The sequence below is a fragment of the Microbacterium memoriense genome (assembly GCF_025398275.1).
In the GTDB taxonomy this organism is placed as follows: domain Bacteria; phylum Actinomycetota; class Actinomycetes; order Actinomycetales; family Microbacteriaceae; genus Microbacterium; species Microbacterium memoriense.
On the sequence record NZ_JAODOR010000006.1, the window covers coordinates 55,909 to 103,350 of the forward strand.

Genomic DNA, 47,442 nt, shown 5'->3' on the forward strand with positions numbered 1-47,442 from the left:
TCCCGCGTCGTTCCTCGTCGCCGCTGACGAGGGTGCGGGCGCCGCCCTAAACTGGGGGGATGCCGCAAACGATCGCGTTCACCAAAGGCCAGGGCACGGGCAACGATTTCGTCATCGTGCCCGATGCGAACGGCGAACTCGATCTGAGCGATGCGCAGGTGTCGGCGCTCTGCGACCGACGCTTCGGGATCGGCGGCGACGGCATTTTGCGTGTCGTCCGCTCGGCAGCCCTCTCGGAGGGTGCCGCGACGGCGGATGCCGAGTGGTTCATGGACTACCGCAATGCAGACGGCTCGGCCGCGGAGATGTGCGGCAACGGCATCCGCGTCTTCGTCCGGTACCTCGTGAGCGCCGGTCTGATCGCCCTCAAGGGAGCCGCGCAGGTGCGTATCGGGACTCGCGCCGGGGTGAAGACCGTCACGCGCGCGGATGACGGCTTCGAGGTCGATCTCGGCGTTTGGCGTCCCGAATCAGACGAGGTCCTCGTGCGCGCGAAGGGGCTACCCGTCGCGCGACCCGCGCAGGGGATCGACGTCGGCAATCCGCACGTCGTCGTGGCGCTGTCCAGCATCGCCGAACTCGACGGGCTCGACCTGACCGTCCTTCCGGTGCTGGACCCGGTACAGCCGGCCGGAGCAAACGTCGAGTTCGTCGTCCCCGCCGATCCGCTCGTGCAGGCCGGTGTCGGTGCGATCCGGATGCGGGTGTTCGAGCGCGGCGTGGGGGAGACGCTGTCGTGCGGAACGGGTGTCGCTGCCGCGGCACTGGCGGTGCGCTTGTGGGCAGGTTCCGCCGCGCCGGACCGCTGGAGCGTCGACGTGCCCGGCGGACGATTGGGAGTGCGGGTCGTGCGTCAGGACGACGGCGAGCACGTGCTGCTGTCGGGACCGGCATCCCTTCCGTTCTCAGGAGAGATCACGCTCGCCTGAGCCCTGTCAGGGCAAGGGGATGGTACCGGTCACCGGCGTGCCGTGCCGGCGCACCTTCAACACGCGGAAACCGCGGCCGGTCGCCGCGCGGGTCACGCTGTACCCGTGCCCGAATGTCGCCGCCAGCCAGCGCTGCAGCGAATCAGAGCCGAGGTTGCGCTGCACGACCAGCCACGCATCGCTGCGCTCATCGAGGCGCGGAATCCAGGTGTCGAGGAGGCCGTGGAGTTCGTTCTTACCCACCCGGATCGGAGGGTTCGAGCGGATACCGCGGAACACCACGTCGCTCGGGACATCGGCGGGCAGGACAGCACGGATGTTCGACAACCCCCACTCTTCCGCGTTGCGGCGGACGAGGTCGAGTGCGCGCTCGTTGACGTCGACGGCCCACACGGTCGCGTGCGGCGACTCGGTCGCCATGCTCAGGGCGATGGGCCCCCACCCGCAGCCGAGGTCGAGCAGATGACCACCCGGTGGGGCGGGCGGAGTGTTCGCCAACAGCACCGCCGTCCCTGCGTCGACGTGATCGGGACTGAAGATCCCGCCCGCGGTCGTGACCTCGCCGACGCGACCGGCAAGGGTCACGCGGATGCGGCGGAGATTCTCGGCGCTGGACGGGGACGCGGTGAAGTAGTGGTCGCTCCCCATCCTGCGAGCGTACCGGGTCCGGCGACGTGTGCGGGAGGTAGACTGCAAGGCTGACCGCGAAAGGACCGCATGACCGACACGACGCACACCGAGAACGCCGACGAGACCCCGGTAGATCCGGTGGAACGCGTGCTGGCACACGCGGAGTCGCGGTCGGGAGTGCACGTGTTCGGCGCAGCTCAAGCCCTGCAGTCGCAGTCCACCGTTTCCTACGGTGACAGCGATGGCGACCAGTGGGATCGCGAAGAGCGTGCAGCGCTCCGCCGCGTCCCCGGACTCTCCACCGAACTCGAAGACGTCACCGAGGTCGAGTACCGCCAGCTGCGGCTCGAGAACGTCGTCCTCGTCGGTGTCTACCCGCAGGGCTCGCAGAGCGATGCGGAGAACTCGATTCGTGAGCTCGCCGCGCTCGCCGAGACCGCCGGAGCCGTCGTGCTCGACGGTGTGCTGCAGCGGCGCCCGCATCCGGATCCGGCCACGTACATCGGCCGGGGAAAAGCCGCGGAGCTGCGCGATCTCGTCGCGGCCGTCGGTGCCGACACGGTGATCGCCGACACCGAACTCGCCCCCAGCCAGCGTCGTGCGCTGGAAGACGTCGTCAAGGTCAAGGTCATCGATCGCACGACCGTCATCCTCGACATCTTCAGCCAGCACGCGAAGAGCCGTGAGGGCAAAGCCCAGGTCGAACTCGCCCAGCTCGAATACCTGCTGCCCCGCTTGCGTGGGTGGGGTGACTCGATGAGCCGTCAGGCCGGTGGCCAGGTCGGTGCCGGCGGCGCGGGCATGGGGTCGCGCGGTCCGGGTGAGACGAAGATCGAGCTGGATCGTCGTCGCATCCGCACGAAGATGGCGCAGCTCCGTCGTCAACTGCGCGATTTCGCACCCGCACGTGAAGCCAAGCGCTCCGAGCGCAAGCGCAACACGATCCCCTCGGTCGCGATCGCGGGGTACACGAACGCCGGAAAGTCCAGTCTGCTGAATCGGCTGACGAGCGCCGGCGTGCTCGTCGAGAATGCCCTGTTCGCGACTCTCGATGCGACCGTGCGCCGGGCCGAGGCAGCCGTCGGACGTGTCTACACGCTGACCGACACCGTCGGATTCGTGCGCAACCTTCCGCACCAGCTGGTCGAGGCGTTCCGCTCGACGCTGGAAGAAGTCGGTCAGGCGGACGTGCTCGTGCACGTCGTCGATGCGTCGCATCCCGATCCTGCGGCGCAGCTGGCAACCGTCCGCGACGTCATGGGAGACGTCGGTGCGCGGTCGACCCGTGAGATCGTCGTGTTCAACAAAGCGGACCTCGTCGATGACGACGACCGTCTGGTACTGCGCGGTCTCGAACCGGATGCCCTGTTCGTCTCATCGCGCAGCGGCGAGGGGGTGGACGAGCTCCGTGCCGTCATCGAACAGGCGTTGCCGTTGCCGGCGATCGAAGTGCGTGCGCTCGTGCCGTACGACCGCGGTGACCTCGTGAACGCCGTCCACGAGAGCGGGCACATCGTCTCGACCTCACACGAGGAAGGCGGCACCGCCGTCCACGCGCACGTCGGAGAGAAACTCGCTGCCGAACTCGCGCCCTTCGCGCTCTGAGGCGTGCCCGGGCGCGCTCAGCGCCCGGGGGTGAGCTCGATGGCCGGGACACCCGGGGTCTCGAAACCGAAGACTCGGCCGAGGAAAGCCACCTCGCTTTCGAGAGCATGCACGATCGTGTCTGCCCGCCGGAATCCGTGGCCTTCGCCCTCGTAGAGCACGTACGCGTGCGGCACCCCGTGCGCTGTGAGGGCCCCGCGGATGGCTTCGGCCTGCGCCGGAGGGACGACGGCATCCTCCGCGCCCTGCAGGAGCAGCAGCGGCACGCGGAAGCGTTCCGGTCGGCTGAGCGGGGAACGGGCAACGTACAGCGCTTCGGCTTCGGGGAGCGGCCCGATGAGGCCATCGAGGTAGCGCGCTTCGAAATCGTGCGTGTCGGCAGCCAACGCGCGGGCATCGCCCACGCCATAGCGCGAAATCCCGGCGCTGAAGACATCTGTGCCGACGAGCGCAGCGAGCACCGTCCAGCCGCCTGCGGACCCACCCTCGATCGCGATCCGGGCCGGGTCTGCGCGACCTTCCGCGGCCAGACCGGTCGCGGCGGCCGCCACATCGTCGACGTCGACGACGCCCCACTGTCCGCGCAGTCGTTCGCGGTAGGCGCGCCCGTAGCCGGTGGAGCCGCCGTAGTTCACGTCGAGCACGCCGATACCTCGGCTCGTCAAGTACGCGGTCTTCCCGTCGGCGACTCCCGCCACATGCGCCGTCGGTCCGCCGTGCACGAGCACCACGTAGGGAGCTCGCTCGCCCTCCGGCCCGCGCACCTCGGGGTGCGTCGGCGGGTAGTCGAACGCGTGCACCGGCCCGTGCACACCCTCGAAGCTCACGGCGCGACTGGAAGGGAGGAACGGCAGGATGCCGGCGTCGACGGACTCCCCGACGACCTGGTGGGCGGTGCCGTCGGCCTCGACGAGCCACAGCCCTGTCGTTCCCGGCGCGGATCCGGAGACGAGGACCCGGTCGCCGTCGGACGCTTCGACGTTGAGTCGGGATCGCGCCGGAAGCGATATCGGAGTCACCTCGCCCTGCGCAGAAATGCGGACGAGCGTGTCGTCGCCGTCGGTTCGGACGGCGACCGCCGCGCCGTCCGCGAGCGCGGCGTGCCATCGCGCACCGAGCACCCAGAGCGGGCCGCCGGTGTCCGCGTCGGCGGGAGCGATGGCGGTGCGGGGGAGATCGGCATCGAGCCGCACTTCCCAGATATTCCACCGTCCGGTCGGATCGTCGAGATAGCGCACGACGTCGTCGCTGACCCATTCGGGCTGCAGCGCCGCGCTCTCACCGGACGTGATCGTCGACCAGCCCGCGACAACGCCGTTCTCGATGCGTCCGATCCGCACCTCGGTGCGGTCCCAGGCCATGTGGGGGTGATCCCAGGCGATCCACGCGAGTCGGTCGCCTCCCGGCGACAGGGCCGGATGTGCGACGAACGCGCTCCCAGCCACGAGCTCGGTGACCTTCGGCGCCGCGCCGGTGCCGATCACGACGATCGCGCGGGCCGGCACGGCGGCCTCGCCGTGACTCTCCTGCACCGCCAACAGCACGCCGCCCTGCCAGCGGAGGCCCCCATAGCGGACGTCGAGCGCGGGGGGTGTGAGCGCCTGGGGTGACATCCCCGGGCGCAGCATCCACACGCGCTGGTCGGACTTCTCGACGAAGAACAGGACGCCGTCCTCGGTCGCTGCCCACGACCCGCCGCCGTACTCATGCACGCGCGAACGCGCACTCCACGGGTTCGGCAGCATCTCGTCGACGCTGCCGTCGCTACGCCGCCGTCGCACTGTCGTGCGGCCGCCCTCCGCGGGCACAGATTCGCCCCACCAGACCTCGTCGGCGACGAGTGCCCCGCCCTCCAGGCGAGGAGCGGCGCTCGAGGCCCAGGCGGCGGTGAGGGGAGAGGGCCAGGAGCCGAAAGGCAGGACGGTGACCATACCTCCACGCTACGCTCCGGCGGCGACGACGTCACACCGCGTCACACCGCGTCACACAGGCACGGTGGTGCTGTGGCGGTCGTAGAGTGATTCCATCGACGCCCGAAGCTCCGAAAGGGGACTCGAGCAGCCCGTCGGCCTTGCGCCCGGGCAGGAGCGACAGCCGAGCCCGGCACCCGCCCGCGATGACACCGCCTCCGTGCGCGTGTCCGCGGCCGCCGGCCCACCTGATCCCCCCTGACCCGAAAGCGCACCATGCCTATCGAGACACCCGCACCCGCGGTGCCCTTCTCGTTCGAGATCTACCCACCGCGTCATCCCGAGGGGATGCCGGCGCTGCGGGAGACGATCGGGCACCTGGCCGCCGCGGGTCCACAGTTCATCTCGGTCACGTTCGGTGCGGGCGGCTCGACCACGGACCGATCCCTCGAGGTGCTCACGCACATTCTGCGCACGACGAGTGTCCCGCCGCTCGCGCACCTCACGTGCGTCGGATCCACGTATGCCGATGCGACGCACGTGATCCGCACGTTCCTCGACGCCGGCATCACCCGGTTCCTCGCACTCCGCGGCGACCCGCCGGTGGGCGCGATCGAGGGCGAACCGTTCCTCGGCGACCTGGAGAGCGCCGCCCAGCTCGTCCAACTGATCGACCGGGTGCAGGCCGAACGCGCGGCATATGCCGAACGCGACATCCCCGGAGTGCCGGGGGCGGCGAGCGTGGTCGCTCCGACCAAAGTCGAGATCTCGGTCGCGGCGTTCCCGAACGGTCACCCCCGATCCCGTCACCGCTTCGAGGACATCGACGCACTGCTGGCCAAACAGGCCGCCGGGGCCCGGTCTGCGATCACCCAACTCTTCTTCCGTGCGGAGGAGTACCTCGACTTCGTCGGCCGTGCGCGCGCGGAAGGCGTCACAATCCCGATCCTCCCGGGCATCATGCCGCTGACATCGCCGTCGCGACTGCGCCGTGTGCTGGAGCTGACGGGAGACCCGCGGCCGACGGAATTCGCCGACGCGCTCGAGCGCGCATCGGATGCCGCGACCGCCCGCAGGATCGGCATCGCCCACGCCTCGTCGCTCGCGCGAGACGTCGTCTCCGGCGGCGCCCCCGGCATCCATCTGTACGCCTTCAACAATCACGAAACGGTGTTGGCGGTCCTCCGCGACGCCGACCTTGCCCCGCACCTCACGACTCAGGAGATCTCCGCATGACCGCTGCATTCCCCTCTGGCACGATCCTCGGCTACCCCCGCATCGGGCGCCGCCGCGAACTCAAGCGCGCCGTCGAGCAGTTCTGGGCCGGCACGATCGATGAAGCTGCGCTCGAGGCGACCACGTCGGACCTGCGTCGCGCGACGCGGGAGCGCCTGGCCGCACTGGGCTTGGGACGGACGGATTCGTCCATTCCCGAATCGTTCTCGTACTACGACCAGGTCCTCGATGCGGCGCTGGCCGTCGGTGCGCTGCCGGCACGCTTCGCGACGCTCCGCGCCGAAGACGGGTCGATTCCGCTCGAGGCATATTTCACGGCCGCGCGAGGCGCGGGTGAGGCGGGACCGCTGGAGATGACCAAGTGGTTCGACACGAACTACCACTATCTGGTCCCCGAGATCGGTCCCGAGACGGAGTTCGCGCTGTCGAGCGATCGTCTGATCCGACAGGTGGCGGAAGCGAAGGCCGATGGCTTCACGGTGCGCCCCGTGGTCGTCGGACCGGTGACGTTGCTCGCACTGGCCAAGCCGACGGAGGATGCGCCCGCGGGCTTCCGCCCGCTGGACCGGCTCGAGGACCTCCTCCCCGTGTACCGCGAGCTCGTCGCGGCTCTCCGCGCGGCTGGCGCGGAGTGGGTGCAGTTGGACGAGCACGCACTGGTGAGCGAGAGCCTCGACGTCGATGCGGCGACCCTTGCCGCAGCCGCTGAACGCGCGTACGCCGAGTTGGGCGCGGCGGAAGACCGGCCGGCGATCCTCGTTGCCGCCGGGTACGGGCCGCTCTCCGCTGAGGGCTGGCGCGTGTTGGCGGCAGCTCCCGTCGAGGCTCTTGCGATCGACCTCCACCGCGGTGCCGTCCCCGCTCGTGTCCGAGGGCTGGAGACGAAGACGGTCGTCGGCGGCGTGATCGACGGCCGCAACATCTGGCGCGGCGACCTGGCCGGCGCCGCGGACCGGCTCGAGGACCTGCAGGCGATCGGTGCGGCCACCATTGCCGTCGGTACGTCGACCTCGCTGCAGCACGTCCCCCACGACGCGACCGAGGAGAGCGCTCTGGACCCACGATTGGTGTCGTGGCTGGCGTTCGCCGATCAGAAAGTCGAACAGGTCGTGACCCTCGCTCGGGGACGCGCGGAGGGTCGTGCGGCGATCGCCGATGAACTTGCCGCCGCGACCGCCGCGTGGGCGGACCGTGCCGGTGCGCCGGGTGTGCGGGACGGGGGTGTGCGTTCACGCGCCGCTCGGCTCACCGCCGAGGACGCCGACCGCGGCGATCTTGCGGTGCGCGAACAGGCACAGGAGACGCTCGGCCTCCCCGTCCTGCCGACGACGACGATCGGATCGTTCCCGCAGACCGGCGAGATCCGTCGGGCTCGGGCACAGCATGGCCGCGGCGAACTGTCGACCTCGGCGTACGAGGGATTCCTGCGTGAGGAGATCTCGCGCGTCGTGACGCTGCAGGAGGACCTCGGCCTCGACGTGCTCGTGCACGGTGAAGCTGAGCGCAACGACATGGTGCAGTACTTCGCGGAGAACCTCGATGGGTTCGCCGTCACACAGCACGGGTGGGTGCAGTCCTACGGTTCGCGTGCGACGCGTCCTTCGATCCTCTGGGGTGATGTGTCCCGCCCCGCGCCCATCACGGTCGAGTGGGCTCGGTTCGCCCAGTCGCTTTCCGACAAGCACGTGAAGGGCATGCTGACGGGCCCCGTCACCATCCTCGCGTGGTCCTTCGTCCGCGACGATCAGCCTCTGGCCGAGACGGCGGATCAGGTCGCGCTGGCACTCCGCGATGAGATCGCCGACCTGGAGGCGGCCGGCATCCGGATCATCCAGGTCGATGAACCGGCGCTCCGGGAACTCCTGCCGTTGCGCATCGCCGACCAACCCGAGTATCTCGCGTGGTCGGTGCGATCATTCCGTATCGCCACGGCGGGTGCGGCAGCGGCGACTCAGGTGCACACGCACCTCTGCTATTCGGAATTCGGTGTGGTGATCGAGGCGATCGCCGCGTTGGATGCGGATGTCACATCGATCGAGGCCGCGCGCAGTCGCGGTGAAGTGATCTCTGACGTGGCGGCCTCCGGGTTCGCCGCGGGCATCGGGCCGGGTGTCTACGACATCCACTCGCCCCGGGTGCCTGCGGTCGCGGAGATCGAAGCCCTCCTGCGTCGTGCCGCTGATGAGCTCCCGCTCCGACAGATCTGGGTCAACCCGGATTGCGGGCTGAAGACCCGGGGCTACGACGAGACGGTGACCTCCCTCCGCAATCTCGTGGAGGCCAGCCGCAACGTGCGCGAGTCCGTCAGCGCGTAACGTCCGCGCTTCCGACGCCGACGGGGGATTCCTCGTCGGCGTCGGCGGATTCAGGCGCGGCCCCGGCATCGTCAGCGGTGCTCACGCCGTCCAGCTCTTCGGGGCGTCGTTGCGCGAGCTCGAGCAACCAGCCGACCACGAGCGCGACGACGACCACCGTGAACACCAGGCCCGGCGTCAGGGGGCGCAGCGCGAGCAGCCACACGACCGCGAGAGCGATCACGATGCCGCGCACGAGCGCGCGCGAACGGCCGAGCCACTCACCGAACCGGCCCGTGTGGAGGCCGAGGGCGTTCAGGCGGCGGCGTGCGGAACCGTTGACGCCATCGGTGAACGCGCGGGTTCTGTTCGCTGCGGTGGATCCACCCGACACCCACCCGACGATCGCGATGACGACGCCGGCCAGGGCACAGACCCAGGCGGTGCGGGTCATCGACTCGACCAGTTGTGCGTAGATCACGTCGATGGCCGCGCCGGAGATTCCGGCATCCACCGCCACGATCCCCGCTGCACTCGCGCCGATTCCCAGTGCTGCCGCAAGGGCACCCGCGCCGATCGTCAAGCCGATTCCCGACCCGAGAACCGCCGTACTCCGACGTCGGGCCACGAGGATGCCGGCAACGAACAGAGCGAGACTCACTACGGGCAGCCACCAACCCACGCCGACGGCGAGGGCGTACACGGTCCGCAGGAGTGCGACGTTCTCGCCCGTGCCGATGATGACGACCCTGTCGACGGCCGGAATGAGGCCCGCGATGCCGACGCCTTGATCGACGAGCCGCGTCTGAACGCGAGCGACGACCTCTCCGAGCTGGATGCCCAGACCGTCGCCGGTCTGCACGATGATCCCGCCACCGTCGGACGTCGCGGTTGTGGTCAGCGCCCGGTGCGCACCGCGCAGGGTGGCGGCCCAGACATCGGTGAACGCATCCGAGCGGACGACGTCTGTCACTCCCCGGGCGACGAGACCTTCGACGCCGGAGGCGGCCGGGCCGCGGAGGAGATCAAGGGCATCTGCTGCCCGCGGAGGGATGCCGAGATCTTCGAATCCGTCGAAGACGCGACCGGTGAGCTCGGCGAAGTCCACTGTGTCCGAGATCGCACTCATGCTCTCGTCGATCAAGAGATCTTGGACGGCGACCTCCGACGACAGCGGGGCGAGGGTCGCGACGAATTGATCCTGGTCCACGAGGATCACCCGCGCCCACGCGGCCACGATCGAGACCGGGACGAGGACCGCGGCGATGACGATCAGAACCGTCGACAAGACAGCGCGCCAGCGACCGCGACGAGCAGGCCGGGCGGCCGGGGTCCCGCCCACGAGGCGCGCATTCTCCGCCTCGAGTTCCCGCACGCGCGCTTCCAGGGCGGACACGTCGAGGACGTCATCGGTGGGGACCATGACGACAGTGTGGCCTAGACGAGGCTCTGGTATCTTGCGGGGCTTGCGATCAGACCGCGCGCAGCACCGCGACGACGCGTCCGAGGACCACGGCGTCGTCGCCCAGGATCGGTTCGAACGCGGAGTTGCGCGGCAGGAGCCAGGTGTGGCCGTCGCGCTGGCGGAAGGTCTTCACGGTTGCCTCGCCGTCGAGCATGGCCGCCACGATCTCGCCGTTGGCTGCCGTCGGCTGAGACCGGACGACCACCCAGTCGCCGTCGCAGATCGCGGCGTCGATCATCGACTCGCCGCTGACCTTCAGCATGAACAGGTCGCCCTTGCCGACGAGCTGGCGGGGGAGGGGGAAGATCTCCTCGACCTGCTGGTCGGCCGTGATCGGGACGCCGGCGGCGATCCGGCCGACCAGGGGCACCATCGCTGCGTCGGCAACCGGGGGCGCTTCATCGGCGGGGTTCTCCGTGGCGCTCCCCGGGAGGTCGATCAACACTTCCATCGCGCGCGTCTTGCCGGGATCTCTGCGCAGGTAGCCGCTGAGTTCCAGCTGATTGAGCTGATGGGTCACGCTCGACAGGGACTTGAGCCCCACCGCGTCACCGATCTCCCGCATGCTCGGTGGATAACCGTGCCGTGCGATCGACCGCTGGATGACTTCGAGGATCGCGAGCTGCTTCTCGCTCAGGCTCTTGCGCCGGCGGGTCTGCGGCTTCTCGCGGGAAGCTCCGGTGCTGTCCATGTCGCGCTCCTTCTGTAGCGGCTCTTCCGGCTCCGGAGAAGACATCGTCTTCGAATGTCGGAGGTAGGTGATTGGGTCTGGTTATCGAAACCGTATCCGGTATCGCTGATCTCGTCCGGCAAGCGTTCGCGTGTCGTCTTCGATTCATCTACGATCCGGACGCCCTTGACAGTATCCCTAGTTCGAAGATACCTTCGGAAGAGAGGTTCGCATCCGGCTCTCCCGGCCGAGAGTGCGGATGCGAATCTCTCCACCCATCCGAGGTCCCGCCCCGAGGAGCAGACATGAGCACCATTGACTTCACCGCATCGTTCACCGCACCAGCGATCGCGGTGCGCCCGACGCGGCTGCGTCTGACCGTTCGCGGTCGACGGGTGCTCGCGTTCCTCGCAGCCCTCCCGGCCGTCATCGCACTCAGCATCGCGATCGTCTCGGGCGGCGGAGCACTCGCATCGGGGGAGGCGAGTACTCCGGCGGGGACGTTCGAGCAGGTCACCGTGCTCCCGGGCGACTCGCTGTGGTCGATCGCAGAGTCGGCGGCTCCCGCCGCGGATCCGCGTGACGTCGTGGACGCGATCGTGCGTCTGAACGCGCTCGCCTCGGGGCAGCTCGAGGCAGGGCAGACCATCAGCATTCCGCTCGAGTACACGGCCGCCGACTGACGGTCGAAACGGCGGGCGTCCGCCTCAGCGCCCTACGATGGAAACGTGGCCGTACGTCTCGATGACCTTCCCCTCCGTGATGATCTGCGTGGTCTGACGCCGTATGGCGCTCCGCAAGCGGCCCTACCGGTCGCTCTGAACGTCAACGAGAACACACATCCGGTTCCCGAAGAAGTCGCCGACGACATCCTGGACGGGATCGCGCACGCCCTGCGAGACGTCAATCGCTATCCGGATCGCGAGTTCACCGCGCTCCGCGAAGGCTTCGCCGACTACCTCGGCCATGGTCTCTCTCGCGACCAGATCTGGGTGGCCAACGGATCCAACGAAGTGCTGCAGCACCTGCTGCAAGCGTTCGCCGGGCCCGGGCGCACCGCGTTCGGGTTCGCTCCGACGTACTCGATGTACCCCCTGTTGACGCGTGCGACCGGCGCATCGTATGTCGCGGGGGTCCGCGAGAGCGACTACACGCTCGACGCAGATGAGGCCGCGCGACAGATCGAAGAGGCCGATCCGGATGTCGTCTTCCTGTGCGCGCCGAACAACCCGACGGGAACGCCCCTGCGTCTCGACGTGATCGAGGCGATCTATGCGGCCAGCCGGGGAATGGTGATCGTCGACGAGGCCTATCAAGAGTTCGCACCGCGTGACGAACGGTCCGCCTTGACGCTGTTGCCGGGTCGCGAACGGCTTGTGGTCTCGCGGACCATGAGCAAGGCGTTCGCCTTCGCAGGAGCGCGCGTGGGCTATCTCGCCGCAGATCCGGCCGTGATCGACGCTCTTCGGCTCGTGCGTCTGCCGTATCACCTGAGTGCACTGACGCAGGCGGCCGCCACCGCTGCGCTCCGGCACGCCCCGGCCATGTTGAGCATGGTCGACGAGATCGTCGCGCAACGCGACCGGATCTCGGCGACGCTGTCCGCTCTCGGATACCAGCCCCACGAGAGCTGGACCAACTTCGTGCTCTTCGGCGGAGTCGACGACCCGGCCGCGACGTGGCAGGGGCTCTACGACCGCGGCGTCCTGATCCGTGACGTGGGGATCGCGCACAGTCTGCGGGTCACCGCGGGCACCGAGTCGGAGTCGACGGCGTTCCTCGACGCTTTGGCGTCACTCGGACGGTGACGACTCACCCGCGTCGATAGAGTGGGGCTATGAGCACTTCCGCGCCCCGCACTGCGTCGATCCGCCGCGCGACGAGCGAATCGACGGTCGACCTGGATCTCGATCTCGACGGCACCGGTCAGAGTCACATCGACACATCGGTGCCGTTCTTCAACCACCTCCTCACGGCGTTCGCGAAGCACTCGTTGACCGACCTCACCGTGCGGGCCTCGGGCGACACCGACATCGACGCACATCACACGGTCGAGGACGTGTCGATCGTGCTCGGACAGGCGATCCGGCAGGCGCTCGGCGACAAGGCAGGAATCTCGCGTTACGGTGACGCGCTCGTCCCGCTCGACGAAGCGCTGGCGCAGGCGGTCGTGGACATCAGCGGTCGCCCGTACCTCGTGCACGACGGTGAACCCGTCGGCTTCGAGTACCACCTGATCGGGGGCCACTTCACGGGGTCGCTCGTGCGACACACGTTCGAGGCCATCGCGTTCCAGGCGGCCATGACCGTCCACGTCCGCGTCCTCGGGGGCCGCGACCCCCACCACATCGCGGAGGCGGAGTACAAGGCTTTCGCGCGTGCTTTCCGTCAGGCCAAGGCGCTGGACCCGCTGGTGTCCGGCATCCCCAGCACGAAGGGCGCTCTGTGACGGAGTCCTCGCGACCGCTGGTCGCTGTCCTGGACTACGGCTCCGGCAACGTCCACTCCGCGGTCAAAGCGCTCGTCGCTGCCGGTGCCGATGCGCGGCTGACCGCCGATCGTGGATTGATCCAGGATGCCGCAGGCCTTGTGGTGCCCGGCGTCGGAGCGTTTGAGGCGGTCATGAGCGCGTTGCGTGCGAGCAGGGGAGACGAGCTCATCGAGCGACGACTCGCCGGTGGCCGCCCCGTCCTCGGGATCTGTGTCGGAATGCAAGTGCTGTTCGGTCGGGGGGTCGAGCGAGGCGTCGACACGGAAGGCATGGGCCAGTGGCCCGGCGTCGTGACCGAATTGGATGCTCCCGTGCTCCCGCATATGGGCTGGAACACGGTCCGGGCGGGGGAGGGCTCGACGCTCTTCCGCGGCATCGAGGAGGAGCGGTTCTACTTCGTGCACTCCTACGGCGCCCAGCAGTGGCATCTCGATGTCATCCGGCCGTTCCGCGCACCCGTCCTCACCTGGTGCGATTACGGCGCTCCCTTCCTGGCCGCGGTCGAGAACGGACCGCTGACCGCGACGCAGTTCCACCCGGAGAAGAGTGGGGATGCCGGCATCCGTCTGCTGGGCAACTGGATGTCGACCCTTCCGCAGGCGGGGTAGTCTCTCTCACTGTGTAGGGCACGACCTCGCGCGCTCACCGACCCCCACTTGGAGCCATGAAAGATTTCGCGTCCACCCCTGAATTGATCCTGCTGCCGGCGGTCGACGTCGCCGATGGGAAGGCGGTCCGCCTCACCCAGGGTGCGGCCGGAACCGAGACGAATTACGGCGACCCCGTCGATGCCGCCCTGGCGTGGGCACGCGACGGCGCGCAGTGGATCCACCTCGTCGACCTGGATGCCGCCTTCGGGCGGGGCAACAACTCCGCCGTGATCCGCAAGGCGATCAAGCAGCTCAAGGGTGTGCAGGTCGAGCTGTCCGGCGGCATCCGTGATGACGCGACGCTCGAGGCTGCGCTGGAGTCCGGCGCCACACGCATCAATCTCGGCACGGCGGCGCTGGAGAACCCCGAGTGGGCTGCCGACGTCATCGCTCGCTACGGCGAGGCGATCGCGGTCGGGCTGGACGTCCGCGGGACCACGCTCGCAGCGCGCGGCTGGACCCGTGACGGCGGCGACCTGTGGCACGTGTTGGATCGCCTGGAAGATGCCGGCTGCAGCCGTTACGTCGTCACCGATGTGACCAAGGACGGCACGCTCCGCGGGCCGAACCTCGAGCTGCTCCGCGAAGTGACGTCACGCACAACGAAGCCGGTTGTCGCCTCGGGCGGGATTTCGAGTCTGGATGACATCGCCGCGCTCCGCGAACTCGTGCCCCACGGCGTCGAGGGTGCCATCGTCGGCAAGGCGCTCTATGCGGGCGCGTTCACGCTCGCCGAGGCACTGGATGTCGCCGGAGACTGACCACGCCGGGGACTCTGCCGGGGTGCCGTGGGAAGGGCGCAGCTTCGACGCGAACCCGCACGCGGGTGATGACGGGTCCGCTGATCAGGCATTGCAGTCGGCGTTGACAGCGTTCCGACGCGGAGCAGGATCTGCATCGGCGATCGTCGCGGCCTACGCTCATGCGCGACTGCTGATCCCGCTCGTCGCCGAGAAGGGTGACGAAGGGAGAGGACCCACGGGGCTCCGCGTCGACAAGACACAGGAGCTGTCGATCGTCACGGTCGCCGCGCCCGACGGTCGTCGCGTGCTCCCGGTCTTCACGTCCGTCGCCGCGATGTCGGCGTGGGATCCGATCGCCCGGCCCGTTCCGGCCGACGGCGTCCGCACGGCTCTGTCGGCCGCCGCCGACGACACCGACCTGATCGTGATCGACCCGGGGACCGAGAATGAGTTCGTTCTGCGTCGACCCGCCGTCTGGGCGCTCGGCCAGGGGCAACCTTGGGAGCCGGCGCACGAGTCGCCGGAGGTGTTCACAGCGCTGCAGGAGAGCATCGGAAGCGAGTTGGCCGTCCTCGACTTCGCCGTCGCGTCCGGTGATCCGGACGGACGCTTGCGCGGCCCGGAACTCATCGTCCGCCTGCAGCTGGTCGACGGTCTGGACAAGACGCAACTGGATGCCGTCCTTCAGCGGCTCGCGACGCGCTGGGCCGCCGATGACCGCATCGCGGTGCTGGTCGATTCGCTGACGGTCAAGCCCGTCCGCGCCTGACGTCTCCGGCGTCAGGTGACGGGGCCGGTCCACTTCTCGCCGGGACCCTTGCCGATCTCATCGGGGATGACCGACGCCTCTCGGAAAGCGAGCTGGACCGAGCGGAGCCCGTCGCGCAGGGACCGGGCGTGCATGTCGCTGATCTCGGGCGCGGCGGCCGTGATGAGACCGGCGAGTGAGTTGATGAGCTTGCGCGCTTCGTCGAGGTCCTGCTGGTTCTCGGGATCGTCGGCGAGGCCGACCTTCACCGCCGAGGCGCTGAGGAGGTGGACGGCGGCCGCGGTGATCACTTCTACCGCCGGCACGTCGGCGATGTCGCGGGATGCCGCGGATGCTGCTCGTTCCTGTTCCTCCCACCGAGCGATGCGCTCGGCATCCTGAGGGTCGTTCCGGTCGTTGGATGCGGGGTTCGTGGCCACGGGTCGCTCTCTGCTAGACTCAGCGGGCACCGGAGTGTTCTACTCCGGATCGAAAGAGGATCACATCCCACCCGCGCTTGCCGCTCCAGGCTACCGGGTCACGCACTCCGCCTCGTCCGCGAGGCTGTCCAGAACATCGGATGCGGGTGCGAGAAGGACGAAGCCGACGCGTGCGTCGTGCGGGGTGGACGTGATGCTCTTCCGCCCGAGACACACTCCTGTGTGTCCGGTGGCCGCCACCGCACGAAGAGGAGTTCCGCACATCAGCGATCCCCGCACCAACGACCGCATCCGCGTTCCCGAGGTCCGCCTCGTCGGACCCGCAGGTGAGCAGGTCGGCGTCGTCCGTATCGAGGTCGCGCTGCGCCTGGCTCAGGAAGCCGATCTCGACCTGGTCGAGGTCGCTCCGGACTCGAAGCCTCCCGTCGTCAAGATCATGGACTACGGGAAGTTCAAGTACGAAGCCGCGCAGAAGGCGAAGGAAGCGCGCCGTAACCAGGCGAACACGATCCTCAAAGAGGTCCGTTTCCGTCTGAAGATCGACAATCACGACTACGAAACCAAGCGCAAGCGCGCCGAGGGCTTCCTCAAGACGGGCGACAAGGTCAAAGCCATGATCCTGTTCCGCGGTCGCGAGCAGTCCCGACCCGACCAGGGCGTGCGTTTGCTCCGGAAGTTCGCCGAAGATGTGGCCGAGTTCGGCACCGTGGAATCCAGCCCCACGATCGACGGACGCAACATGGTCATGGTGATCGCGCCGCACAAGAACAAGTCCGAAGTCAAGACCGAGCAGAACGCCCAGCGCACTGCCAACCGCGAAGCCGCACGCCAGGCGCGTACGGGTTCGGACGAGGACGCCCCGGACGAATCCGCTCCCGCGGAGTAATCCCCACAGACTCCGGCCCGGCCGGATCCACAACGAAGGAAAAATCATGCCGAAGCAGAAGACCCACTCGGGTGCCAAGAAGCGCTTCAAGGTCACCGGAAGCGGCAAGCTCATGAAGCAGCAGGCCGGAATGCGCCACAACCTTGAGGGCAAGGCCAGCAAGCGCAAGCGCCGCCTGAACGGCGAGCAGGTCCTGGCCCACGGCGACGCCAAGGTCGCCAAGAAACTCCTCGGTCACTGAGTACCGACGCACGTTAGGAAACAGAAGAAATGGCTAGAGTCAAGCGGGCGGTAAACGCCCACAAGAAGCGTCGCGTCATCCTCGAGCGCGCCTCCGGTTACCGGGGCCAGCGTTCGCGCCTGTACCGCAAGGCGAAGGAGCAGGTCACCCACTCGCTCGTCTACGCGTACCGTGACCGTCGCAAGCGCAAGGGCGACTTCCGCCGTCTGTGGATCCAGCGCATCAACGCTGCGAGCCGCCAGAACGGCCTCACGTACAACCGCTTCATCCAGGGCCTCGGCCTCGCGGGCGTGCAGGTCGACCGTCGCATGCTCGCCGAGCTGGCGGTCAACGAGCCGGCAACGTTCGCGTCGCTGATCGCGACCGCGAAGGCGGCACTGCCGGCCGACGTCAACGCGCCGCGCGTCTGACGCGACACGCATCCTCAGAAGGGCGTCTTCCTCCGGGAAGGCGCCCTTCTCGGCATCCCAGGGAACAGGCCCTCGCGGCCCTATGCTGAGAGCGTGCTCGAGAACCCGCGTTCCCCCCGCGTGCGCGCTGTCGCCAAGCTGACCAAGCGTAGTGCTCGGCAAGAGACGGGACTCTTCCTCCTCGAAGGCCCGCAGGCTGCCCGCGAAGCCCTGGCATATCGTCCTGACACCCTCATCGAGCTGTTCGCGACGCCGTCCGCGATGGAGCGGCATCCGGACCTCCGGGACGCTGCCCGCGACGCGGGGATCGAGGTCGAGTTCACGACCGAGGCCGTCCTGGACGCGATGGCCGACACGGTTACGCCGCAGGGCATCGTTGCGGTGGCGCGCCAGTCGCCGACGTCTCTGCACGACGTCTTCGACGGGTCGCCGAAGCTCATCGCGATCTGCGAAGAAGTGCGCGATCCGGGCAATCTCGGAACGATCATCCGTGCCGCGGATGCCGCCGGCGCCGACGCCGTGATCTTGACCGGCCGGACCGTGGACCCATACAACCCGAAGGTGGTGCGGGCGACGACCGGGTCGCTGTTCCACGTTCCCGTCGCTGTCGGCGCCGACCTGGCGTCGACGATCGAACGGGCGCACGCGTCGGGACTGCGGGTGATCGCCGCCGATGTCGGGGGAGACGACTTCCTCGCGCGACGCGATGTGCTGCGCGAGCCCACCGCATGGCTCTTCGGAAACGAGGCCCGGGGCCTCGAGGACGAGGCGTTGGCCCTGGTCGATCTGTCGTTGCGCCTGCCGATCTACGGCCGCGCAGAATCGCTCAATCTCGCGACGGCGGCGAGCGTCTGCCTCTACGAGACCGCGTTCGCGCAGCGTACCGACGGCTAATCCGTTTGTTCCAGGCGGGTTACGACTCGATCAAGATCCTGTGGACAGCCTGGGTGGATGCTGAGTGCTCTGCATAGGCTGACGCTATGGCGACACCCGATCCTGCCCCCGCGACGTCGAACATCACCGTGCGCCGGGGTGACCCGCTCGTCGTCGTCGACAACGTGCAGAAGCACTACGGCGAGTTTCAAGCGCTCACCGACGTCAACCTGACGGTCAATCGGGGCGAGGTGGTTGTGGTGATCGGGCCGTCCGGCTCGGGCAAGTCGACCCTCTGTCGCACGATCAACCGGCTCGAGACGATCACGAGCGGGTCGATTTCGATCGACGGCACCGAACTCCCCAAGGAGGGCAAGGGGCTGGCCGCCCTGCGCGCCGACGTCGGCATGGTCTTTCAGTCCTTCAATCTCTTCGCCCACCTCACGATCCTCGACAACGTCACGCTCGGGCCCATCAAGGTTCGAAAGATGAAGAAGGCGGATGCGGAACGGGAGGCGATGGTGCTCCTGGACCGAGTGGGGGTGGGGCATCAGGCCTCCAAGCTTCCTGCGCAACTGTCCGGCGGGCAGCAGCAGCGCGTCGCGATCGCCCGCTCTCTCGCGATGCAACCGAAGGTCATGCTCTTCGATGAGCCGACCAGTGCGCTGGACCCCGAGATGATCAACGAAGTTCTCGACGTCATGGTCGGCCTCGCGCAGGACGGCATGACGATGATCGTCGTCACGCACGAGATGGGCTTCGCGCGAAAGGCCGCCGATCGCGTCGTCTTCATGGCGGACGGAAAGATCCTCGAGGACGACAAGCCCGAAGAGTTCTTCACCCATCCGAAGACGGATAGGGCGAAGGACTTCCTCTCCAAACTCATCACGCACTGACACACTTTCCGCGGTCTGCACCGGCCGCGGGAAATTCAAGAAGATACGACACTAGGAGGACTTCGACATGCGTAAGACACGGATCAGCATGACTCTGGCGGGCATCACGCTCGCCGCACTGGCCCTTGCCGGTTGCAACAGCGGTACGCCGGGCGCTGCCCCCACCGACGGTGGGACAGAAGAGGGAACGGACGAAGGTACGGCCTGGTTCGAGGTGGCCTCCGACGTCACACTCGAGGGCAGCCCGACGTTCGACAAGATCTCCTCGGCCGGCAAGGTCGTCGTGGGTGTGAAGGAAGATCAGCCCGGACTCGGCTACCTCGACGTCGTCACCGGCGAGCGGACCGGCTTCGATATCGACATCGCCCGCTGGATCGCCGCATCGCTCGGCATGGACGAACAGGACATCGAGTTCATCCGCGTCGATTCCTCGGCACGTGAGCAGTCCATCGTCAACGGTGACATCGACTATTACGTCGGCACGTATTCGATCACCGACAAGCGCAAGGACGTCATCGACTTCGCAGGTCCCTACTTCATCACCGGTCAGGGACTCCTCGTGGCGAGCGACAGTGAGATCACCGGCGAAGGCGACCTCGACGAGACCACCAATGTGTGCTCGGCGACCGGCTCCACCCCGATCCAGAACATCCGCACGAACTACCCCAACGTGCCCACCACGGAGTTCAACGGCTACTCCGAGTGCGTTGAAGCGCTGGTCAACGGACAGGTCGCTGCGGTCACGACCGACCAGGCGATCCTGATCGGTTACGCCGCGCAGCAGCCGGACGCGCTCAAGGTCGTCGGAGAGCCCTTCAGCGAAGAGCGCTACGGCGTCGGCATCACCAAGGGTGACACCGCTCTGCAGGACCACATCAACACCCTCTTCACGGACGGTGGCGAGATCTGGCAGGCGATCTTCGACAAGAACCTCGGTTCGTCGGGCATCGAAGTCACTCAGCCCGCCGTCGACTGACATTGCCGTCGGTGACAGGAGCGTCAGTCGTTCCTGTCACCGACACTCTCCGCTTCATCTGAGAAGGGCAGGCGCATGGGCGTCATCTTCGATCACCTCCCCATCTGGGGTGAGGCGATCCGCAACACGCTGATCCTGTTCTTCGGCGGTGCGGTGATCGCCCTCGTCCTCGGCACGATCGTGGGCGCTGCGCGTGTGTCGCCGGTTCCCATCGCTCGTGCGGTCGGAACGCTGTATGTCAACACCATCCGCAACACGCCTCTCACACTCGTCTTCTTCTTCTTCGCGTTCGGCTACCCGCAACTCGGGCTTCCGAAGCTCGACTTCACGCTCCTCGGCGTCGTTGCGCTCGGCATCTATACGGCCACGTACGTGGCCGAAGTCCTTCGGTCCGGTATCGGCACGGTCCCCGTGGGCCAGGCCGAGGCCGCCCGCGCGATCGGGCTGCCGTTCGGGCAGGTGATGACGCTCGTCGTCCTTCCGCAGGCCTTCCGCTCCGTCGTCCCGCCGATGATGAGCGTCTTCATCGCGCTCCTGAAGAACACGACGGTCGCCGCCGGATTCTCCGTCGCCGAGCTCGGTCGTATCCGCGCGGTCATGAGCGAGCAGGGCGAGAACGCGCTCGAAGTGCTCCTCTGGGTCGCGGCCATCTTCGTCGCGCTCGTGCTGCTGCTCTCGTGGGTGCAACGATCTCTCGAGAACCGATGGAGGGTGGCGCGATGACTTCCGTGCTGTACGACGTCCCCGGACCGCGGGCGGTCCTCCGGAACCGGCTGATCGGTGTCGTGACCGTTGTCGTCATCTTGGCGTTGCTCGGTTTCATCATCTACCGCTTCGCGGAGACCGGTCAGTTCTCGGCAGAGAAGTGGTACGTCTTCACGTTCTCCACCGTCTGGGTGCAGATCGCCGAGGCGACGGGTCGTACCCTCGCGGCGTTCGGAGCTGCGGCCGTGCTCGCCCTGCTGTTGGGATTCGTGCTCGCGATCGGGCGGATGTCCGATCACGCGTGGGTGCGAGTGCCGATCACGGCGATCGTCGAGGTTCTTCGTGCCGTCCCGGTCCTCATCATGATGCTTCTGATGTACTACGGGCTCCCGGTGCTCGGCGTGGACGTCGAGGTCTACTGGGCCGTCGTGATCCCGCTCATGCTCTACAACGGCTCGGTCCTCTCCGAGGTCATCCGCGCCGGCGTCGAAGCGCTGCCCAGCGGGCAACGCGAAGCGGGCTATGCCCTCGGTCTGCGCAAGAGCGGCGTGATGCAGCTGATCCTGCTGCCCCAGGCGATCCGCGCCATGCTCCCGGTGATCATCGCGCAGCTCGTCGTCACGTTGAAGGACACCGCTCTCGGGTTCATCATCACGTATCCCGAGTTGCTCTCGTTCGCGAAGCTGATCGGCAGCCAGGGCACGTACAACCGGCCGATCCTGCAGGCGGCGCTCGTGGCGGCAGCCATCTACATCGGCCTCTGCCTCATCCTGTCCGGGATCGCGAAGTGGGTGGAGATCCGTCTCCGTCGCTCGCCGCGCGCTGTCGCTGCCGCCGACAATCTCGCACCGCTCACGCACGAGGGCACGACCAACACGGAGCTCATCGCGGCTCAGCGGGCGCAAGGCCGGCGTCGCCGCGGCTGATCCACTCGAGCCCGGAGCGGGCTGCGCGCGCCGGTAGACTCGTCTCTTGTGTCTGACGCACCTGAGATCACCGCCGACGCCGTCGAGGCAGCCGTCACCGCGGCGCTCGCGGCCATCGCTGCCGCATCGTCCACGACCGAGCTGAAAGCCGCTCGTTCGGCGCATGTCGGAGAGAGCTCTGCGCTCGCCAGGCTCAACGCGCGGATGCGCGATGTGCCGAACGACCAGAAGGCCGCTTTCGGCAAGCTCGTCGGAGCAGGCCGTGGGCGCGTGGCGCAAGCGCTCGCCGCCCGAGAGGCCGAGTTGGCCGAGGCGGAGACGGCGGCGAAGCTCGAAGCCGAACGGATCGACATCACCGCTCTTCCGCAGCGCGCGCGTGTGGGCGCACGGCATCCGCTCACACTGTTGCAGGACCAGGTCGGCGACATCTTCGTCGGCATGGGCTGGGAGATCGCGGAAGGCCCCGAGCTCGAACACGAGTGGTACAACTTCGACGCGCTGAACCTCGACGCCGACCACCCGGCGCGGCAGATGCAGGACACGTTCTACGTCGATCCGGTTGCCGCGCATCTGCTGTTGCGCACCCAGACGAGCCCGGTGCAGATGCGCTCGATGCTGACGCGTGATCTGCCGATCTACATCGTCTCGCCCGGCCGCGTGTACCGCACCGACGAATTCGACGCGACCCACCTCCCGGTCTTCAGCCAGTTCGAGGGCCTCGTGATCGACAAGGGCATCACGATGGCGCACCTGCGCGGCACGCTCGACCATGTCGCCCGCGCGCTGTTCGGCGCCGAGGCGAAGACCCGACTGCGTGCGAACTATTTCCCGTTCACCGAGCCGTCCGCCGAACTCGACCTCTGGCACCCGACCTTCACCGGCGGCGCCCGGTGGATCGAGTGGGGCGGCTGCGGGATGGTGAACCCGAACGTGCTCCGCGCCGCGGGGATCGACCCGGAGGAGTATTCCGGCTTCGCGTTCGGCATGGGAATCGAGCGGACGCTGATGTTCCGCTCGGACGTGAAAGACATGCGCGACATGGCCGAGGGCGATGTGCGTTTCAGCGAGCAGTTCGGAATGGTGGTCTGATGCGCGTCCCGTTGTCTTGGCTTCGTGAGTACGTCGATGTCCCCGCCGGCACGACACCCGAGGACGTGCTGGCCTCGCTCGTGTCGGTCGGATTCGAGGAGGAGGACGTCCACGGATTCGGGCTGACCGGCCCGATCGTCGTCGGGCAGGTCGTCTCCTTCGACCCTGAACCGCAGTCCAACGGCAAGACCATCCGGTGGTGCCAGGTCGATGTCGGTGCTTCCCACGGGGGAGTCCGCGGCATCGTCTGCGGTGCCGGCAACTTCTTCGCCGGTGACAAGGTCGTCGTGACCCTGCCCGGAGCCGTGCTGCCCGGCCCCTTTCCGATCGCCGCTCGCAAGACCTACGGTCATGTCTCGGACGGCATGATCGCGTCGGCTCGCGAACTGGGCCTCGGCGACGAGCACGACGGCATCCTGCGGCTCGTCGAACTCGGCCTCGACCCCGAGATCGGTACCGACGCGATCGCGCTGCTCGGCCTCGATGATGTCGCGGTCGAGATCAACGTCACCCCCGACCGCGGATACGCGCTGTCGTTGCGCGGCGTCGCCCGCGAGTACGCGCACGCGACGGGTGCGGCCTTCCGCGATCCCGGAGACCGGGATTTCGAGGATCTCGCGCAGCCGACGAGCGGGTTCGACGTCGCCGTGGTCGACGATGCGCCGATCCGCGGCCGCGTGGGCGCGAGCGAGTTCGTCGTCCGCGTCGTCCGTGGCGTCGATCCGACCCAGCCGACGCCGGCGTGGATGATCGCGCGGCTCCAGCTCGCCGGCATCCGCTCGCTCGGCGTGCTCATCGACATCACGAACTACGTCATGCTGGAGCTCGGCAATCCGATCCACGGCTACGACCTTGATCGACTGACGGGCGGCATCACCGTCCGGCGCGCGCGAGCGGGGGAGCACCTCACGACGCTCGACGGCAAAGACCGCGCGCTCTCGGCCGAGGATCTCCTGATCACCGACGACTCCGGTCCGATCGGGCTCGCCGGAGTCATGGGCGGCGCGACGACCGAGATGACCGACGCGACCCGCGACGTCCTGATCGAAGCGGCGATCTTCGACACCGTGACCATCGCGCGCAGCGCCCGTCGACACAAGCTGCCGTCCGAGGCATCCAAGCGCTTCGAGCGCGGCGTCGATCCCCTCATTCCCTTCGTGGCCGCCCGGCGCGTCGCGGACCTGATGGTGGCCCACGCCGGCGGCACGCTCGGCGAGGAGGGCGGCGCGTTGTTCGCCGAGGTCTTCCTCGAGGCGATCGACCTGCCGCGGGGCTTCCCCGCGGGTCTCATCGGTGTCGACTACACGGATGCCGAGGTCATCGGCGCGCTCGAGACCATCGGCGCAGAGGTGACCGAGGACGGCGAGACCCTCACCGTGATCCCGCCGTCGTGGCGTCCGGACCTCACCGACAAGTGGACGCTCGCCGAGGAGGTCGCCCGCATCACGGGGTACGACCGCATCCCGTCCGTGCTGCCGATTCCGCCCTCGGGCCGCGGCTTCACGTCCGCGCAGGCCGGCCGGCGTCGCGTCGCGAACGCACTGGCCGCTTCCGGTTTCGTCGAGACGCCCTCGTTCGGATTCACCACCGAGGCACAGAATGACCTGCACGGGTCACCGTCGGGAGAGCACCTGCCGTCGATGGGACTCGCGAATCCGCTCGACGGCCAGGCGCCGTTCCTTCGGCGCTCGCTCGTCCCCGGCCTCCTCCAGGTCGCGCACCGCAACGAGTCGCGCGGACTGACGGACCTGGCGTTGTTCGAAACCGGCGCCGTCTTCCTCCCCGAGGTGGGTGTCACATACGGCACCGAGACCGTGCCGCCGGCAGCCGTGCGACCGGATGCCGCGACCCTCGCCGCCCTCGATGCCGCGATCCCGCCGCAGCCGCGCCATGTCGCCATCCTGCTGACCGGCCTCCGGGTCGCCAAGCAGCCGGGTCAGCCGGCAGAACCCTTCGACGTGGCCGATGCGCTGGACGCCGTCCGCACGATCGCCGTCGCGGCCGGGGTCGAGATCACTGTCGCGCAAGCGGCCCGCGCGGCGCTCCATCCCGGTCGCACCGGTGTGCTTCTGGTGGACGACACCGAGGTCGGCTACGTGGGCGAACTCCTGCCGGCCGTTTCGGCGGCCGCCGATCTGCCCGGGCGGGTGATCGTCGCCGAGCTCGACCTCGATCTCGTGCTCGACCTCGCGGGTGAGAAGGTCGTCGCTGCGGCGCTGTCCGGATACCCTGCGGCGACGCAGGATGTGTCCCTCGTCGTGGATGCCGCACTCCCGGCGGCCGGTGTGCGGGCTGCGCTCGCCGACGGCGCCGGGTCGTTGCTCGAGTCTGTGCGCCTGGTGGACGACTATCGCGGTGCGGGCCTGGCCGAGGGGACGAAGAGCCTGACGTTCGCGCTACGGTTCCGTGCCGACGACCGCACGCTGACGGCCGCCGAGGCGTCGGAAGCGAAGCTCGCCGGCGTCGCCGTGGCCGCCGAGCGATTCGGGGCTGCGATTCGCGAGTAGTCGCGAGTGCCCACGGTTCTAGCGGGATGCCCAGTTCCACGCGGGGACGTCCATGAACCCCTGGCCGGCGACGTCGGTACCGGCAGGCCCTGACGTCAGTTCGATGCGAGCGCGCTCGCCGACGCCGTCGACGAGCGCCGGCGCGTGCGAGACGACGATGACCTGTGTGCGTTCCGCCGCGCGAACCACGAGCCGTGCGAGCGCGGGAAGAAGTGCGATGTGCAAGCTCGACTCCGGCTCGTTCAGCACGATGAGTGGCGCAGGGCGCGCCGGAAGCAGGGCGGCGCAGAGCAACAGGTAGCGCAGCGTGCCGTCGGACAGCTCCGCCGTCTCGAGCGGGCGCAGAAGACCCGGCTGCTGCAACGTCAGCCGGAACAGCCCGTCGGAACTCTCGACGCGCACGCGGCTTCCCGGAAATGCCTCGTCCACTGCGCGGTCGAGATCGGCGCCGAAACCGGCCTGGACGACGGTCGCCCAGACGGCCGCGAGGTTCGATCCGTCGTGGGCGAGGGTGTGTGACCGCGTGCCGACCTGAGGCCGGCGGGCGGGAGCATCGGCATCCACGCGAAAATGGTCGTAGAACCGCCACCCGCTCATCATCCGGCGCAGCCCCAACAGTTCCGGGGCGGTGTCGCCGTCGGCGAGGTCGGTGACGATGCTTTCGTACGGGGCGAGCTTCTGGTCGAGATTCGTCCATGCGCCCTCACGCACCCGCGTGTTCTGTCGGGTCCGGTCGATCAGCAGCGTCGACGGTTTCGCCACCGTGCCGGCGAACACCTGCTCGCGCTTGATCTCGGGGTCACGGGCGAACGGATCGCCTCGCTCCGCCTGCGGGATGCCGAGGTCGACCAGATAGCCGAGCTCGTCCGACGCGAAGCCGAGGCGCACCGCAACGGGTCCCTTCCGCACGGTTCCCTGCGTGCCGCCCGACTCCGCCCCCGCCCACAGCAGCGACGGGAGCCCGCCCTCGCGCGCGACCGCGCCGACGAGCTCGCCACGCGCCGCGGAAGCGAGCAGGCGCAGCGCGCGATACAGGTTGGATTTTCCGGAGCCGTTCGGTCCGGTCACGACGGTCAAGGGCGCCAGCGGCACGATGAGATCGCGGAGCGATCGGTAGCCGGCGACGGCAAGGGTCTGCAGCATCCTTCCACTGTGCCAGGAACCCCGGACCTGCCCGTCGGATAGTGTCGAGTGTGTGACTGATCTCTCCTCGACCGCCCCGTCTCCGCCGGCTCTGCAGCTTCGCGGCCTCGTCAAACGGTTCGGCGAGAAGGCGGCCGTCGCCGGAATCGACCTGGATGTGCCGGCCGGCTCCTTCTTCGGTCTCGTCGGTCCGAACGGGGCCGGAAAGACGACAACGTTGTCGATGGCGACGGGGCTCCTGCGTCCGGATGCCGGCGCGGCGTGGGTGCACGGCGTGGATGTGTGGGCTGATCCGGTGCGGGCCAAGTCGATCATCGGCAACCTCGCCGACGGTGTGCGCCTGTTCGACCGTCTCACCGGTGAGCAGCTCATCACCTACACCGCGATGCTGTTCTCGCTGCCGCGAGAGCAGATCGCCGGCCGCGTGGCCGACCTCATCGACATGATGGATCTCCGCGAGGCGGCCGGTACGATCGTCGCCGACTACTCCGCCGGCATGACGAAAAAGGTCGCGCTGGCGTGTGCCCTCGTGCATGCGCCGCGGCTGCTCGTGCTGGATGAGCCGTTTGAGTCGGTCGATCCGGTCTCGGCCGCGAACATCGAAGACGTCTTGCGTGGCTACACCGCATCGGGCGGCAGTGTCATCGTGTCGAGCCACTCGATGGACCTCGTCCAGCGCATGTGCGACCACGTCGCGGTGATCGCAGCGGGGCGCGTCTTGGCGGCCGGAACCGTCGACGAGGTGCGCGGCGAGCAGAGCCTGCAAGACCGATTCGTCGCTCTCGTCGGTGGGCGCCACACGAGCGAGGGGCCGCAGTGGTTGCGACAGTCCTGAGACTTCGGTATCGGATCCTCGGGAACACCCTCGCGAGCAGGCCGTGGCAGCTCGTCGGGTTCTGCTTCGGCATCGTCGGCGCGCTGTCGCTCCTTGCCCTCGCCGTCGCGACATTCGTCGGCGTCGCCGTCGCTGACTCTGTCGACCTGTCGCGCGTCGTTGTGGTCGTCGGTGGATCCGCTCTGCTGTTGGGCTGGTTGCTCGGGCCGCTTCTGATCGCCGGCACCGAGTCGACGATCGACGCGGAGCGCCTCGCGCCGTTTCCCTTGACCACCGCGCAGGTGATGCGCGCGCTCGCCGCGACGGGGCTCACCGGAGTGCCCGGGATCGTCACGACTCTCGCGTCGCTGGCGACCGTGATCGTCTGGATCGCCTGGCCTGCTGCCGCACTCGTGGCCGTTCCGGCTGCCCTCGTCGGGGTCGTCACGTGCGTCGTCGCGACGCGGCTGATGGTGGCTCTCAGCGCAGGCCTCGGTGGCAGCCGGCGCGGCCGAGAACTCATCGGCACGGTGGTCCTCGCGGTCCTCATCATGACGGGTCCGATCTTGACGGGCGTGCTCGCGCTCATCAGCGGCACGAACGATCTGGGGAGCCGGTTCGCGCAGGCCGCCGCCGTGCTCAGCTGGACGCCGCTCGGCGCGGCGTGGGCGGTTCCGGCCGATATCGCGACGGGTGACGTGCTCACCGCGGCCGCGAAGGCGGTCATCGCGCTCGCGACCCTGGTCGTGGTGTGGCTGCTGTGGGCGCGTGCGCTCGAACGTTCCACGTCGGCCCCCGGACGCCCCGCGACTCGGGCCGCCAAGCCCGGCGCGCTGGGTCTGTTCGGGTGGATGCCGACCGGCGGCATCGGCGCGACGTGGGCGCGCTCGTTGACGGCGTGGACTCGTGATCCCCGTTACTTGCGGCAGCTGCTGGTCGTGCCGCTCTTTCCCGTCCTGTTCGCCTTCACCTCGGGACTCGACGGCGCGATGTTCGTCTCATCGGCGGTCATCGTCGCCTTCGTCATCGCGATCGCCGGGTACGCCGACATCTCGTACGACGGCACGGCGTACGCATCGGTATTGGCCACCGGCATCCCCGGCGCAGCGGACCGGCTGGGGCGCGCGCTGGGGTCGGCATCGATCGGGATCCCGCTGACGCTCGTCACGGCCGTCGTCACGACGACGCTCGCCGGGGCGCTCGAGCATCTGCCGGCCGTCGTGGGCGCGGCGCTCGGGATTCTGCTGACCGGCTACGGTGTGACGGCGGTCTCGTCCGCGCTCGTGATCGCACCGGTACCGGCGCCGGGCGACAGCCCGTTCAAGAGCGTCCCGGGCCAGACTTTCGTCGGCGGTCTCCTGGTGTTCCTCGTCTGGGGCGCCTGCATGCTGCTGGCAGCTCCATCGATCGTGCTCGCGATCCTGTCTGCCGCAGTGGGTCAACCGGTCCTCGGGTGGGTGGCGCTGGCCTCCGGAGTCCTCGTCGGAGGAGGGATGGCTGCCGCCGGCGTTGTGATCGGCGGCCGGACACTCGATCGCACCGGCCCTGATCTGCTGAGGAAGATCAAGGCGCTTCCGACCAGCTGAGCCCGGTCACCCGATTTGCGGAGCCCGAGGTCGCGGCGCTAACCTCGCGGAATGTCCTCCGCCGCAGCTTCCGTCTTCTCGACGGCGCTGCGCGCGCGTCGACGTCTGGCCGGCCGCCGACTCTAGGCGACCCTGCGTGCTCCCCGCCGTTTTTCGGGTCGAGCCGCCGGTTCGCCGCTTCGGGCCCTATCCAGACGACACGTCACCAGACAATAAGGTTGGACAATGACCTATTCGGTCGCCGTTTCCGGCGCTTCCGGCTACGCAGGCGGAGAGATCCTGCGGCTCCTCGCCGCGCACCCAGACATCGAGATCCGCACTGTCACCGCGCATTCCAACGCGGGTCAGCCGCTGATCGAGCAACAGCCGCACCTGCGGTCGCTCGCGCATCTCACGCTCCAGGCGACGACTCCGGAAATCCTCGCCGGTCACGACATCGTGTTCCTCGCGCTGCCACACGGGCAATCCGGTCAGTACACGGATGCGCTCGGCGATGTGCCGCTCGTCATCGACGCGGGTGCGGATCATCGCCTCACGTCGGTGGATGCGTGGGACGCGTTCTACGGCGGAGATTTCCACGAGCCGTGGACGTACGGCGTCCCCGAACTCCTGGTCCAGGGCGCGAAACAGCGCGTGCACCTCGCCGGCGCGACGCGGATCGCGGCGCCGGGCTGCAACGCATCGACGGTCGCCCTTTCGCTTGCGCCGGGCGTCGCGGCCGGAGTCATCGATCCGAGTGACATCGTGTCGGTGCTCGCCGTCGGGCCCTCGGGGGCAGGCAAGAGCCTCAAGACGAATCTGCTGGCGAGTGAGATCCTCGGCTCCGCGAACCCCTACGCCGTGGGCGGAACGCACCGGCACATCCCCGAGATCCGGCAGGCGCTGTCCGCCGCGGGCGGCGACGACATCCGGATCTCGTTCACCCCGGTGCTCGTCCCGATGAGTCGCGGCATCCTTGCGACCTCGACGGCGCCCCTCCTCGGCGATGTCACGGATGCCGAGATCCGCGCCGCATGGGAAGACGCGTACCGCGACGAGACCTTCGTGCACCTCTTGCCCGCCGGGCACTTCCCCCGGACGGCCGACGTCCTCGGTGCCAACACGGCGCTCATGGGGCTCGCGATCGATCGATCCGCGAACCGGGTCGTCGTCGTGACCGCGGTCGACAACCTCGTCAAGGGCACCGCCGGTGCCGCCATCCAGTCGATGAACATCGCCCTCGGCCTCCCCGAGGACCGGGGCCTGAGCGTGAACGGAGTGGCACCGTGAGCGTCACCGCAGCACGGGGTTTCGAAGCGTCCGGCGTCGCCGTCGGTCTCAAATCGACCGGCAAGCGCGACGTCGCCGTCGTCGTCAACCGAGGGCCGCGCTCCGCCGCTGCGGCCGTCTTCACGAGCAATCGCGCCAAAGCGAACCCGATCATGTGGTCGCAGCAGGTGATCGCCGACGGCGTCGCCGCAGCTGTCGTCCTCAATTCCGGCGGGGCCAACTGCTTCACGGGGAGTTTCGGATTCCAGACGACGCACCAGACCGCGGAGCGGGCGGCCCAGTTGCTCGGTGTGAGCGCCGGCGACATCATCGTCTGTTCGACGGGGCTCATCGGCACCGGGGATGAGGTCTTCCGCGCGAAGGTGCTCGACGGCGTCGAGCAGGGCATTGCGCAACTCTCTCCGGACGGGGGTGAGGCGGCGAGCGAAGCGATCATGACGACCGATTCGCGGGCGAAGCGTGCCGTGCGCACCCAGGATGGCTGGACCGTCGGGGGGATGGCCAAGGGCGCGGGCATGCTGGCCCCGGGCCTCGCGACGATGCTCGTCGTGATCACGACCGACGCCGACCTGACGGCAGCCGAGCTCGATGTGGCGTTGCGCCAGGCCACGCGGGTCAGTTTCGACCGGCTCGATTCGGACGGCTGCATGTCGACCAACGATCAGGTGACCCTCCTCGCGAGTGGGGCCTCCGGCGTTCGGCCCGAGCTCGCCGCGTTCACCGGCGTGGTGACCGAGGTGTGCCTCGATCTCGCCGAGCAGCTCCAGGGAGATGCGGAAGGTGCGAGCCATGACATCGCGATCGAGGTCATCGGTGCGGCCTCCGAGAGTGACGCCGTCGAGGTCGGCCGGTCGGTCGCCCGGAACAACCTGTTCAAGGCCGCCATCTTCGGAAACGACCCGAACTGGGGACGCGTCCTGGCTGCGATCGGCACGACGGCGGCGGCCTTCGATCCGTACGACGTCGACGTCTCGTTCAACGGTGTGCGCGTGTGCACCGCCGGCGGACCCGATCGCCCCCGCGAGGATGTCGATCTGACGCCGCGTGCGACCCGCATCCTCATCGACCTCAAGTCGGGAGCGGATGCGGCGACGATCCTCACGAATGACCTCACCCACGACTACGTCCACGAGAACAGCGCCTACTCCTCATGACCGATCTTCAGCAGACCACTCCGGAAGAGGCAGCGGTCAAAGCCGGTGTGCTCATCGAGTCACTCCCGTGGCTGCAACGCTTCCGCGACCAGATCGTCGTCATCAAGTACGGCGGCAACGCGATGGTCTCCGAGGAGTTGCAGGATGCGTTCGCCCAGGACATCGCCTACCTGCGGTTCGTCGGAGTCAAGCCCGTCGTCGTGCACGGTGGGGGGCCGCAGATCTCGCAGATGCTGGATCGGCTCTCGATTCCGAGCGAGTTCAAGGGCGGATACCGGGTCACGAGCACCGAGGCGATCAGCGTCGTCCGGATGGTGCTGACCGGCCAGATCAACCCGCAGCTCGTCGCGCGCATCAACGCGTTCGGTCCGTTCGCGACGGGGCTCTCCGGTGAGGATGCCGGCCTGTTCGGCGGACGTCGCCGCGGGGTGACCGTCGACGGTGCCGACCACGACCTCGGGTATGTCGGCGATGTCGTGGAAGTCGATCCGCAGCCGGTCCTCGATCAGTTGGCCGCCGGTCGCATCCCGGTGGTGTCGTCGATCGCCCCCGACCTCGACGATCCGGGGCAATCCCTCAACGTCAACGCGGATGCGGCCGCAGCGGCTCTCGCCATCGCGCTGCAGGCGACCAAACTCGTCGTCCTGACCGACGTGCCCGGCCTGTACGCGGATTGGCCGAACCGTGATTCGCTCGTCTCGCATCTGACCGCGACGCAGTTGCGCGAGATGGTGCCGACGCTCGAGTCGGGCATGATCCCGAAGATGCAGGCGTGCCTGGATGCGGTCGACGGTGGCGTCGACACGGCCGCCATCATCGACGGTCGTCAGCCCCACTCGGTGCTGGTGGAGATCTTCACAGAACACGGAATCGGAACAGAGGTGGTGGCGGGATGAGCGCGGCAGCAGACGCGATGAGCTGGCAGGACGACGCGGCACGCGATCTCGTGCGCAACGCCGGTGACCGCTTTGCCCTCTTCACCCGCGGTGAAGGGTCGCACCTGTGGGACGGTGGTGATAAGCGCTACCTCGACTTCCTGGGCGGCATCGCCGTGACCTCGCTCGGGCACGCGCATCCGGTCTTCGTCGACGCGGTCAGCCGGCAAGCGGCGACCCTCGTGCACGTCTCGAACTTCTTCGCGACGCCGCCCCAACTCGCGCTCGCTGCTCAGCTGAAGCGACTGGCCGGCACGGGCGAGTCCGGCCGGGTCTACTTCGGCAATTCCGGCGCCGAGGCCAACGAGGCCGCGTTCAAGCTCGCCCGCCTCCATGGCGGGCAGGATCGGCCGCGCATCCTTGCGATGCGGAACGCCTTCCACGGCCGGACGATGGGGACGCTCGCCCTCACCGGCAAGGACTACATGCAGGCGCCGTTCCTGCCGATGGTGCCCGGCGTCGAGTTCATCGATTCGACGGTAGACGCCCTCGAAGCGGCGCTCGATGACCGTGTTGCGGCGCTCTTCGTCGAACCCATCAAGGGTGAAGCTGGCGTCGTGGACCTTCCTGAGGGGTACCTCGCGGCCGCCCGCGAACTCACGGCACGACACGGCGCGTTGCTCATCGTGGATGAGATCCAGACCGGCGCGGGTCGCACCGGGGACTGGTTCGCGTTCCAGCGGGACGGCATCACGCCCGATGCGATCACCGTCGCGAAAGGCATCGGTGGCGGGTTCCCGATCGGTGCGCTGATCACGTTCGGCGGGGCGAGCGAGCTCTTCTCGCCCGGCACGCACGGCTCGACGTTCGGTGGCAATGCGCTGGCGACGGCGGTCGCCTCGGCGGTGCTCGGCGAGATCGAGCAGGCCGGACTCGTCGAGAACGCCGCCCTGCGCGGCGAGCAGTTGCGGGCCGCGATCACCGCGATCGACTCTCCGCTTGTGGTCGGATGCCGGGGACGTGGGCTCCTCATCGGCATCGCATTGTCCCGCCCCGTCGCCGGCGCGGTCGTCGCGGCTGCGCAGCAGCATGGCCTGATCATCAACGCGGCCAACGACGAGACGATCCGGATCGCTCCGGCGCTGACGATCGGCGACGTCGAGATCGATGAATTCCTCACCCTGTTCACCCAGACCCTGCGCACGGTCGAGGATGCCTTGCTCCTCGACCAGCCCGCATCCACGACACCTACGGAGGTGCCCGCATGACCCGTCACCTGTTGCGCGATGATGACCTGACCTCGGCCGAGCAGGCCGAGATCCTGGATCTCGCGCTGGCGCTGAAGAAGGACCGCTGGAAGCTGACCCCGTTGGAGGGCCCGCAGACCGTCGCCGTCATCTTCGACAAGTCATCCACGCGCACGCGTGTGTCGTTTGCGGTCGGCATCGCGGATCTCGGTGGATCGCCGCTGATCATCTCGACGGCCAACAGCCAGCTCGGCGGGAAAGAGACACCATCCGACACGGCACGGGTCCTCGAACGACAGGTCGCGGCCATCGTCTGGCGGACGTACGCGCAGGCGGGGCTCGAAGAGATGGCACGGGGTACCCGCGTGCCCGTCATCAACGCGCTGAGTGACGACTTCCACCCCTGCCAGTTGCTGGCCGACCTCCTGACGATCCGCGAGCACAAGGGCGAGCTCGCCGGGCTCACACTCACGTTCTTCGGCGACGGACGATCGAACATGGGGCATTCGTACCTGCTCGCCGGGGTGACCGCCGGCATGCATGTGCGGGTGGCGTCGCCCGAGGCGTATGCCCCCCGCGCCGATGTCGTGGCCGATGCGCAGCGGATCGCCGCGGAGACCGGCGGTTCTGTCACACTGTCGAGCGATCCGCTCGAGGCGGCCGCCGGCTCGGACGTCGTCGTCACCGACACCTGGGTGTCGATGGGCAAGGAGGAAGAGAAGGCCACGCGGTTGCGTGACCTCGGTCCCTTCAAGGTCACCCCCGAAACCATGGCACGCGCCGACGGCGACGCGATCTTCATCCACTGCCTGCCCGCCGACCGCGGGTATGAAGTGGATGCCGCCGTCATCGACGGCCCGCAGAGCGTCGTGTGGGACGAGGCCGAGAACCGTCTGCACGCGCAGAAGGCGCTCCTGGTGTGGCTGTTGCGTCAGCAGTGACGATCGCGTGAACGTCGGCGCGCGCGGGCGGGCCTATCTCGACGGCACCTCCCGGTTGCAGGGAATCGACCTGGCGCGCGCGCTGGCGGTCCTGGGCATGTTCGCAGCGCACCTCATCGCGTTACCGCTCCCCGAGATCGGTGACCCCGCGACGTGGATCGGGCTGGCCGGTGGGCGGTCCTCGATCCTGTTCGCGACGTTGGCGGGCGTCTCGCTGGCGCTCATCACCGGCGGGACGTCGCCGATCGCCGGCCGCGCGCGCACGACGGCGCGCTTGCGCATCGTCGTCCGCGCCGCACTCCTTTGGCTCATCGGCATCCTGCTGATCGCCACGACCGTGCCGGTCTACGTCATCCTGCCGGCGTACGCCCTGCTGTTCGTGCTCGCGCTGCCTGTCCTCGGCCTCGGCGCCAAGACCCTGTGGATCTGGGCGGGCGTGGGCGCCGTCACACTGCCATGGCTGCAGCCGATGTGGAACGCGCTGCCGATCTGGCAGGGGACGAGCGGTCACGACCTCTCGCTCCTGCTCGGATGGCACTACCCGTTCACGCTCTGGATCGTGTTCCTGGTCGCGGGACTCGCGATCGGTCGGTCATCCCTGCGCACCGTGCGCACGCAGGTGTGGCTGCTGCTGGGGGGTGCCGCGGCGGTCGTCCTGGCGCAGGTGGCGGATGCCGTGGTCACGCCAGACCCGGACACGTATCTCGCCCCGGTATGGACGATGGCCGAACACACGGGGGGTCTCCTCGAGGTCCTGGGGTCGGGCGGCGGGGCCGTCGCGACGATCGGTGCGTGTCTCCTGGTCTGCCGGACACGGATCGGGGCCGTCCTCCTGCCGTTGCGCGCGGTCGGCGCCATGCCCCTGACGGCGTACGTCGGCCAACTGGTCGTGTGGGTCATCGGTGCGGCGCTGCTGCTCGGGGACGTTGAAGACCTCGCGGGCTTCCGAGCGCTCTCGCCGTTCTGGCCGTTCGTGATCGCGACGGTGCTTTTCTGCACCGCGTGGGCGCTGCTGTGGGGGAGAGGGCCGCTGGAGAGACTGCTGGACGCCTGCTCTCGACGCCTCGTCCCGTCGCCGGGTACCGCCGATAGGCTGGGCGGGTGACTTCCTCGACCGCCCACGGCACGAACGACGGCGCCCTCTGGGGCGCACGCTTCGCCTCTGGCCCCTCGCCCGAACTGGCGGCGCTCAGCCGTTCGACCCACTTCGACTGGGTCCTCGCCCCGTACGATCTCGCCGGCTCACACGCCCACGCCGTAGCGCTCGCCGCCGCCGGGTACCTCACCGTCGACGAGGAGTCCCGCATGCATGCCGGCCTCGATGCGCTCGCGGCAGCCGTGCAGGACGGCACTCTGGTCGCCCAGCCCGGTGACGAAGACGTGCACGGCGCGCTTGAAGCCGCGCTGATCGCTGAAGTGGGGGCCGAGCTCGGTGGCAAGCTCCGGGCCGGCCGTAGCCGCAACGATCAGATCGCCACGCTCGTGCGGTTGTATCTGCGCGATCACGCGGCGGTGATCGCCCGCGACGTCCTGCGTGTGATCGACGCGATCGTCGCGCAGGCCGAAGCACACCCGGGCGCGATCATGCCGGGACGTACGCATCTGCAACACGCGCAGCCGGTCCTGCTGGCGCATCACCTTCAGGCGCACGCCTGGCCGCTCGTGCGTGACCTGGAGCGGCTCCGCGACTGGAGTGTGCGGGCATCCGTCTCGCCGTACGGCGGGGGAGCCCTTGCCGGTTCGACGCTCGGCCTCGATCCGCAGCTTGTCGCGGACGAGCTCGGCTTGGCGCGGCCGTCGGAAAACTCGATCGACGGCACGGCGGCGCGCGATGTCGTCGCGGAGTTCGCCTTCATCGCGGCGATGATCGGCATCGACGTGTCGCGGTTCGCGGAGGAGATCATCCTCTGGAACACGCGCGAGTTCGGCTTCGTGACCCTCGACGACGGCTATTCCACGGGCTCCAGCATCATGCCGCAGAAGAAGAACCCCGACATCGCGGAGCTCGCTCGCGGTAAAGCGGGCCGTCTCATCGGCAATCTCACCGGTCTCCTGGCGACGCTCAAGGCGCTGCCGCTGGCGTACAACCGTGACCTGCAGGAAGACAAAGAACCCGTCTTCGACTCGGTGCAGACGCTGGAAGTTGTGCTTCCTGCCTTCGCGGGAATGATCGCGACCCTCCGTTTCGATACGGAGCGGATGGCTGAGCTCGCCCCGCAGGGCTTCTCACTCGCGACCGATGTCGCGGAGTGGCTCGTCAAGCGCGGTGTTCCGTTCCGCGATGCGCACGAGATCTCCGGTGCACTCGTGCGGGCGTGCGAGGAGCGCAGCATCGGGCTGGAGGATGCGGATGACGCTCTGCTGGCACAGGTCTCGCATCACCTCGAACCGGCGGTGCGAGAGGTCCTCACGATCGAGGGATCGGTCGCCAGTCGCACGGGCGTCGGCGGGACGGCTCCCTCCCGAGTCGGTGAGCAGCGGGCGGAACTGGTCACGCGCGCGCAGTCCGCTGCGGCCCCGCTGATGAATCCGGAATATCGCGCTTAGGCTTATTTTCTCCCTCTATCAGTGATAACCTGCTGGCGTGAGCGTCGCCGTCATCGCCGATATCGTCGGTTCCCGCACCCTGGCGGATCGCGCGGCCGCGCAGAGCGTCATCGATGATGCCGTTCTGAAGGTCGAGCGGGATTTCCCGTGCGCCGAGCGCCCTCTGCAACCGACCGTCGGCGATGAACTGCAAGGGGTATATCCCACGGTGGCCGCTGCGATGTCGGGACTCCTGCTGCTGCGTCTCGCGCTCCCGGACGGGATCGAATGCCGATACGGGATCGGTGTGGGCGCAACGAGTGAGGTGCCTTCCCGTGTCGGTGCCCTGGCGGAGGGGCCGGGGTGGTGGGCCGCTCGGGAAGCCATCGACATGGTGCACGCGCGCCAGTCGCGCGCCGTCCGGGGCGCACGGACCTGGATCGTGGCGGCAGGCGGAGCAGATGATCACGGCACTCACCTCGCCAATGCCTATCTGCTCGCGCGTGACCAGCTGGTGAGCGACATGAGCGAGAGGACCCGGCGCCTCACCTACGGCCGACTGCTCGGTCGCACCCAGGGGGATCTCGCACGCGCCGAGGGGATCACGCAGTCGGCTGTGTCGCAGGCTCTCGCGACCGCCGGCGCCGGCGCTCTCGTCGAGGGCTTCGCGCAGGTGCGGATTGCGGGAACCTCGGCGGTCGAAACCTGATCACCAGATCGCGAGTCGGATCACGCCGGCGACCGCGCACGCCCAGAGGAGGCTCGCGAGAGTGCCGACGATGAACCTCTCGCGTGCAGCAGGGGTGGCAAGTTCCGTGAAGCGACCGACACCCTTGACGGCGACGAGGACGGCGATCACCGCCGGGAATCCGGCGAGAATCCCCAACGCGGCCGAGAGCCGCTCGAGGTAACCGATCGTGAGTCCGCCGCGCAGAATCTCCTCCTGGCGGGGGGCGGAGTTCTCCGACATGAGTTCGACGAGAATCCCCCCGCGCGACCCCTCGGCGGTGCGACCGCCATCGGCGACGGCGAGCACCCATCGGGTGAACGGGTCACCGCCGACGGTCGCGAGCGCGGTCCCGAGGAGCGCGAGGATCGCGCCGAACAACAGCGGCACGTTGTAGGGGAGGACCGTCACCGCGATGAGGCAGAGCACCACCAGGCTGGCGGCGATCACGAGCGGGACGCCGCGAGGGCGTCGCAGCGATACCGTGACCAGCACGAGTGCGCCGCACAGTGCGAGGAACAGAAGGAGCACGACCAGCGTCGTGGCGAGGAGATCGGCAGAAGCGGCCACGTCGTCAGTCTGACACGGTGCCCCGACCCCGTCCGAGTGCCACACGGTGGGCCTCGAGCCCGCTGATAGCCTGGAGCGCGTGTCTGAATCCGCCTTGAGCACCGCTGTGACTGCGCTGCAGCCCGCCAACGACCCGGCATTCGAGAATGTCTGGGACGAGATCGTCTGGCGCGGCCTCGTGCACGTGTCGACTGACCAAGAGCAGCTGCGCGCACTGCTCGGCGGAAGCCCCATCACGTACTACTGCGGGTTCGACCCGACGGCGCCGAGTCTGCACCTGGGCAACCTCGTGCAATTGCTGACGATGCGCAGGCTCCAGCTCGCCGGGCACAAGCCGTTGGGCCTCGTCGGAGGGTCGACGGGACTCATCGGTGACCCGCGCCCCTCCGCCGAGCGCACGCTCAACACCAAGGACACCGTCGCGGAGTGGGTCGGCTACCTCCGCTCGCAGGTCGAACGCTTCCTCAGTTTCGAGGGCGAAAACACGGCCCGGATGGTCAACAACCTCGACTGGACCGCGCCGCTGAGCGCAATCGACTTCCTCCGCGAGATCGGCAAACACTACCGGGTCGGCACGATGCTCAAGAAGGATGCCGTCGCCGCGCGCCTGAACTCCGACGCCGGTATCAGCTACACCGAGTTCAGCTACCAGATTCTGCAGGGGATGGACTTCCTCGAGCTGTACCGGCAGTACGACTGCGTGCTGCAGACCGGAGGATCCGATCAGTGGGGCAACCTCACCAGCGGTACGGACCTGATCCACCGCGTCGAGGGGGCGTCGGTCCACGCGATCGGGACGCCGCTGATCACCAACAGCGACGGGACGAAGTTCGGCAAGAGTGAAGGCAACGCGATCTGGCTGGATGCCGCGATGTGCAGCCCGTACCGCATGTATCAGTTCTGGCTGAACACCGACGATGCCGACGTCATTGCCCGCATGAAGATCTTCACGTTCCTCCCTCGCGCCGACGTCGAGGAGTACGAACGCCTCGTCGCCGCAGAGCCGTTCCGCCGTGCTGCGCAGAAGCGGCTCGCGCTCGAGGTGACGACGTTCGTCCACGGCGCGGAAGCGACCGCCGCGGTCGTCGCGGCATCCGATGCGCTGTTCGGTCAGGGCGAGCTCACGACCCTCGATCCGGAGGTTCTGCGCGCGGCGCTCGCGGAGTTGCCGAACGCGGAAATCCCCGCCGGAACCGCGGTCGTCCAGGCGCTCGTCGACACGCAGCTCGTCGCGTCGCTCTCGGAGGCGCGCCGGGCGATCGCGCAGGGCGGCGTGAGCCTCGACGGTGTCAAGGTCGACGATGAGGCGGCGGCCGTTGCGGGTTCGCTGCCGGGCGGGGTGTCCGTGCTGCGGCGCGGCAAGAAGACCCTCGCGGGCCTCTTCGTCACTGCCGTCTGACCGCTGACGGATGCCGTTCACCCCCGCGCACGCCGTCGTCGCGCTGCCGTTCCTGCGCACTCCGCTGCTTCCGGCCGCGATGGCGATTGGCGCAATGGCGCCGGACCTTCCGCTGTTCGTGCGGGGGACGGCCATCAGCTACCAGGCGACCCACACCAACGTGGTGCTCTCGACCATGCTCGCCATGGCTCTCTTGGCACTGTGGTATCTGGTGCTGCGGCCTGCCGTTCGGGAACTGACGCCGAGGCCGATCGCCGCTCGCCTGCCGGGGGAGTGGGATGCCACCGGATCAGCCGCGTGGTCTGCCGTGCGTGCGTCGCGCCCGGGCGCCGAGCGGCCGATCTGGGGGCGTCCGCTCGTGTGGGTCATCAGCGTGACTGTGTCGCTCCTGCTGGGAGTGCTTTCGCACATCGCGTGGGATGCGTTCACGCACGAGGGTCGGTGGGGGCTGAGCGTATTCCCCGCGCTCGCCCAGCAGTGGGGCCCGCTGGCCGGCTACAAGTGGGTGCAGTACGGATCGGGCGTGGGCGGCCTTCTCCTGCTCGCCGTCTTCAGTGGCGTGTGGCTGCGGCGACGACCGACATCGGACGTCCGCCGCGTGCTTCCCGATGCGGTGCGGGCGCTGTGGTGGATCTCCCTTCCGCTCATCCTGGTCGTCGCGTGGGTGTGGGGGAGCATCACCTTCGGCGCATTCACATCCGAGTGGACCCCGCAACACCTGGCCTACCGGGTGCTCCCCCCGGCGTGTGCCGTTTGGGCGGTCCTCACGCTGGCGCTGGCTGTGGGCATCCTGATTGTGCGTCGCACCGCCGTTCGAAAATAGCGACGGCGCGGATGCCGCGGTAATGTGAACGTACACATCGAGGTGAGGCGCGTGAACGAGGCTGGCGAAGAACGCACGCGGACGGCGAGCATCCGCGACGTCGCCCGTGCCGCCGATGTTTCCTATCAGACCGTGTCCCGCGTCCTGAACGATCATCCGAGCATCCGGCCGGCCACGAAACAACGTGTCCTCGATGCGATGGAAGAACTGCGTTATCGGCCCAATCAGGCCGCACGCGCCCTCGTGACGAGCCGGTCGAGCACCCTGGGTGTGATCCTGGGTTCGCGCGGCGAATACGGTCCGACGTCCAGCCTCGCCGCGTTCGAAGACTCGGCGCGTGAGCACGGGTACTGGGTCAATTCGGCATATCTGCGTGACACGCAGCCGGAGACCATCCGCGCCGCCGTCGAACACCTCCGCCGACAATCGGTGGAGGGGATCGTCGTCCACGCGCCGCAAGTGCGCGTCTTCGACATTCTCGCCGAGCTGGATGTCGATATCCCGTATCTCGGTCTGAACACGGCCGAACGCGGCATCGTGGAGCTCGCCGAGGACCAGATGCGGGGCGGCAAAATGGCCACCGAGCATCTCATCGAACTCGGGCACGTCGAGATCGTCCACGTCGCGGGCCCGCAGGACTGGATCGAGGCGGAGAGCCGGATGCGGGGATACCTGCACGCTTTGTCCGACGCCGATCTGCCGACGCGCGCGCCGATCCTGGGGGACTGGACCGCAGATTTCGGGTACCGCGCGGCGTTGGAGCTGTCGCATCGCCTTGATTTCACCGCCGTATTCGCCGCCAACGACGCCATGGCGGTGGGCCTCATGCACGGTTTTCGTGACGTGGGCATCGACGTGCCGCGGCGCGTGAGCATCGTGGGGTTCGACGACATCCCCCTCGCGGCACATAGTTGGCCGCCGCTGACGACGGTCCATCAGCAGTTTGCCGGTCTCGGACGCCGGGCCGTCACCGAGCTGCTGCGTCTGATCAACGCCGATGACGCGCCTCCGCTGCTCGCGTCGGTCGAGCCGAGTCTGGTGGTCCGCGCCTCGACTGCACGGGCATTCGGGCACCAATAGTGACGCTTCGATAACGGCCCTATCCGCGGATTGACACGAGGGGCCGAAAGGTGCACGATGAGTGAGCAATGTGAACGGTCACATTTACCGGATCCGCAACGAACGCGGAGACGAAGACGAGGAGGTCGCGCCGCATGACCGACGCAGTCCCGATTCTGGAGATGCGCTCCATCACCAAGGAGTTCCCCGGAGTCAAGGCCCTGTCCGACGTGTCGATCACCGTGGGCGCCGGCGAGATCCACGCGATCTGCGGCGAGAACGGTGCCGGCAAGTCCACGCTCATGAAGGTGCTCTCCGGGGTCTACCCCTACGGCACCTACTCGGGTGAGATCTGGTTCCGCGGCGGTGTTGTGGAGTTCAAGGACATCCGCGCCAGTGAGCAGGCCGGCATCGCGATCATTCATCAAGAGCTCGCGCTGATCCCGGAGCTCTCGATCACCGAGAACATCTTCCTCGGCAACGAGATCGCCCACGCCGGCATCATCGACTGGTCGGCCGCCCGCGGGCGTGCCGTCGATCTCCTGGCTCGGGTCGGCCTGCGCGACGACCCCGACACGCAGATCAAGCACCTCGGCGTCGGCAAGCAGCAACTCGTTGAAATCGCGAAGGCGCTCGCGAAGGACGTCAAACTCCTCATCCTCGACGAGCCGACGGCGGCGCTCAACGAAGACGACTCGCAGCACCTGCTCGACCTGATCCTCGGCCTCAAAGGCAAGGGGATCACGTCGATCATCATCAGCCACAAGCTCAACGAGATCGAGCAGATCGCCGACGCGATCACGATCATCCGTGACGGACGCACGATCGAGACTCTCGACGTGCACGCCGGTGGCGTCGACGAGGACCGCATCATCCGCGGCATGGTCGGCCGTTCTCTCGAGAGCCGGTACCCGGATCGCACGCCGCACATCGGAGACGTGTTCTTCGAAGTGCGCAACTGGACCGTGCGGCACCCCCAGATCGCCGAGCGCCTCGTGTGCAAGGGGTCGAACATCTCCGTGCGCAAGGGAGAAATCGTCGGACTTGCGGGCCTGATGGGCGCCGGTCGCACCGAGCTCGCGATGAGCCTGTTCGGCCGTTCGTACGGTGTGTACGAATCAGGTCAGGTGCTCATCAACGGCAAGGAAGTCGCGCTCAAAGACGTCCAATCCGCGATCGATCATGGGCTTGCGTACGTCAGTGAGGACCGAAAAGCACTGGGCCTCAACCTCCTGGACACGATCAAGCGGTCGATCGTCTCAGCCAAGCTGGGCAAGATCGCTCGGCGCGGCGTCATCGACCCGTACGCGGAAAGCGACGTTGCGGACGATTACCGCAAGCGGCTGCGGATCAAGACGCCGAGCGTCGACGTCGGTGTCTCGAAGCTGTCCGGCGGCAATCAGCAGAAGGTCGTCCTCGCGAAGTGGATGTTCACCGATCCCGACCTGCTGATCCTCGACGAGCCGACGCGCGGTATCGACGTCGGAGCGAAGTACGAGATCTACACGATCATCCAGCAGCTCGCCGCACAGGGGAAGGGCGTCATCCTCATCTCGAGCGAGTTGCCCGAGCTCCTGGGCATCTCCGACCGGATCTACACGATCTTCGAGGGGCAGGTCACCGATGACCTTCCCGTCTCCGAAGCAACACCCGAGAACCTCATGCGCAGCATGACCTCCGCACGACAGAAGGCAGGGCGATGAGCACCGAAACGGTCCCCACGAAGAGCGAGGGCGGTCTGGCCGACCTCAAGAAGATGTTCGGAGCCGGCACCTCTTCGCTCCGACAGTTCGGCATCCTCGCGTCACTGATCGCGATCATCCTGGTGTTCCAGATCTGGACCGGTGGAACGACGCTGTCATCGCAGAACCTCATCAACGTCGTGAGCCAGCAGTCCTACATCTTGATTCTCGCGATCGGCATGGTGATGGTCATCATCATGGGCCACATCGACCTGTCGGTCGGTTCGGTCGCCGCGTTCGTCGGCATCATCGTCGCGAAATCGATGAGCGAGTGGAATGTCCCGTGGCCGTTCGCGATCGCGATCGGCCTGGTCGTCGGCGTGCTCGTCGGGGCCTGGCAAGGATTCTGGGTTGCCTATGTCGGCGTGCCCGCCTTCATCGTGACACTTGCCGGCATGCTGATCTTCCGCGGTGCCAACCAGGCGATCGGTCAGTCGACCACGACGCCGGTACCGCCCGAGTTCAGCTTCATCGGGTCCGGCTACCTGCCCGAGCTGCCGATCGCCGTCAACTTCAACGTCTTGACGATGCTTCTCGGCCTGATCGGTGTCGGCTGGATCGTCTACAACGAGTGGCGCCTGCGTCGTCAGCAGGCGCGGATCGGCACACCCTCCGCTCCGATCTGGGTGTCCGCGCTCAAGGTCATCGTGCTCTCGGGTGCCATCCTCTGGGCTGCGTGGCTCTTCGCGACGGGCCGTCCGGGAACGAGCTTCCCGATCTCCGGCGTGATCCTGCTCGTCCTCGTGGTGGTCTACTCATTCGTCACCAACAGCACCGTGTTCGGTCGCCACATCTACGCGGTGGGTGGAAACCGCATGGCCGCAGCGCTCTCGGGCGTCAAGGATCGCCGCGTCGACTTTTTCGTGATGATGAACATGTCGGTGCTCGCCGCCGTAGCGGGAATGATCTACGTCGGCCGAGCCACGGCCTCCGGCCCGCAGGATGGAAACGGCTGGGAGCTCGACGCGATCGCCGCGGTCTTCATCGGCGGAGCGGCGGTCTCGGGCGGCATCGGCACCGTGATCGGCTCGATCATCGGCGGTCTCGTCATGGCGTTCCTCAACAACGGACTGCAGCTGGTCGGTGCCGGTGCCGACACGGTGTCGATCACCAAGGGGCTCGTCTTGCTTCTCGCGGTCGCGGTCGACGTGATGAGCAAGCGTCGCGGCGGACCGTCCATCATCGGACTCCTCACGCGTCGCCGCGACAAGGCCACAGAATTCCCCACCAGTGTGCCCGCCGTCATTCCGACGTCGGGAACGAATGAGTCGAGCCAGCCGGCCGACCTTCCCAAGGGCTAGTCCCGGGGCAAGCTCGCCTCAACCCACTCAAAGAGAAAGTGACGAATCAATGAAGAAGATCGCTCTCGCGGCTGCCGCCATGGCCGCCGTCGCGGCGCTGGCGTTCACCGGCTGCTCCGGCGCTCGCACCGACACGGCCAGCACGGACGCGGCCGCTGCCGGGTTCGCCGCCGACGCCACGATCGGCGTCGCGCTCCCCGACAAGACCTCGGAGAACTGGGTACTCGCGGGTGACCTGTTCACGTCGGGTCTCACGGATGCCGGATTCAAGCCGGACGTGCAGTATGCACCGGCCACGAACACGGTCGCCGAGCAGCAGAACCAGATCTCGGCCATGGTCACCAACGGCGCGAAGGTCATCGTGATCGGCGCAAAGGATGGCAAGCAGTTGGGCACGCAGCTCCAGCAGGCTGCCGACGCCGGCGTCAAGATCATCGCCTACGACCGGCTCATCGAGAACACGCCGAACGTCGACTTCTACGTCGCGTTCGACAACTTCAAGGTCGGCGAACTGCAGGGCCAGGCTCTCCTGGACGGGCTCGAGGCGCGCTCGGGTCACGGTGCGCCGTGGAACATCGAGCTGTTCTCGGGCTCGCCCGACGACGCGAACGCAGCCGTGTTCTTCGACGGCGCCATGAAGGTGCTGCAGCCGAAGATCGATGACGGCACGCTCGTCGTGGTGTCCGGTCAGACCGAGGTTGCGCAGACCGCAACCCAGGGCTGGAAGGCGGAGAACGCTCAGAGCCGCATGGACTCCCTCATGGTCGCGAACTACGCGTCGACCCCGATCGACGGTGTGCTCTCGCCGAACGACACGCTGGCACGCGCCATCATCACCTCGGTGAAGCAGGCCGGTACCGACATCACGAAGTTCACCGTCACCGGTCAGGACTCCGAGGCCGAGTCGGTCAAGTCGATCATGGCCGGCGAGCAGTACTCGACGATCAACAAGGACACGACGCTCCTGGTTGCGCAGACGATCGACATGATCATCTCGCTCCAGAAGGGTGAAGAGCCCGAGGTCAACGACACCGAACAGTACGACAACGGTGTGAAGGTCGTCCCGGCCTTCCTGCTGCCGCCCGTCATCGTGACGCGGGAGAACGCGGCCGAGGCATACGCCAACAGCCCGAAGCTCCTCGAGATCGTGAACGCCGCGCAGTAAACAGCATCTCGTCTCTTCGGACGGCCCTCGCTCCTCGGAGCGGGGGCCGTTCGGCGCTCGCCCTATCTCCACACGGGTTCATCGCCGCCCCAGGGACGTGGAGAGCGGAAGGCTGCGGGCCCTCCCGGATACTGCACCGCGGGCGCGGCGGTGCGGACGAGCTGCCGCTGCACCAGGAACTCCTGCAGGTGCGCCTGCGGATCGCTGTCGCGGATGTCGGCCGTCGGCGCGGTCCGCCGCGGCAACCCGATGAGTTCTGCGGCGACGCGTCGCAGTGATGTCTCCGCGAGCCACGAACCACCCTCTGTTGCCCGCCGTACGAGGAGATCGACTGCGGCAGCGGCCAGGAGGTAGCCGGCGCTATGGTCCAGCGCCTGCGCCGGGAGAGCGCCGGGGGCGGTCGTGGCCGACTCCAGCATCGCGATGCCGCTTTCCGCTTGCACAAGGCTGTCGAAGCCACGCCGCTGCGGATCACCCCAGGCGCTCAGCTGAAGGATGATGACGCCCGGGTGTGCGAGAGCGACTGCAGCGGGGGAGAGGCCGAGCCGTGCGAGCGCCGCCGGACGATAGCCCAGGGCGACGACGTCCGCGTGCGCGAGAAGTCGGGTGAGTTGCGCTGCGCCCGCGTCGCTCCCCACGTCGAGGAGGGCGGACCGCTTGCCGTGGCCCGTGTCGAGATGCTGTGCGGACAGTTCGGGCAGGAAGGGTGGATCGATCCGGAGAACATCGGCACCGAGAAGCGCCAGCGTCCGGGTCGCGATCGGGCCTGCGATCACCCGGGTGAGGTCGAGGACGCGGATCCCGCGGAGCGGAGCGTCGGGTGCCGCATCGGGGAGGGGACGAGGGCGCGCCGCACCGAGCTGAGTGACGGCGACCAGGGGATGCCGGCGCAGCGCGTCGTCGACGGTGGGATCCGGTACGCGCACCGCGACGCACAGGCCGCCTGCGACGCTGATCGCACGCGCGGCGGATGCGGATGTCCAGCGGGCGAGTTCATTCGCGACCGCGTCGACGTCGGCATCCTCGCTCAGCCGCAGAGCACTCACGAGGGCGGCGCGATGGTGGGGGTAGTTCGCGTGGGTGCGCACCCACCCGTCCGCCACACGGAAGAACGCAGACAATGGAGCGAAGGCGACGGGTGGGCGGCCGCCCACGCGGAGCCAGCGCTCGCTCGTATAGGCAGTGGCCACACGGTCCGCGTCGAGCTGGACGGGCCCCGTCACGTCGGCCGCGCGCATCGCGGCCCGCGTGACCGCGGAAACAGCGCGCTCCGCGAGCGCCGCAGCATTCGTCCGCGAGGGCAGGGGGACCGGGCCGTTCATGGCCACACGATAGTCCCGAGGGCGCACTTTCGGCGCCCGATCTGGGAGAACATACGGAAGCGATCGAGGCGACACGCCCGGGATGAGACCAGGATTTGCCCGATCTGTAACCCCCGCGTAACTTATTACTTGTTCGCCCCACAGGGAAGAGCGAAAGGCCGGAAGGTCTCGCCCCCTCAAGTGGAGAGCCACCCCAACCCAAACCTCTCGTAGAGAGAACAAGACCTTCAGGTCTAGGTCGGGATCACGCTTCGTGAGATGACCTGTCATCACCGGATCACCGACGTAGAGTCGGAAATCGCCGGTTTGACAAGCGCCGAGCGAAGTGTAAGATAGAGAAGTTGCCCTGCGGGCGAGGCTGAGAGGCTGAGCAGTGGGAGCGTCCGATCCTTGAGAACTCAACAGCGTGCACTTGTCAAATGCCAAATAACCTCAACTCCATTTCGGTGGGGTGAGATT

General features: G+C 68.0%; 44 protein-coding genes. 36 read left to right on the top strand and 8 right to left on the bottom strand.

Going from position 1 to position 47,442, the window contains the following annotated elements; all coding sequences use genetic code 11:
* Window positions 1–59: 59 nt before the first annotated feature.
* Entirely contained in the window at window positions 60–929 is an 870-nt protein-coding gene (gene dapF / locus N4R40_RS05815) for a diaminopimelate epimerase (RefSeq protein ID WP_261606427.1), read from the top strand.
* A 6-nt stretch (window positions 930–935) separates the two neighbouring features.
* Here the strand turns inward: dapF and N4R40_RS05820 are convergent, their stop codons facing one another.
* Complete coding sequence (locus N4R40_RS05820; protein ID WP_261606428.1) at window positions 936–1,577, bottom strand: class I SAM-dependent methyltransferase; 642 nt, start codon at window positions 1,575–1,577, stop codon at window positions 936–938.
* 69 nt (window positions 1,578–1,646) lie between these two features.
* On the opposite strand from N4R40_RS05820, the gene hflX reads away from it, so the two are divergent.
* Window positions 1,647–3,164, top strand: a complete 1,518-nt coding sequence (hflX, locus tag N4R40_RS05825; RefSeq protein ID WP_261606429.1) for a GTPase HflX — start codon at window positions 1,647–1,649, stop codon at window positions 3,162–3,164.
* Window positions 3,165–3,181: 17 nt separating this feature from the next.
* Here hflX and N4R40_RS05830 read toward each other — a convergent pair whose 3' ends face one another.
* Entirely contained in the window at window positions 3,182–5,095 is a 1,914-nt protein-coding gene (locus tag N4R40_RS05830) for an alpha/beta hydrolase family protein (protein ID WP_261606430.1), read from the bottom strand.
* Window positions 5,096–5,350: 255 nt separating this feature from the next.
* On the opposite strand from N4R40_RS05830, the gene N4R40_RS05835 reads away from it, so the two are divergent.
* Together N4R40_RS05835 and metE are read left to right on the top strand one after the other, a co-directional pair.
* A complete protein-coding gene (locus N4R40_RS05835; RefSeq protein WP_261606431.1) occupies window positions 5,351–6,310 on the top strand; it encodes a methylenetetrahydrofolate reductase in 960 nt (319 codons plus the stop codon).
* Window positions 6,307–8,625: a 5-methyltetrahydropteroyltriglutamate--homocysteine S-methyltransferase gene (gene metE, locus N4R40_RS05840; RefSeq protein ID WP_261606432.1), complete on the top strand. Its 2,319-nt coding sequence runs from the start codon at window positions 6,307–6,309 to the stop codon at window positions 8,623–8,625. The genes N4R40_RS05835 and metE overlap by 4 nt, the downstream gene beginning before the upstream one ends.
* Here metE and N4R40_RS05845 read toward each other — a convergent pair.
* Both N4R40_RS05845 and lexA read right to left on the bottom strand, forming a co-directional pair.
* A complete protein-coding gene (locus N4R40_RS05845) occupies window positions 8,615–10,027 on the bottom strand; it encodes a hypothetical protein (RefSeq protein WP_261606433.1) in 1,413 nt (470 codons plus the stop codon). The genes metE and N4R40_RS05845 overlap by 11 nt on opposite strands.
* A 49-nt stretch (window positions 10,028–10,076) precedes the next feature.
* Window positions 10,077–10,760: a transcriptional repressor LexA gene (lexA, locus tag N4R40_RS05850; RefSeq protein WP_261606434.1), complete on the bottom strand. Its 684-nt coding sequence runs from the start codon at window positions 10,758–10,760 to the stop codon at window positions 10,077–10,079.
* Window positions 10,761–11,044: 284 nt separating this feature from the next.
* Here lexA and N4R40_RS05855 point away from each other — a divergent pair, with 284 nt between their 5' ends.
* The 6 genes from N4R40_RS05855 to N4R40_RS05880 are packed head-to-tail and all read left to right on the top strand — an operon-like array spanning window position 11,045 to window position 15,392.
* Window positions 11,045–11,422 (top strand): LysM peptidoglycan-binding domain-containing protein, encoded by a 378-nt coding sequence (locus tag N4R40_RS05855; protein WP_261606435.1) that lies wholly within the window; start codon window positions 11,045–11,047, stop codon window positions 11,420–11,422.
* 45 nt (window positions 11,423–11,467) lie between these two features.
* A complete protein-coding gene (locus N4R40_RS05860; protein ID WP_261606436.1) occupies window positions 11,468–12,547 on the top strand; it encodes a histidinol-phosphate transaminase in 1,080 nt (359 codons plus the stop codon).
* A gap of 29 nt (window positions 12,548–12,576) precedes the next feature.
* Window positions 12,577–13,188: an imidazoleglycerol-phosphate dehydratase HisB gene (hisB, locus tag N4R40_RS05865; protein WP_261606437.1), complete on the top strand. Its 612-nt coding sequence runs from the start codon at window positions 12,577–12,579 to the stop codon at window positions 13,186–13,188.
* The gene (gene hisH / locus N4R40_RS05870; RefSeq protein ID WP_261606438.1) at window positions 13,185–13,838 is read left to right on the top strand and encodes an imidazole glycerol phosphate synthase subunit HisH; all 654 of its coding nucleotides are present in this window, start codon (window positions 13,185–13,187) and stop codon (window positions 13,836–13,838) included. Before hisB ends, hisH begins: the two co-directional genes overlap by 4 nt.
* Before the next feature lie 56 nt (window positions 13,839–13,894).
* Window positions 13,895–14,641 carry a bifunctional 1-(5-phosphoribosyl)-5-((5-phosphoribosylamino)methylideneamino)imidazole-4-carboxamide isomerase/phosphoribosylanthranilate isomerase PriA gene (gene priA / locus N4R40_RS05875; RefSeq protein WP_261606439.1) on the top strand — a complete coding sequence of 249 codons (747 nt, stop codon included), beginning with the start codon at window positions 13,895–13,897 and terminating at the stop codon, window positions 14,639–14,641.
* Window positions 14,625–15,392 carry an SseB family protein gene (locus tag N4R40_RS05880; protein WP_261606440.1) on the top strand — a complete coding sequence of 256 codons (768 nt, stop codon included), beginning with the start codon at window positions 14,625–14,627 and terminating at the stop codon, window positions 15,390–15,392. Before priA ends, N4R40_RS05880 begins: the two co-directional genes overlap by 17 nt.
* Before the next feature lie 11 nt (window positions 15,393–15,403).
* Here the strand turns inward: N4R40_RS05880 and N4R40_RS05885 are convergent, their stop codons facing one another.
* Window positions 15,404–15,811, bottom strand: a complete 408-nt coding sequence (locus tag N4R40_RS05885) for a DUF1844 domain-containing protein (RefSeq protein WP_261606441.1) — start codon at window positions 15,809–15,811, stop codon at window positions 15,404–15,406.
* Window positions 15,812–16,040: 229 nt separating this feature from the next.
* Between N4R40_RS05885 and infC the strand changes: the two genes are divergently transcribed.
* The 10 genes from infC to pheT all read left to right on the top strand — a co-directional run bounded on the left by infC (window position 16,041) and on the right by pheT (window position 25,320).
* Complete coding sequence (gene infC / locus N4R40_RS05890; RefSeq protein ID WP_261606442.1) at window positions 16,041–16,697, top strand: translation initiation factor IF-3; 657 nt, start codon at window positions 16,041–16,043, stop codon at window positions 16,695–16,697.
* Window positions 16,698–16,743: 46 nt separating this feature from the next.
* Window positions 16,744–16,938, top strand: a complete 195-nt coding sequence (rpmI, locus tag N4R40_RS05895; protein ID WP_261606443.1) for a 50S ribosomal protein L35 — start codon at window positions 16,744–16,746, stop codon at window positions 16,936–16,938.
* Between the two features lie 29 nt (window positions 16,939–16,967).
* The gene (gene rplT / locus N4R40_RS05900) at window positions 16,968–17,348 is read left to right on the top strand and encodes a 50S ribosomal protein L20 (protein WP_261606444.1); all 381 of its coding nucleotides are present in this window, start codon (window positions 16,968–16,970) and stop codon (window positions 17,346–17,348) included.
* A 93-nt stretch (window positions 17,349–17,441) separates the two neighbouring features.
* Window positions 17,442–18,242, top strand: coding sequence for a TrmH family RNA methyltransferase (locus N4R40_RS05905; protein ID WP_261606445.1), 801 nt, complete (start codon window positions 17,442–17,444; stop codon window positions 18,240–18,242).
* A gap of 86 nt (window positions 18,243–18,328) precedes the next feature.
* Window positions 18,329–19,117 carry an amino acid ABC transporter ATP-binding protein gene (locus N4R40_RS05910; RefSeq protein WP_261606446.1) on the top strand — a complete coding sequence of 263 codons (789 nt, stop codon included), beginning with the start codon at window positions 18,329–18,331 and terminating at the stop codon, window positions 19,115–19,117.
* A 67-nt stretch (window positions 19,118–19,184) separates the two neighbouring features.
* Window positions 19,185–20,093 carry a glutamate ABC transporter substrate-binding protein gene (locus N4R40_RS05915; protein ID WP_261606447.1) on the top strand — a complete coding sequence of 303 codons (909 nt, stop codon included), beginning with the start codon at window positions 19,185–19,187 and terminating at the stop codon, window positions 20,091–20,093.
* A gap of 75 nt (window positions 20,094–20,168) precedes the next feature.
* Window positions 20,169–20,816 (top strand): amino acid ABC transporter permease, encoded by a 648-nt coding sequence (locus N4R40_RS05920; RefSeq protein ID WP_261606448.1) that lies wholly within the window; start codon window positions 20,169–20,171, stop codon window positions 20,814–20,816.
* On the top strand, window positions 20,813–21,724 hold the full coding sequence (locus N4R40_RS05925) for an amino acid ABC transporter permease (RefSeq protein WP_261606449.1): 912 nt from the start codon (window positions 20,813–20,815) through the stop codon (window positions 21,722–21,724). The genes N4R40_RS05920 and N4R40_RS05925 overlap by 4 nt, the downstream gene beginning before the upstream one ends.
* A gap of 48 nt (window positions 21,725–21,772) precedes the next feature.
* Window positions 21,773–22,813 carry a phenylalanine--tRNA ligase subunit alpha gene (gene pheS / locus N4R40_RS05930; RefSeq protein ID WP_261606450.1) on the top strand — a complete coding sequence of 347 codons (1,041 nt, stop codon included), beginning with the start codon at window positions 21,773–21,775 and terminating at the stop codon, window positions 22,811–22,813.
* Entirely contained in the window at window positions 22,813–25,320 is a 2,508-nt protein-coding gene (gene pheT / locus N4R40_RS05935; protein ID WP_261606451.1) for a phenylalanine--tRNA ligase subunit beta, read from the top strand. The genes pheS and pheT overlap by 1 nt, the downstream gene beginning before the upstream one ends.
* A gap of 18 nt (window positions 25,321–25,338) precedes the next feature.
* On the opposite strand, the gene N4R40_RS05940 is transcribed toward pheT, so the two are convergent.
* The gene (locus tag N4R40_RS05940) at window positions 25,339–26,463 is read right to left on the bottom strand and encodes an AAA family ATPase (protein WP_261606452.1); all 1,125 of its coding nucleotides are present in this window, start codon (window positions 26,461–26,463) and stop codon (window positions 25,339–25,341) included.
* Window positions 26,464–26,515: 52 nt separating this feature from the next.
* Between N4R40_RS05940 and N4R40_RS05945 the strand changes: the two genes are divergently transcribed.
* The 10 genes from N4R40_RS05945 (at window position 26,516) to N4R40_RS05990 (ending at window position 37,584) form a co-directional block, all read left to right on the top strand.
* Window positions 26,516–27,298 carry an ABC transporter ATP-binding protein gene (locus N4R40_RS05945; protein ID WP_261606453.1) on the top strand — a complete coding sequence of 261 codons (783 nt, stop codon included), beginning with the start codon at window positions 26,516–26,518 and terminating at the stop codon, window positions 27,296–27,298.
* On the top strand, window positions 27,280–28,863 hold the full coding sequence (locus N4R40_RS05950) for a hypothetical protein (RefSeq protein ID WP_261606454.1): 1,584 nt from the start codon (window positions 27,280–27,282) through the stop codon (window positions 28,861–28,863). The genes N4R40_RS05945 and N4R40_RS05950 overlap by 19 nt, the downstream gene beginning before the upstream one ends.
* Before the next feature lie 225 nt (window positions 28,864–29,088).
* Window positions 29,089–30,132 carry an N-acetyl-gamma-glutamyl-phosphate reductase gene (gene argC, locus N4R40_RS05955; protein ID WP_261606455.1) on the top strand — a complete coding sequence of 348 codons (1,044 nt, stop codon included), beginning with the start codon at window positions 29,089–29,091 and terminating at the stop codon, window positions 30,130–30,132.
* On the top strand, window positions 30,129–31,286 hold the full coding sequence (gene argJ, locus N4R40_RS05960) for a bifunctional glutamate N-acetyltransferase/amino-acid acetyltransferase ArgJ (protein ID WP_261606456.1): 1,158 nt from the start codon (window positions 30,129–30,131) through the stop codon (window positions 31,284–31,286). Before argC ends, argJ begins: the two co-directional genes overlap by 4 nt.
* Window positions 31,283–32,182 (top strand): acetylglutamate kinase, encoded by a 900-nt coding sequence (gene argB / locus N4R40_RS05965; protein WP_261606457.1) that lies wholly within the window; start codon window positions 31,283–31,285, stop codon window positions 32,180–32,182. Before argJ ends, argB begins: the two co-directional genes overlap by 4 nt.
* Window positions 32,179–33,429, top strand: coding sequence for an acetylornithine transaminase (locus N4R40_RS05970; RefSeq protein WP_261606458.1), 1,251 nt, complete (start codon window positions 32,179–32,181; stop codon window positions 33,427–33,429). Before argB ends, N4R40_RS05970 begins: the two co-directional genes overlap by 4 nt.
* A complete protein-coding gene (gene argF / locus N4R40_RS05975) occupies window positions 33,426–34,349 on the top strand; it encodes an ornithine carbamoyltransferase (protein WP_261606459.1) in 924 nt (307 codons plus the stop codon). Before N4R40_RS05970 ends, argF begins: the two co-directional genes overlap by 4 nt.
* 7 nt (window positions 34,350–34,356) lie before the next feature.
* Window positions 34,357–35,454, top strand: coding sequence for a DUF418 domain-containing protein (locus N4R40_RS05980; RefSeq protein WP_261606460.1), 1,098 nt, complete (start codon window positions 34,357–34,359; stop codon window positions 35,452–35,454).
* On the top strand, window positions 35,451–36,896 hold the full coding sequence (gene argH, locus N4R40_RS05985; protein ID WP_261606461.1) for an argininosuccinate lyase: 1,446 nt from the start codon (window positions 35,451–35,453) through the stop codon (window positions 36,894–36,896). The genes N4R40_RS05980 and argH overlap by 4 nt, the downstream gene beginning before the upstream one ends.
* 37 nt (window positions 36,897–36,933) lie before the next feature.
* Window positions 36,934–37,584 carry a SatD family protein gene (locus tag N4R40_RS05990; RefSeq protein WP_261606462.1) on the top strand — a complete coding sequence of 217 codons (651 nt, stop codon included), beginning with the start codon at window positions 36,934–36,936 and terminating at the stop codon, window positions 37,582–37,584.
* Here the strand turns inward: N4R40_RS05990 and N4R40_RS05995 are convergent, their stop codons facing one another.
* Complete coding sequence (locus tag N4R40_RS05995; RefSeq protein ID WP_261606463.1) at window positions 37,585–38,172, bottom strand: hypothetical protein; 588 nt, start codon at window positions 38,170–38,172, stop codon at window positions 37,585–37,587. It lies immediately after the preceding gene.
* Between the two features lie 79 nt (window positions 38,173–38,251).
* On the opposite strand from N4R40_RS05995, the gene tyrS reads away from it, so the two are divergent.
* The 6 genes from tyrS (at window position 38,252) to N4R40_RS06025 (ending at window position 45,661) form a co-directional block, all read left to right on the top strand.
* Window positions 38,252–39,571, top strand: coding sequence for a tyrosine--tRNA ligase (tyrS, locus tag N4R40_RS06000; RefSeq protein WP_261606464.1), 1,320 nt, complete (start codon window positions 38,252–38,254; stop codon window positions 39,569–39,571).
* Window positions 39,572–39,581: 10 nt separating this feature from the next.
* On the top strand, window positions 39,582–40,394 hold the full coding sequence (locus N4R40_RS06005; protein WP_261606465.1) for a DUF4184 family protein: 813 nt from the start codon (window positions 39,582–39,584) through the stop codon (window positions 40,392–40,394).
* A gap of 24 nt (window positions 40,395–40,418) precedes the next feature.
* Window positions 40,419–41,474, top strand: coding sequence for a LacI family DNA-binding transcriptional regulator (locus N4R40_RS06010; RefSeq protein WP_261606466.1), 1,056 nt, complete (start codon window positions 40,419–40,421; stop codon window positions 41,472–41,474).
* Window positions 41,475–41,608: 134 nt separating this feature from the next.
* Window positions 41,609–43,156 (top strand): multiple monosaccharide ABC transporter ATP-binding protein, encoded by a 1,548-nt coding sequence (gene mmsA, locus N4R40_RS06015; protein ID WP_261606467.1) that lies wholly within the window; start codon window positions 41,609–41,611, stop codon window positions 43,154–43,156.
* Window positions 43,153–44,496, top strand: coding sequence for a multiple monosaccharide ABC transporter permease (gene mmsB, locus N4R40_RS06020; RefSeq protein ID WP_261606468.1), 1,344 nt, complete (start codon window positions 43,153–43,155; stop codon window positions 44,494–44,496). The genes mmsA and mmsB overlap by 4 nt, the downstream gene beginning before the upstream one ends.
* A 49-nt stretch (window positions 44,497–44,545) precedes the next feature.
* A complete protein-coding gene (locus N4R40_RS06025; RefSeq protein WP_261606469.1) occupies window positions 44,546–45,661 on the top strand; it encodes a substrate-binding domain-containing protein in 1,116 nt (371 codons plus the stop codon).
* A gap of 62 nt (window positions 45,662–45,723) precedes the next feature.
* Here N4R40_RS06025 and N4R40_RS06030 read toward each other — a convergent pair whose 3' ends face one another.
* Window positions 45,724–46,983, bottom strand: a complete 1,260-nt coding sequence (locus N4R40_RS06030; RefSeq protein WP_261606470.1) for a CoA transferase — start codon at window positions 46,981–46,983, stop codon at window positions 45,724–45,726.
* Window positions 46,984–47,442: the final 459 nt, after the last annotated feature.

Excerpts from the sequence above, each read along its gene's own strand:
- dapF (WP_261606427.1), top strand. The coding sequence starts at position 60 with ATGCCGCAAACGATCGCGTTCACCAAAGGCCAGGGCACGGGCAACGAT.
- N4R40_RS05820 (WP_261606428.1), bottom strand. The coding sequence starts at position 1,577 with ATGGGGAGCGACCACTACTTCACCGCGTCCCCGTCCAGCGCCGAGAAT.
- hflX (WP_261606429.1), top strand. The coding sequence starts at position 1,647 with ATGACCGACACGACGCACACCGAGAACGCCGACGAGACCCCGGTAGAT.
- N4R40_RS05830 (WP_261606430.1), bottom strand. The coding sequence starts at position 5,095 with ATGGTCACCGTCCTGCCTTTCGGCTCCTGGCCCTCTCCCCTCACCGCC.
- N4R40_RS05835 (WP_261606431.1), top strand. The coding sequence starts at position 5,351 with ATGCCTATCGAGACACCCGCACCCGCGGTGCCCTTCTCGTTCGAGATC.
- metE (WP_261606432.1), top strand. The coding sequence starts at position 6,307 with ATGACCGCTGCATTCCCCTCTGGCACGATCCTCGGCTACCCCCGCATC.
- N4R40_RS05845 (WP_261606433.1), bottom strand. The coding sequence starts at position 10,027 with ATGGTCCCCACCGATGACGTCCTCGACGTGTCCGCCCTGGAAGCGCGC.
- lexA (WP_261606434.1), bottom strand. The coding sequence starts at position 10,760 with ATGGACAGCACCGGAGCTTCCCGCGAGAAGCCGCAGACCCGCCGGCGC.
- N4R40_RS05855 (WP_261606435.1), top strand. The coding sequence starts at position 11,045 with ATGAGCACCATTGACTTCACCGCATCGTTCACCGCACCAGCGATCGCG.
- hisB (WP_261606437.1), top strand. The coding sequence starts at position 12,577 with ATGAGCACTTCCGCGCCCCGCACTGCGTCGATCCGCCGCGCGACGAGC.
- priA (WP_261606439.1), top strand. The coding sequence starts at position 13,895 with ATGAAAGATTTCGCGTCCACCCCTGAATTGATCCTGCTGCCGGCGGTC.
- N4R40_RS05880 (WP_261606440.1), top strand. The coding sequence starts at position 14,625 with ATGTCGCCGGAGACTGACCACGCCGGGGACTCTGCCGGGGTGCCGTGG.
- rpmI (WP_261606443.1), top strand. The coding sequence starts at position 16,744 with ATGCCGAAGCAGAAGACCCACTCGGGTGCCAAGAAGCGCTTCAAGGTC.
- rplT (WP_261606444.1), top strand. The coding sequence starts at position 16,968 with ATGGCTAGAGTCAAGCGGGCGGTAAACGCCCACAAGAAGCGTCGCGTC.
- N4R40_RS05910 (WP_261606446.1), top strand. The coding sequence starts at position 18,329 with ATGGCGACACCCGATCCTGCCCCCGCGACGTCGAACATCACCGTGCGC.
- N4R40_RS05915 (WP_261606447.1), top strand. The coding sequence starts at position 19,185 with ATGCGTAAGACACGGATCAGCATGACTCTGGCGGGCATCACGCTCGCC.
- N4R40_RS05920 (WP_261606448.1), top strand. The coding sequence starts at position 20,169 with ATGGGCGTCATCTTCGATCACCTCCCCATCTGGGGTGAGGCGATCCGC.
- N4R40_RS05925 (WP_261606449.1), top strand. The coding sequence starts at position 20,813 with ATGACTTCCGTGCTGTACGACGTCCCCGGACCGCGGGCGGTCCTCCGG.
- pheT (WP_261606451.1), top strand. The coding sequence starts at position 22,813 with ATGCGCGTCCCGTTGTCTTGGCTTCGTGAGTACGTCGATGTCCCCGCC.
- N4R40_RS05940 (WP_261606452.1), bottom strand. The coding sequence starts at position 26,463 with ATGCTGCAGACCCTTGCCGTCGCCGGCTACCGATCGCTCCGCGATCTC.
- argC (WP_261606455.1), top strand. The coding sequence starts at position 29,089 with ATGACCTATTCGGTCGCCGTTTCCGGCGCTTCCGGCTACGCAGGCGGA.
- argB (WP_261606457.1), top strand. The coding sequence starts at position 31,283 with ATGACCGATCTTCAGCAGACCACTCCGGAAGAGGCAGCGGTCAAAGCC.
- N4R40_RS05970 (WP_261606458.1), top strand. The coding sequence starts at position 32,179 with ATGAGCGCGGCAGCAGACGCGATGAGCTGGCAGGACGACGCGGCACGC.
- argF (WP_261606459.1), top strand. The coding sequence starts at position 33,426 with ATGACCCGTCACCTGTTGCGCGATGATGACCTGACCTCGGCCGAGCAG.
- N4R40_RS06005 (WP_261606465.1), top strand. The coding sequence starts at position 39,582 with ATGCCGTTCACCCCCGCGCACGCCGTCGTCGCGCTGCCGTTCCTGCGC.
- mmsA (WP_261606467.1), top strand. The coding sequence starts at position 41,609 with ATGACCGACGCAGTCCCGATTCTGGAGATGCGCTCCATCACCAAGGAG.
- mmsB (WP_261606468.1), top strand. The coding sequence starts at position 43,153 with ATGAGCACCGAAACGGTCCCCACGAAGAGCGAGGGCGGTCTGGCCGAC.
- N4R40_RS06025 (WP_261606469.1), top strand. The coding sequence starts at position 44,546 with ATGAAGAAGATCGCTCTCGCGGCTGCCGCCATGGCCGCCGTCGCGGCG.
- N4R40_RS06030 (WP_261606470.1), bottom strand. The coding sequence starts at position 46,983 with ATGAACGGCCCGGTCCCCCTGCCCTCGCGGACGAATGCTGCGGCGCTC.